The 56,072-nt window shown below is 74.4% G+C and carries 51 protein-coding genes and 3 tRNA genes (1 of these 54 cut by a window edge); 38 read left to right on the forward strand and 16 right to left on the reverse strand.

The genetic code is table 11. The features are described 5' to 3' along the window. Positions 1-41: 41 nt before the first annotated feature. The 11 genes from galU (at position 42) to ACIQVD_RS05200 (ending at position 8,364) form a co-directional block, all read left to right on the forward strand. A complete protein-coding gene (gene galU / locus ACIQVD_RS05150) occupies positions 42-962 on the forward strand; it encodes a UTP--glucose-1-phosphate uridylyltransferase GalU (RefSeq protein WP_100836655.1) in 921 nt (306 codons plus the stop codon). A gap of 64 nt (positions 963-1,026) precedes the next feature. Beyond that, a complete protein-coding gene (glp, locus tag ACIQVD_RS05155; protein WP_400682295.1) occupies positions 1,027-2,340 on the forward strand; it encodes a gephyrin-like molybdotransferase Glp in 1,314 nt (437 codons plus the stop codon). Between the two features lie 115 nt (positions 2,341-2,455). Further along, a complete protein-coding gene (moaC, locus tag ACIQVD_RS05160; protein WP_233533806.1) occupies positions 2,456-2,893 on the forward strand; it encodes a cyclic pyranopterin monophosphate synthase MoaC in 438 nt (145 codons plus the stop codon). Continuing rightward, positions 2,890-3,390: a molybdenum cofactor biosynthesis protein B gene (locus tag ACIQVD_RS05165; RefSeq protein WP_402286148.1), complete on the forward strand. Its 501-nt coding sequence runs from the start codon at positions 2,890-2,892 to the stop codon at positions 3,388-3,390. The genes moaC and ACIQVD_RS05165 overlap by 4 nt, the downstream gene beginning before the upstream one ends. Then, positions 3,387-4,013 carry a GNAT family N-acetyltransferase gene (locus ACIQVD_RS05170; RefSeq protein WP_400682695.1) on the forward strand — a complete coding sequence of 209 codons (627 nt, stop codon included), beginning with the start codon at positions 3,387-3,389 and terminating at the stop codon, positions 4,011-4,013. The genes ACIQVD_RS05165 and ACIQVD_RS05170 overlap by 4 nt, the downstream gene beginning before the upstream one ends. A 150-nt stretch (positions 4,014-4,163) precedes the next feature. Then, positions 4,164-5,243: a gephyrin-like molybdotransferase receptor GlpR gene (gene glpR, locus ACIQVD_RS05175; RefSeq protein WP_402286149.1), complete on the forward strand. Its 1,080-nt coding sequence runs from the start codon at positions 4,164-4,166 to the stop codon at positions 5,241-5,243. Positions 5,244-5,380: 137 nt separating this feature from the next. After that, positions 5,381-5,454: transfer RNA gene (locus ACIQVD_RS05180), tRNA-Ala, on the forward strand. Between the two features lie 270 nt (positions 5,455-5,724). Beyond that, on the forward strand, positions 5,725-6,084 hold the full coding sequence (locus ACIQVD_RS05185) for an ArsR/SmtB family transcription factor (RefSeq protein WP_400682290.1): 360 nt from the start codon (positions 5,725-5,727) through the stop codon (positions 6,082-6,084). A gap of 162 nt (positions 6,085-6,246) precedes the next feature. Next, positions 6,247-6,435: a hypothetical protein gene (locus tag ACIQVD_RS05190; protein WP_400682288.1), complete on the forward strand. Its 189-nt coding sequence runs from the start codon at positions 6,247-6,249 to the stop codon at positions 6,433-6,435. Between the two features lie 56 nt (positions 6,436-6,491). After that, a complete protein-coding gene (locus ACIQVD_RS05195; protein WP_402286691.1) occupies positions 6,492-8,129 on the forward strand; it encodes a SulP family inorganic anion transporter in 1,638 nt (545 codons plus the stop codon). Between the two features lie 103 nt (positions 8,130-8,232). Next, the gene (locus ACIQVD_RS05200; protein ID WP_402286152.1) at positions 8,233-8,364 is read left to right on the forward strand and encodes a DUF6126 family protein; all 132 of its coding nucleotides are present in this window, start codon (positions 8,233-8,235) and stop codon (positions 8,362-8,364) included. Between the two features lie 9 nt (positions 8,365-8,373). Here ACIQVD_RS05200 and ACIQVD_RS05205 read toward each other — a convergent pair whose 3' ends face one another. The 3 genes from ACIQVD_RS05205 to ACIQVD_RS05215 all read right to left on the reverse strand — a co-directional run bounded on the left by ACIQVD_RS05205 (position 8,374) and on the right by ACIQVD_RS05215 (position 10,840). Then, complete coding sequence (locus tag ACIQVD_RS05205) at positions 8,374-8,976, reverse strand: hypothetical protein (protein ID WP_402286155.1); 603 nt, start codon at positions 8,974-8,976, stop codon at positions 8,374-8,376. A gap of 94 nt (positions 8,977-9,070) precedes the next feature. After that, a complete protein-coding gene (locus ACIQVD_RS05210) occupies positions 9,071-9,607 on the reverse strand; it encodes a hypothetical protein (protein WP_402286158.1) in 537 nt (178 codons plus the stop codon). Between the two features lie 156 nt (positions 9,608-9,763). After that, on the reverse strand, positions 9,764-10,840 hold the full coding sequence (locus tag ACIQVD_RS05215) for an acyltransferase family protein (RefSeq protein WP_402286160.1): 1,077 nt from the start codon (positions 10,838-10,840) through the stop codon (positions 9,764-9,766). Between the two features lie 301 nt (positions 10,841-11,141). Between ACIQVD_RS05215 and ACIQVD_RS05220 the strand changes: the two genes are divergently transcribed. Next, a complete protein-coding gene (locus ACIQVD_RS05220) occupies positions 11,142-13,334 on the forward strand; it encodes a germacradienol/geosmin synthase (protein ID WP_402286163.1) in 2,193 nt (730 codons plus the stop codon). A gap of 81 nt (positions 13,335-13,415) precedes the next feature. On the opposite strand, the gene ACIQVD_RS05225 is transcribed toward ACIQVD_RS05220, so the two are convergent. Both ACIQVD_RS05225 and ACIQVD_RS05230 read right to left on the reverse strand, forming a co-directional pair. Then, positions 13,416-14,366: a peptidase gene (locus ACIQVD_RS05225; RefSeq protein WP_400682278.1), complete on the reverse strand. Its 951-nt coding sequence runs from the start codon at positions 14,364-14,366 to the stop codon at positions 13,416-13,418. A 2-nt stretch (positions 14,367-14,368) separates the two neighbouring features. Continuing rightward, positions 14,369-15,706 (reverse strand): VWA domain-containing protein, encoded by a 1,338-nt coding sequence (locus ACIQVD_RS05230; protein ID WP_400682277.1) that lies wholly within the window; start codon positions 15,704-15,706, stop codon positions 14,369-14,371. Between the two features lie 277 nt (positions 15,707-15,983). Between ACIQVD_RS05230 and ACIQVD_RS05235 the strand changes: the two genes are divergently transcribed. The 4 genes from ACIQVD_RS05235 (at position 15,984) to ACIQVD_RS05250 (ending at position 20,930) form a co-directional block, all read left to right on the forward strand. Beyond that, a complete protein-coding gene (locus ACIQVD_RS05235) occupies positions 15,984-16,487 on the forward strand; it encodes a DUF1269 domain-containing protein (protein WP_100836644.1) in 504 nt (167 codons plus the stop codon). A gap of 93 nt (positions 16,488-16,580) precedes the next feature. Beyond that, positions 16,581-17,930 carry an FtsW/RodA/SpoVE family cell cycle protein gene (locus ACIQVD_RS05240; RefSeq protein ID WP_400682275.1) on the forward strand — a complete coding sequence of 450 codons (1,350 nt, stop codon included), beginning with the start codon at positions 16,581-16,583 and terminating at the stop codon, positions 17,928-17,930. Between the two features lie 86 nt (positions 17,931-18,016). After that, entirely contained in the window at positions 18,017-19,441 is a 1,425-nt protein-coding gene (locus tag ACIQVD_RS05245) for a penicillin-binding transpeptidase domain-containing protein (protein ID WP_402286693.1), read from the forward strand. A gap of 85 nt (positions 19,442-19,526) precedes the next feature. Then, a complete protein-coding gene (locus ACIQVD_RS05250; RefSeq protein ID WP_400682274.1) occupies positions 19,527-20,930 on the forward strand; it encodes an APC family permease in 1,404 nt (467 codons plus the stop codon). Between the two features lie 73 nt (positions 20,931-21,003). On the opposite strand, the gene ACIQVD_RS05255 is transcribed toward ACIQVD_RS05250, so the two are convergent. Continuing rightward, positions 21,004-22,791, reverse strand: a complete 1,788-nt coding sequence (locus tag ACIQVD_RS05255; RefSeq protein WP_402286167.1) for a penicillin-binding transpeptidase domain-containing protein — start codon at positions 22,789-22,791, stop codon at positions 21,004-21,006. A gap of 148 nt (positions 22,792-22,939) precedes the next feature. Then, the gene (locus tag ACIQVD_RS05260) at positions 22,940-24,727 is read right to left on the reverse strand and encodes a dolichyl-phosphate-mannose--protein mannosyltransferase (RefSeq protein WP_400682686.1); all 1,788 of its coding nucleotides are present in this window, start codon (positions 24,725-24,727) and stop codon (positions 22,940-22,942) included. A gap of 137 nt (positions 24,728-24,864) precedes the next feature. Here ACIQVD_RS05260 and rsmI point away from each other — a divergent pair, with 137 nt between their 5' ends. The 7 genes from rsmI to ACIQVD_RS05295 all read left to right on the forward strand — a co-directional run bounded on the left by rsmI (position 24,865) and on the right by ACIQVD_RS05295 (position 31,035). Further along, positions 24,865-25,710, forward strand: coding sequence for a 16S rRNA (cytidine(1402)-2'-O)-methyltransferase (gene rsmI / locus ACIQVD_RS05265; RefSeq protein WP_400682272.1), 846 nt, complete (start codon positions 24,865-24,867; stop codon positions 25,708-25,710). A gap of 201 nt (positions 25,711-25,911) precedes the next feature. After that, positions 25,912-26,328: a hypothetical protein gene (locus tag ACIQVD_RS05270; RefSeq protein WP_400682270.1), complete on the forward strand. Its 417-nt coding sequence runs from the start codon at positions 25,912-25,914 to the stop codon at positions 26,326-26,328. Between the two features lie 86 nt (positions 26,329-26,414). After that, positions 26,415-28,016, forward strand: a complete 1,602-nt coding sequence (metG, locus tag ACIQVD_RS05275) for a methionine--tRNA ligase (RefSeq protein ID WP_400682268.1) — start codon at positions 26,415-26,417, stop codon at positions 28,014-28,016. Next, the gene (locus tag ACIQVD_RS05280) at positions 28,016-28,930 is read left to right on the forward strand and encodes a TatD family hydrolase (protein ID WP_402286171.1); all 915 of its coding nucleotides are present in this window, start codon (positions 28,016-28,018) and stop codon (positions 28,928-28,930) included. The genes metG and ACIQVD_RS05280 overlap by 1 nt, the downstream gene beginning before the upstream one ends. Before the next feature lie 23 nt (positions 28,931-28,953). Beyond that, complete coding sequence (locus ACIQVD_RS05285) at positions 28,954-29,202, forward strand: hypothetical protein (protein ID WP_402286173.1); 249 nt, start codon at positions 28,954-28,956, stop codon at positions 29,200-29,202. A gap of 16 nt (positions 29,203-29,218) precedes the next feature. Further along, the gene (gene rsmA, locus ACIQVD_RS05290; RefSeq protein ID WP_400682263.1) at positions 29,219-30,106 is read left to right on the forward strand and encodes a 16S rRNA (adenine(1518)-N(6)/adenine(1519)-N(6))-dimethyltransferase RsmA; all 888 of its coding nucleotides are present in this window, start codon (positions 29,219-29,221) and stop codon (positions 30,104-30,106) included. Continuing rightward, the gene (locus ACIQVD_RS05295) at positions 30,106-31,035 is read left to right on the forward strand and encodes a 4-(cytidine 5'-diphospho)-2-C-methyl-D-erythritol kinase (protein WP_402286176.1); all 930 of its coding nucleotides are present in this window, start codon (positions 30,106-30,108) and stop codon (positions 31,033-31,035) included. The genes rsmA and ACIQVD_RS05295 overlap by 1 nt, the downstream gene beginning before the upstream one ends. Here ACIQVD_RS05295 and ACIQVD_RS05300 read toward each other — a convergent pair. Then, positions 31,016-31,594 carry a Uma2 family endonuclease gene (locus ACIQVD_RS05300; protein ID WP_402286178.1) on the reverse strand — a complete coding sequence of 193 codons (579 nt, stop codon included), beginning with the start codon at positions 31,592-31,594 and terminating at the stop codon, positions 31,016-31,018. The genes ACIQVD_RS05295 and ACIQVD_RS05300 overlap by 20 nt on opposite strands. A gap of 220 nt (positions 31,595-31,814) precedes the next feature. Here ACIQVD_RS05300 and ACIQVD_RS05305 point away from each other — a divergent pair, with 220 nt between their 5' ends. Together ACIQVD_RS05305 and ACIQVD_RS05310 are read left to right on the forward strand one after the other, a co-directional pair. Continuing rightward, on the forward strand, positions 31,815-32,801 hold the full coding sequence (locus ACIQVD_RS05305) for an aldo/keto reductase (RefSeq protein WP_400682258.1): 987 nt from the start codon (positions 31,815-31,817) through the stop codon (positions 32,799-32,801). Positions 32,802-32,875: 74 nt separating this feature from the next. After that, positions 32,876-34,687, forward strand: coding sequence for an ABC-F family ATP-binding cassette domain-containing protein (locus ACIQVD_RS05310; protein ID WP_400682256.1), 1,812 nt, complete (start codon positions 32,876-32,878; stop codon positions 34,685-34,687). A 210-nt stretch (positions 34,688-34,897) separates the two neighbouring features. Here ACIQVD_RS05310 and ACIQVD_RS05315 read toward each other — a convergent pair whose 3' ends face one another. Beyond that, positions 34,898-36,811 carry an FUSC family protein gene (locus ACIQVD_RS05315; protein WP_400682254.1) on the reverse strand — a complete coding sequence of 638 codons (1,914 nt, stop codon included), beginning with the start codon at positions 36,809-36,811 and terminating at the stop codon, positions 34,898-34,900. Between the two features lie 178 nt (positions 36,812-36,989). Between ACIQVD_RS05315 and ACIQVD_RS05320 the strand changes: the two genes are divergently transcribed. From ACIQVD_RS05320 to ACIQVD_RS05340, 5 genes are all read left to right on the forward strand, one after another. Next, a tRNA-Thr gene (locus ACIQVD_RS05320) sits at positions 36,990-37,062 on the forward strand. Between the two features lie 174 nt (positions 37,063-37,236). Then, the gene (locus ACIQVD_RS05325) at positions 37,237-37,896 is read left to right on the forward strand and encodes a LuxR C-terminal-related transcriptional regulator (RefSeq protein ID WP_400682253.1); all 660 of its coding nucleotides are present in this window, start codon (positions 37,237-37,239) and stop codon (positions 37,894-37,896) included. 111 nt (positions 37,897-38,007) lie between these two features. Continuing rightward, positions 38,008-38,988 carry a UDP-glucose 4-epimerase GalE gene (galE, locus tag ACIQVD_RS05330; RefSeq protein ID WP_402286182.1) on the forward strand — a complete coding sequence of 327 codons (981 nt, stop codon included), beginning with the start codon at positions 38,008-38,010 and terminating at the stop codon, positions 38,986-38,988. 143 nt (positions 38,989-39,131) lie between these two features. Next, complete coding sequence (locus ACIQVD_RS05335; protein ID WP_402286184.1) at positions 39,132-40,076, forward strand: LuxR C-terminal-related transcriptional regulator; 945 nt, start codon at positions 39,132-39,134, stop codon at positions 40,074-40,076. A gap of 58 nt (positions 40,077-40,134) precedes the next feature. Then, a complete protein-coding gene (locus ACIQVD_RS05340) occupies positions 40,135-41,667 on the forward strand; it encodes a polysaccharide biosynthesis protein (RefSeq protein WP_400682248.1) in 1,533 nt (510 codons plus the stop codon). A 31-nt stretch (positions 41,668-41,698) separates the two neighbouring features. Here ACIQVD_RS05340 and ACIQVD_RS05345 read toward each other — a convergent pair whose 3' ends face one another. After that, complete coding sequence (locus ACIQVD_RS05345; protein WP_400682247.1) at positions 41,699-42,193, reverse strand: MarR family winged helix-turn-helix transcriptional regulator; 495 nt, start codon at positions 42,191-42,193, stop codon at positions 41,699-41,701. 118 nt (positions 42,194-42,311) lie between these two features. Here ACIQVD_RS05345 and ACIQVD_RS05350 point away from each other — a divergent pair, with 118 nt between their 5' ends. Beyond that, positions 42,312-43,109 carry a methyltransferase domain-containing protein gene (locus tag ACIQVD_RS05350; protein ID WP_402286187.1) on the forward strand — a complete coding sequence of 266 codons (798 nt, stop codon included), beginning with the start codon at positions 42,312-42,314 and terminating at the stop codon, positions 43,107-43,109. A gap of 23 nt (positions 43,110-43,132) precedes the next feature. Here the strand turns inward: ACIQVD_RS05350 and ACIQVD_RS05355 are convergent, their stop codons facing one another. Genes ACIQVD_RS05355 through ACIQVD_RS05365 form a run of 3 tightly spaced genes read right to left on the reverse strand, consistent with a single transcriptional unit; the run spans position 43,133 to position 45,723 of the window. Then, complete coding sequence (locus tag ACIQVD_RS05355; RefSeq protein ID WP_400682244.1) at positions 43,133-43,984, reverse strand: DMT family transporter; 852 nt, start codon at positions 43,982-43,984, stop codon at positions 43,133-43,135. A 57-nt stretch (positions 43,985-44,041) separates the two neighbouring features. Beyond that, entirely contained in the window at positions 44,042-44,725 is a 684-nt protein-coding gene (locus tag ACIQVD_RS05360; protein WP_100836621.1) for a TetR/AcrR family transcriptional regulator, read from the reverse strand. Between the two features lie 26 nt (positions 44,726-44,751). Further along, a complete protein-coding gene (locus ACIQVD_RS05365) occupies positions 44,752-45,723 on the reverse strand; it encodes an acyl-CoA desaturase (RefSeq protein ID WP_400682243.1) in 972 nt (323 codons plus the stop codon). 295 nt (positions 45,724-46,018) lie between these two features. Here ACIQVD_RS05365 and ACIQVD_RS05370 point away from each other — a divergent pair. From ACIQVD_RS05370 to ACIQVD_RS05395, 6 genes are all read left to right on the forward strand, one after another. After that, positions 46,019-46,089 (forward strand) — tRNA-Gln (locus ACIQVD_RS05370). A gap of 114 nt (positions 46,090-46,203) precedes the next feature. Next, on the forward strand, positions 46,204-47,649 hold the full coding sequence (gene glmU, locus ACIQVD_RS05375) for a bifunctional UDP-N-acetylglucosamine diphosphorylase/glucosamine-1-phosphate N-acetyltransferase GlmU (protein WP_100836619.1): 1,446 nt from the start codon (positions 46,204-46,206) through the stop codon (positions 47,647-47,649). Between the two features lie 154 nt (positions 47,650-47,803). After that, positions 47,804-48,784 carry a ribose-phosphate diphosphokinase gene (locus ACIQVD_RS05380; RefSeq protein ID WP_111555635.1) on the forward strand — a complete coding sequence of 327 codons (981 nt, stop codon included), beginning with the start codon at positions 47,804-47,806 and terminating at the stop codon, positions 48,782-48,784. Positions 48,785-49,043: 259 nt separating this feature from the next. Then, a complete protein-coding gene (locus tag ACIQVD_RS05385; RefSeq protein ID WP_400682241.1) occupies positions 49,044-49,652 on the forward strand; it encodes a 50S ribosomal protein L25/general stress protein Ctc in 609 nt (202 codons plus the stop codon). Positions 49,653-49,761: 109 nt separating this feature from the next. Then, on the forward strand, positions 49,762-50,337 hold the full coding sequence (gene pth, locus ACIQVD_RS05390) for an aminoacyl-tRNA hydrolase (protein ID WP_400682239.1): 576 nt from the start codon (positions 49,762-49,764) through the stop codon (positions 50,335-50,337). Positions 50,338-50,536: 199 nt separating this feature from the next. After that, positions 50,537-50,761: a hypothetical protein gene (locus ACIQVD_RS05395; protein WP_282202377.1), complete on the forward strand. Its 225-nt coding sequence runs from the start codon at positions 50,537-50,539 to the stop codon at positions 50,759-50,761. Positions 50,762-50,839: 78 nt separating this feature from the next. On the opposite strand, the gene ppc is transcribed toward ACIQVD_RS05395, so the two are convergent. Next, positions 50,840-53,635 (reverse strand): phosphoenolpyruvate carboxylase, encoded by a 2,796-nt coding sequence (ppc, locus tag ACIQVD_RS05400; protein WP_400682237.1) that lies wholly within the window; start codon positions 53,633-53,635, stop codon positions 50,840-50,842. Between the two features lie 204 nt (positions 53,636-53,839). On the opposite strand from ppc, the gene ACIQVD_RS05405 reads away from it, so the two are divergent. Further along, the gene (locus ACIQVD_RS05405; protein WP_402286195.1) at positions 53,840-55,108 is read left to right on the forward strand and encodes a sensor histidine kinase; all 1,269 of its coding nucleotides are present in this window, start codon (positions 53,840-53,842) and stop codon (positions 55,106-55,108) included. Between the two features lie 108 nt (positions 55,109-55,216). Here the strand turns inward: ACIQVD_RS05405 and ACIQVD_RS05410 are convergent, their stop codons facing one another. Both ACIQVD_RS05410 and ACIQVD_RS05415 read right to left on the reverse strand, forming a co-directional pair. Beyond that, positions 55,217-55,675: an SUKH-3 domain-containing protein gene (locus tag ACIQVD_RS05410; protein ID WP_402286197.1), complete on the reverse strand. Its 459-nt coding sequence runs from the start codon at positions 55,673-55,675 to the stop codon at positions 55,217-55,219. Between the two features lie 108 nt (positions 55,676-55,783). Next, on the reverse strand, positions 55,784-56,072 hold the 3' portion of the coding sequence (locus ACIQVD_RS05415) for a YwqJ-related putative deaminase (protein WP_400682233.1). 167 nt of this gene lie beyond the right edge of the window; only the last 289 of its 456 coding nucleotides appear in the window; the start codon falls outside the window, past its right edge — the gene reads right to left on this strand; it ends in the stop codon at positions 55,784-55,786.

The raw sequence follows: 56,072 nt of genomic DNA on the forward strand, positions 1-56,072 counted from the left end.
CTCCCAGCAGGGTGGGACGCCCGCCTCAGTAAGGTCGACGCATGACGAACAAGCACGCCCGCCAGCCGGTCACCAAGGCAGTCGTCCCGGCCGCCGGCCTCGGTACCAGGTTCCTCCCCGCCACCAAGGCCACGCCCAAGGAGATGCTCCCGGTCGTCGACAAGCCGGCCATCCAGTACGTCGTCGAGGAGGCGTCCGCCGCGGGCCTGTCCGACATACTGATGGTCACCGGTCGCAACAAGCGTGCTCTGGAAGACCACTTCGACCGCGCCTACGAGCTGGAGGAGCTGCTCAGCCGCAAGGGCGACCAGGAGCGGCTGCGCCGGGTGCAGGAGTCCGTGCAGCTCGCCAGCATGCACTACGTCCGCCAGGGCGACCCCAAGGGCCTCGGCCACGCCGTCTCGGTCGCCGAACAGCACGTCGCGGGCCAGCCGTTCGCCGTCCTGCTGGGCGACGACCTGATCGACCCGCGCGACCCGCTGCTGTCCCGGATGATCGAGGTGCAGCAGGAACTCGGCGGCTCCGTCGTCGCGTTGATGGAGGTCGACCCCGCGCAGATCCACCTGTACGGCTGCGCCGCCGTCAAGGCCAACGGCTTCGGCGAGGACGTCTTCCAGGTCACCGACCTGGTCGAGAAGCCCGACACCGCCGACGCCCCCTCCAACTACGCCGTGATCGGCCGCTACGTCCTCGACCCGGCGGTCTTCGACGTGCTGCGCGAGACCCCGCCCGGCCGCGGCGGCGAGATCCAGCTGACCGACGCGCTGCGCGAACTGGCCACCCGCGACGAGTCCGCCGGCGGGCCGGTGCACGGCGTGCTGTTCAAGGGCCGCCGCTACGACACCGGCGACCGCGCCGACTACCTGCGGGCGATCGTCCGGCTGGCCGCCGAGCGCGAGGACCTCGGCCCCGAGTTCCGCAGCTGGCTGCGGCAGTTCGTGGCCACCGAGATGCAGGGCTGACCCGCGCGGGGCCGACCCACCACGAAGACCGGCGTAGAAGGCGGTAGAAGGCGAGCGTGAGGCGATGACCGGGAAGCACGACCCCTGCTGCGCGGAGGCCGGCTCCCCGGCCGCGCCGCGGCTGTGGACCGTCGACGAGCACCTCGCCGACGTCCTGGCCGCGGTCGCCCCGCTGCCGCCCATCGAACTGCAACTGCTGGACGCCCAGGGCTGCCGACTCGCCGAGGACGTGCGGGCCGACGACGACCTGCCGCCCTTCGACAACAGCTCGATGGACGGCTACGCGCTGCGCACCGCCGACACCGTGCGCGCCACCGGGCAGTACCCGTCGGTGCTCGCCGTGGTCGGCGACATCGCGGCGGGCGCCGCCGAACTGCCCAGGGTCGGCCCCGGCCAGGCCGCCCGGATCATGACCGGCGCGCCCGTCCCGCCCGGCGCCGAGGCCGTCGCCCCGGTCGAGTGGACCGACGGCGGCACCGGCACCGGGCAGGCCGCCGACGCGATGGGCGCGCCCGTCGCGGACGAGGAGGTCCGGGTGCTGCGCCCGGTCGCCGAGGGCGCGCACATCCGCCGCCGGGGCAGCGACGTCACCGCGGGCGACACCGTGCTGGAGGCCGGCACCGTGCTCGGCCCCACCCAGCTCGGCCTGCTCGCCGCGGTCGGCCGCGGCACCGTCCGGGTCGCGCCCCGCCCCCGGGTGGTCGTGCTCTCCACCGGCACCGAACTCGTCCAGCCCGGCGAGAGCGCCGGCCCGGGCCGGATCCACGACTCCAACTCCTTCACCCTGACCGCCGCCGCGATCGCCGCCGGCGCCGTCGCCTACCGGGTCGGCGGCGTCCCCGACGAGCCGGCCGTGCTGCGCGCCGTGCTGGAGGACCAGCTCGGCCGGGCCGACCTGATCGTCACCAGCGGCGGCGTCTCGGTCGGCGCGTACGACGTGGTCAAGGAGGTGTTCGCGGACTACGGCGGCGTCGACTTCCGCAGGTTGCGGATGCAGCCCGGCAAGCCGCAGGGCTTCGGCCGGATCGGCGGGGGCGCCGGGGTGCCGCTGCTCGCGCTGCCCGGCAACCCGGTCAGCGCCTACATCTCCTTCGAGCTGTTCGTCCGCCCGGTCATCCGCACCATGCTCGGCGCCCCCGACGTGCACCGCCCCGTGGTGCGCGCCGCGACCACCGCCGCGCTGCGCTCCCCGGCCGGGCGGCGGCAGTTCCTGCGCGGCCGGTACGACCCGGCGGCGGGCACCGTCGGCCCGGTCGGCGGCGAGGGATCGCACCTGGTCGGGGCGCTGGCGAAGGCCGACTGCCTGATCACCGTCCCCGAGGACGTCACCGCGCTGCCCGCCGGAAGCGCCGTCGACGTGGTCCTTCTCACGGACTGACCGGGACGGGGCTGTACGGTAGCGCGAGATTCGCACCGTGCCACTGGAGCCACTCGTGACCGACACACCCCCCGGCGACCGCCTCACGCACGTCGACCACACCGGCGCCGCCCGGATGGTCGACGTCTCCGCGAAGGCCGCCACCACCCGGGTCGCGGTGGCGGCCGGCCGCGTCCGGGTCTCCCCCCGGGTGGTGGAACTGCTGCGCGGCGAGGGCGTCCCCAAGGGCGACGCCCTCGCGGTGGCCCGGATCGCCGGGATCATGGGCGCCAAGAGGACGCCCGAGCTGATCCCGCTCTGCCACCCGATCGCGCTCACCGGCACCACCGTCGACCTCGCCGTCACCGACACCGCCGTCGAGATCACCGCCACCGTCCGCACCGCCGACCGCACCGGCGTCGAGATGGAGGCGCTCACCGCCGTCGCCACCGCCGCGCTCACCGTCATCGACATGGTCAAGGCCGTCGACAAGGCCGCCGCCATCGAGGACGTCCGGGTGCTCAGCAAGACCGGCGGCAAGAGCGGCGACTGGCACCGGGAGGACGCCAAGTGAGGGCGCTCGCCGTCACCGTCTCCAACCGGGCCTCGGCCGGCGTGTACGAGGACAGGGGCGGCCCGCTGCTGGTCGCCGGACTGCGCGCGATGGGCTTCACCGCCGACGGGCCGGTCGTCGTCCCGGACGGGGAGCCGGTCGAGGCCGCCCTGCGCGAGGCCGTCGCCGCCGGGTACGACGTGGTGCTCACCACCGGCGGCACCGGCATCTCCCCGCAGGACCTCACGCCCGAGATGACCGCCCGGGTGCTCGACCGGCCGATCCCCGGCATCCCCGAGGCGATCCGCGCGCACGGCCGGGACAAGGTGCCCACCGCGGCGCTCTCCCGCGGCCTGGCGGGCCTGGCCGGACGCACCCTGATCGTCAACCTGCCCGGCTCCACCGGCGGCGTCCGCGACGGCCTGGCCGTGCTCGCCCCGCTGTTGCCGCACGCCGTCGACCAGCTGGCCGGCGGCGACCACCCGCGACCCACCGATCCCTCCGGGAGCGCCCACTGAACGCCGGCTGGCCCGTCGAACTGGCCGAAGGGGACATCCTGCTGCGGCCCATCCGCCGCCGCGACCAGGCCGAGTGGCAGGAGGTCAGCCGGCGCAACCGGGACTGGCTGCGCCGCTGGGAGGCCACCGTCCCGCCCGCCCCGCCCGGCCGGGCCCCGCTGCCCCGGCCCACCTACCGGCAGATGGTCCGCTACCTGCGGTCCGAGGCCGCGGCGGGCCGGATGCTGCCCTTCGTCCTGCTCCACCAGGGCCGCCTGGTCGGCCAGTTGACGGTCGGCGGGATCACCTGGGGCTCGATGTGCTCCGCCAACGTCGGCTACTGGGTGGACGAGGCGGTCGCCGGACGCGGCATCGTGCCCACCGCCGTCGCGCTCGCCGTCGACCACTGCTTCCGCGACCTGGGCCTGCACCGGGTCGAGGTCTGCATCCGCCCGGAGAACCGGCCCAGCCGCCGGGTGGTGGAGAAGCTCGGCTTCCGCGAGGAGGGGGTGCGCCCGCGCTACCTGCACATCGACGGCGACTGGCGCGACCACCTGGTGTACGCGCTCACCGCCGAGGAGGCCGCCGACGGGCTGCTGCGGCGCTGGTACGCCCTCAGGAACCGGCCGCCGCAGGATAATTGAATACTTGTTCGAAATTGATATCGATATGGCATCGGGGCCGGGGCGAGCCGTCACAAATACCGGCAAAATAGTCTGAGAATCAGCTTGATCACACGACACGCCGCGCCAAATTGCTGCAGTGCCTTCGCCCGCGCCCGTACCGTGTGAAACGTGAGCAGTAGCGGCCTTATCTACGCGGTCATCGTAGGGGCCTGGGCTGCCTATCTGGTGCCGATGTGGCTCCGCAGGCAGGACGAGCTCAACGAGTCGCGTCCGACGGAACGCTTCAGTACCGCGATCCGCCTGCTGGCCGGTCGATCGGCCATGGAGCGGCGCGCGGCCCGAGTCCTCGGCGACCAGACCGCCGACCAGCAACACCCCGCCGGGCAGGACCCGGACGGGGCCCTCGCCGATCCCGCCCCCGCCTCCGCCTCCGGGCGCGAGCCCGGCCCCGCGCCCGATCCCGCCGACGTGCCCACCCGGGCCGCCGGGCCGGGCACCGGGCCCGCGGTCGAACCGGCCGCCGAACCGGCGGCCGAGCCGCTCGCGGCGGCGAAGCCCGCCGAGGGCCGCGCCGAGCGGGAACGCGAGCGGGAGCGCGAGCACGGCGACCGGCGCTCCGCCGAGCGGCGGGCCCTGCTGCTCGCCCGGCGGCGGCGGATGGTCACCATGCTGTTCCTGGCCTTCGCGCTGGGCGCCGTGGTCGCCGGGGTGGCCGGCTTCGCCTTCCTCTGGGTGCCCGCCGTCCCCGGCGTGCTGCTCACCCTCTACATCGGCCACCTGCGCCGACTGGAGCGGCAGCGCTACGAGGTCAAGTTCGACCGCGGCCGGGCCGCGCAGGCCGCCGAGCGGCTGCGCGAGCGCGAACGCGAGCGGACCGCCCGCCCGGCCGCCGCCCCCGCCGCGGACCGCCCCGCGCCCGCCGCCGAAGCGGCCGCCACCGCGGACCCGAGCACCACCCGGGCCACCGTCCTGGCCGAGGCCACCGAGCACGAGGAGTGGGCCGACGGCGTCCGCTCCCGGGCCGCCGCCGGACCGGACTCCTGGGAACCCGTTCCCGTCCCCCTCCCCACCTACGTCACCGCCCCCGTGGCCCCCCGCACCACCCGCGGCCTCGACCTCTCCGCCCCCAACACCTGGGACTCCGGCCGCCCGGCCACCCCGCTCTACGACCAGTACGGCGGCGACCCCGCCCAGCCCCCCGCCGCCACCGCGGACTGGGCCACCCGCCCCCGCGCCGCCAACGAGTAGCCACCCCGCCCGCCCCCGCCCCGGCCGCAACGCTCCCCCCGCGCCGGGGCGTTCGCGTCCCCCCGCCACCCCGCCGCCGGACCGCGTCGACCATGGTCACGGGGACCTCCACGGAGGTGATAGAGTTCTTTCTTGTTGGGGCTGTGGCGCAGTCCGGTAGCGCACCTCGTTCGCATCGAGGGGGTCAGGGGTTCGAATCCCCTCAGCTCCACCCCATGGCAAAGGCCCTCCCGGGTAATCCGGGAGGGCCTTTGTGCATTTCGGAGCGGTGCGGCGATGCGGCGGTATGGCGGTGCGTCAGGGCCGCCGGGATGCGCGGCGGTGGAATTCCCGGCCCGCCCCCGGGGTCGTGGTCCGGGCCGGTCGGGGTGGTGCCGTGGTCGCTCTCGGTGGTGGTGGGCGGTTGCTATGGTCGTGCCTGACGGCGGCGTCCAGGATTCGACGGAGATGGGGTGAGGATGTGGGCGACGACACCCCCCGCGTGACTCCGGTGGTCAGCACGCCGCTGTACCAGGTGAAGGCCGAGTTCTTCAAGACGCTCGGGCACCCGGTCCGGATCCGGGTCCTGGAGCTGCTCAGCGTGCGCGAGCACGCGGTGGCCGAGCTGCTGCCCGAGACCGGGGTGGAGGCGGCGCACCTGTCGCAGCAGCTCGCCGTGCTGCGCCGGGCCAACCTGGTGGTCGCCCGGCGGGAGGGCAGCACCGTGCACTACAGCCTCACCAGTCCGCGGGTGGCCGAACTGCTCGCGGTGGCCCGGGAGATCCTGGGCGGCGTGATCACCGGGCAGGCCGAGCTGCTGGACGGCCTGCGCGCGCCCACCGGGACGAGCGGCCGGGGCTGAGGCGCGCCCCTTCGCGGTGCACTCCGGGGCCGTCCTGCGCCCTCCGGTATGCCAAAACTGTGATTTGCGAAATTCGTAAAGTCCATACATGATGCCTGCTGTGGGACCGGCAGCCGGTACGCCCCGATCGGGCCGGGCCGGGGCGGCCGAAGGAGGGCGACGGTGACCGGGAGCTTCGACGGGGAACTGCGCGAACAACTCGTCCGGGCCAGGCACTCCGAGGCCGAGGCGCGCGCCGACGGGGACGAGGACGGTGCGCTGGCCTACGCCGGGCGGGCCGCCGAACTGCTGCGGCTCGCCGGGCAGCACGGGATCGAACTCCCGCCGGACGCCCCGGCGGACCGGCCGTGACCACCGTCCGGCACCGCCTCGCGGCGGTGCTGCCCAGCCGGCGGACCCTCGCCGCCATGGGCCGCTCCCCGCGCCGGGACCTGCTGGCCGGGCTGACCGTCGCCGTCGTCGCGCTGCCGCTCGCGCTCGGCTTCGGCATCTCCTCCGGCGCGGGCGCCGAGGCCGGGCTGGCCACCGCCGTGGTGGCGGGCGCGCTGGCGGCGGTGTTCGGCGGGTCGAACCTCCAGGTGTCCGGGCCGACCGGCGCGATGACGGTGGTGCTGGTGCCGATCGTCCACCGCTACGGCGTGGACGGGGTGCTGACGGTCGGTCTGCTGGCCGGGGCGGTGCTGGTGGCGCTGGCGCTGGCCCGGGCCGGGCGCTGGATGGCGTACGTGCCGGTGCCGGTGGTGGAGGGCTTCACGGTCGGCATCGCCGGGGTGATCGCGCTCCAGCAGGTGCCCGGCGCGCTCGGCGTCCCCGAGCCGGACGGCGACAACCCGGCGGTGGTCGCGGCCCGGGCGGCCGGCGCCTTCCTCGGCACCCCGCACTGGGCGGCGCTCGGCCTGGCGCTGGGGGTGGCCGCCGTGATGCTGGTCGGCTCCCGGCTGCGGCCCGCCGTCCCGTTCTCGCTGCTCGCGGTGGTCGTGGCCACCCTGCTGGCCCGGTTCGCGGACCTGCCGGTGGAGAGCATCGGCCACCTGCCCGCCGGGCTCCCGACCCCCTCGCTCGGCTTCTTCGAGGCCGCGGACGTGCCCGCGCTGCTGCCCCCGGCACTCGCGGTGGCGGCGCTCGCCGCGCTGGAGTCGCTGATGTCGGCGACCGCCGCGGACGCCATGGGCGCGGGCGAACGGCACGACAGCGACCGGGAGTTGTTCGGCCAGGGCCTGGCCAACCTGGCGGCCCCGCTGTTCGGCGGGGTGGCCGCGACCGGGGCGATCGCCCGGACCGCCGTCAACGTCCGCTCCGGCGCGGCCTCCCGGCTGGCGTCGCTGGTGCACGCCGCGGTGCTCGCGGTGATCGTGTTCGCCGCCGCGCCGCTGGTGTCCGGCATCCCCCTGGCGGCCCTGGCCGGCGTGCTGATCGCCACCGCGGTGCGGATGGTCGAGACCGGCTCGCTGCGGGCGCTGGCCCGCAGCGGGCGCGGCGCGACGGCGGTGCTAGTGCTGACCGCCGTCGCGACCCTGGCGTTCGACCTGGTGACGGCCGTGGTGGTGGGCCTGCTGCTGTCCGGGGCGCTGGCGCTGGCCGAGGTGGCCCGGGCGGCCCGGGTCGAACAGGTCCCGCTGCACGAGGAACCGCCGACCGCCGGCCACCGCGAGGAGGAACGGGCGCTGCCCGCCGAGCACGTCGCCGCCTACCGGATCGACGGCCCGCTGCTGTTCGCCGCCGCGCACCGCTTCCTGCCGCAACTCACCGGCGCGGACCGGGTACGGGTCGCGATCCTGCGGATGTCGCGGGTCAGCGCGATCGACGCCAGCGGTGCGGTCGTCCTGGGCGACGCGATCGCCGCCCTCGAACGGCGCGGCACCCTGGTGCTGCTCTCCGGCCTGCGCGCGGAACACCACCGCCCGCTGGCCGCGCTCGGCGTGCTGGACCGGCTGCGCGACCAGGGCCGGGTGTTCGGCACCACCCCCGAGGCGATCGCCTGCGCCCGGCGGCACCTGGCCGGGGCGGAGCTGCCGACGGGCGCGGGTACGGGGGCGGCGGGTTGACGGCCGACGAACGCCGCCGCCCCGGCCCCCACTCGATCCGCCCGCCAGCCCGTACCCGTCCGTACCCGCCCGTACCCGCCCGTTCGAGCCCACCGGAGCAGCCATGAGCGACGCCGTCCGCGACGAGCGGAGCAGGCGTCGGGCGATGATCGTCCGCGCCCTGATCCACGTCGCCGGCACCCACCTGTTCGCCGGGTTCGTGATCCTGCTGTTCGCCGTCGGCGGCCGCCACTGAGGGCGGGGGCTACCGGCGCCGCGGCGGAGCCTCGCCCAGCAGTTCCCCGTCCGGGCCGCGGACCTCGATCCGCAGGCCGAACTCCGCGTGCAGCGCGGCCGCCTGCTCCGGGGTGGCCAGCAGGTAGTGGTCGTCGTCGTGGCGGCGCACGCCCGGGAGGAGGTGGAAGACCCGGGGGTCGCCGCCGCCCGGGGCGAGGTCGTCGATGCCCTCCGCGACGGCGGCCAGGTCGAGGTAGTCGTCCGACTCCTGGTCGATCGGCCAGCACTTCGGCACGCCGTTGACCTTGAAGCGCAGGTCCCGGAGGGAGTCCTCGTCGCCGACCAGCTCCACGTCGGTGACGGTCACCGCGCCGCCGGACAGCCGCCCGGCCGTCCGGAAGATCGCGCGGTAGGCGTCCTCCGCGAAGTCCACGTCGTCGCTGTGGGCCTGGACCACCGCCTCGCAGAGGGCCGCCACCGCGATCAGGTCCCGTTCCCGCCGCTCCGGCGGGAACTCCGGCCAGTCGGCGGCGTACTCGATCGTCTCGTCCGCCAGCGCGCGGGTGGTCAGACCGAACTCGTACAACCGCTCGGCCATCCGCTGGTAGCTGTTCATCCCCGTGTCCTCCATGTCGGGAGTCTGACAGGACGTCACGACAGCCCGGGGCGGGGAGGTGTCCGCCCGCGGGTGCGGGCGCTGCGGCACCCCGGGCGGGAGGACGGGGTCAGGGCTTCAGGACGGTCAGGCGGACGGTGGTGGCGTCGCCGTCGGGAGTCGTGACGGCGGTACCGGCGGGGGACGGGCCGAAGGTGAGGACCTGGTGGGCGAGGCCGGGCGGGAAGTCCCAGTCGACGTGGTCGCGGCGGCGCAGGACGTCGGTGTCGTGCAGGGCGGTGTCCGGGTCGGTGGTGACGGCGGTGGCGCGCAGGGCGGCGAGGTAGGCGGTGGCGGTGGCGGGCGGGGCGGCGAAGCGCAGGAAGAGGACGTCCGGGCCGGCGGCCGAGTTGTCGTCGCTGTAGTAGCGGACCTCGGTGGCGCCCCCGGGGAGGGTGACGTCGTAGTAGCGCAGCAGGGTGGGCAGGTTGCGCGGGCCGCCGAGGTTGGCGCAGTCGTACTGCCGGTAGGCGCGGGCGTCGTGCGGGTGCAGCGGCCAGCAGCCGCCCCAGGCCCGGCGGGCGCCGACCAGGCCGCCGCCCAGGACGAGCAGCGCGATCAGCACCCAGGTCAGCGGCCTGCGGTGCCAGGCGCGGACAGCGGACATCCCTACCCCCCGGTGTTCCGCCCGCTCCCCGTGCGCCGTCGTTCGTCGTCGGGCCCGGCCGGGCGGCAGTTCCCGGGGATCATAGTCGGCTCGAACACCCGGCCGACGCACGGCCGGCGGACGGTCGACGCACGGCCGGCGGTCGGCCGCCGCCGCTCAGTCCCGCAGCAGCAGCCGCAGCCGGGGCGTCAGCAGCGGGCGCAGCAGCCGGGTGACCGGCGGGGTGCACAGCAGCAGGGCCAGCGCGGCGGCGGCGAGGGTCAGGGCCGCCTGCCCGGCCGCCGAGGTGAGGAGGCTCCCGCGGTAGCCGCCCGCGCGGACCAGGGCCAGCTGGACGAAGGGGTGCACCAGGAACGCCGCCGTGCTGGCCGCGCCGAGCCCGCTGTACCAGCCGGCCCGGACCGGCACCAGGGCCAGGAACAGCACGCCCAGGACCGCCCCCGCGAGGTTGACCGCCAGCGACAGCGCCAGCCAGCGGGGCAGGCCCGCGTGCAGGCCCGCCGCGCCGGCGCTCCGGTAGAACCAGGCCGCGTCCAGCCGCGGCACCAGCCAGTACGCGAGCAGCGCCGCCGCCGCGAACACCGGGGGCGCGGCGGCCCGCAGCCGCCGGTTGCCGCGCAGCGCGAGCACCCGGTCGCGGTCCAGGGTCAGCCCGGCGACGAAGAACGGCAGCAGTTGCAGGGTCCGTCCGATCGACAGCTGCGGGGTCAGCGGCAGCGCCCCCGCCAGCAGCGAGACGGCGACGGCGGTGGTCAGCGGGGCCCGCAGCCGGTGCCAGAGCGGGGCGCTCAGCCGCCACAGGAACAGCGACAGCAGGAACCAGGTCACCCAGACCGGGGTGAGCAGGTCCAGCGCGAACCGCCCCCCGTCCAGCCACGCCGTGTACGCCCCCAGCAGGGTGGTCCACAGCAGGTACGGGACCAGCACGCCGCTCAGCAGCCGGCCGAGCTGGTCCGGGCGGGCGGTGAAGGAGCGGGAGAACCAGCCGGACACGAACACGAACACCGGCATGTGGAACGCGTACACCAGCAGGTACGCGGCGTGCAGCACCCGGTGCCCCGGCACCCGCGCCAGCGGCTCCCAGAAGTGCCCGCAGACCACCAGCACCGTCGCCAGCAGCTTCACGTGGTCGAAGAACGGTTCGCGCCCGCGGGGAGCCGCGGGCCCGTCGGGGCCGGGTCGGGCGAGCGGGGGATCGGCGAGCACGGGTTCCCACAGGTCGGAAGGGGGCACGGACCGGCAGGACTCTACGGGGTGCCACGGAACGGGGACCGCGCGGGCACCGCGCGGGCACCGCGCGGGGCGCCCGGGGCCGGGGAGGCGGCCGGGACCGGGGAGGCGGCCGACCCCGCCGCGGGGGTCGGACGGCGCCGTCCGTCACGGCGGCGCGCCCGGGTGTCACTCGTACGGGTGGATTGCGGAATCCGGGTGGCCCAGCGGGGTACCGGTGACCGCGGGCCCGCGGGCTCGTTAGGCAGCGTGCCGGTCTCCGTCGACGGCACACCATCAGACGCACACCTAGGGGCGGGACCCAGTGGCTCAGCCGTTCGAACTGCCGGACTTCTACGTGCCGTATCCGGCCAGGATCAACCCGCACTACGAGCAGGCGCGGGTCCACACCAAGGAGTGGGCGCGCCGCTTCGGCATGCTGGAGGGCTCGGGCATCTGGGAGGAGCACGACCTCGACTCGCACGACTACGCGCTGCTCTGCTCCTACACCCACCCCGACTGCGACAGCGGGGCGCTGGACCTCGTCACCGACTGGTACACCTGGGTGTTCTTCTTCGACGACCACTTCCTGGAGACCTTCAAGCGCACCCTGGACCGCGAGGGCGGCAAGGCGTACCTGGACCGGCTGCCCGCCTTCATGCCGATGGACCTCGCGGACGGCTACCCGGAGGCGACCAACCCGGTCGAGGCCGGCCTGGCCGACCTGTGGCAGCGGACCGTCCCGCACATGTCGGCGGACTGGCGGGCCCGGTTCGCCGAGTCGACCAGGAACCTGCTGAACGAGTCGCTCTGGGAGCTGTCGAACATCAACGAGGGCCGGGTCTCCAACCCGGTCGAGTACATCGAGATGCGCCGCAAGGTCGGCGGCGCGCCCTGGTCGGCCGGGCTGGTCGAGTACGCGGCGGGGGCCGAGGTGCCCGAGGCGGTGGCGTACTCCCGCCCGCTGCGCGTCCTGCGGGACGCCTTCTCGGACGGCGTGCACCTGCGCAACGACCTGTTCTCGTACGAGCGCGAGATCGGCGAGGAGGGCGAGCTGTCCAACGGCGTCCTGGTGCTGGAGACCTTCCTCGGCTGCTCCACCCAGGAGGCCGCGGACGCGGTCAACGACCTGCTGACCTCCCGGCTCCAGCAGTTCGAGAACACCGCGCTCACCGAACTCGCCCCGCTCTTCGCCGAGCACGCGCTGAGCCCGGAGGAGGTCGCCCGCGTCCTGGCCTACGTCAAGGGCATGCAGGACTGGCAGTCCGGCGGCCACGAGTGGCACATGCGCTCCAGCCGCTACATGAACGGCGGCGGCGCGGCCGCCCCGGTGCTCGGCCCCCGGGGCCTGGGCACCTCGGCGGCCAACATCCGCCTCGCGGCGGGCATCCGCGGCCTGCGCAGCTTCGCCCACGCCCCGCACCGCACGTCCGGGCCGTCCCTGCTGCCCGACTTCCCGATGCCGTACCCGCTCAGCCTCAACCCGCACCTGGACGCCTCCCGCGAGTACGTGGTCGGCTGGGCCCGCGAGTTCGGCCTGCTCGACCCGGAGCCCGGCGTCCCGGCCTCCGACATCTGGGACGAACGCAAGCTCCGCGACTACGACTTCGCGCTGTGCGCCGCCGGCATCGACCCCGACGGCACCCCCGCCGAGCTCGACCTCTCCTCCGCCTGGCTGACCTGGGGCACCTACGCCGACGACTACTACCCCGTCGTCTTCGGCCGCCCGCGCGACCTGGCCGGCGCGAAGGCCGCCAACGAGCGGCTGTACGCGCTGATGACGCTCGACGGCAGCCTCCCGTTCCCCCCGCGCAACGCGCTGGAGGCCGGCCTGGCCGACCTCTGGCAGCGCACCAGCGCCCCGTTCTCGCAGAGCTCCCGGGCCAAGTTCCGCAAGGCCGTCGGGGACATGATCGACAGCTGGCTCTGGGAGCTGGCCAACGGCGCGCAGAACCGCGTCCCCGACCCGGTCGACTACATCGAGATGCGCCGCGCCACCTTCGGCTCCGACCTGACGATGAGCCTGTCCCGGCTCGGCCGCGGCGAGGTGATCCCCGAGGAGGTGTACGCCAGCGGCACCATGCGCGCGATCGAGAACTCCGCGGCGGACTACGCCTGCCTGGTCAACGACCTGCACTCGTACCAGAAGGAGGTCGAGTACGAGGGCGAGTTCCACAACCTGGTCCGGGTGGTGGAGAACTTCTTCTCCTGCGACTACCCCGTCGCGGTCGACATCGTGGCCGACCTGATGGCCTCCCGGCTGAGCCAGTTCGCGCACGTGGTCAAGGGCGAACTCCCGATCCTCAAGCAGGACTTCGCGATCGAGGGCGAGGCCGCGCAGGCCCTCGACGGGTACGTCCGCGAGCTGGAGGACTGGATGGCCGCCGTCCTGCACTGGCACCGCGCGTGCGACCGCTACGCCGAGGACGTGCTGCGGCGGCACTTCGCCCCGAAGACGGCCGTCCCGGCCGACCTGGGGACGTCGGCGATGCGCATCCTGGAGACCATCGGCCGGTAGGGCGCGGGCGGCGCCAGGGGCGCGGGGAACCGCGCGAGCGGGCGGTTCCCCGCGCCCCTGACCGGCCCGACTCGGGCCCTCCTACTGCCAGTTGTTCTGCTGCGGCTGCCCCGGCGGCGCCTGGTGCGGCACCGGGGCCGGAGCCGGAGCCGGGTGGTGCGGGTGGTGCCGGTGCCCGCGCGGGTGCCGGGTGAGGGTGTAGCCGAGGACACCGGCCAGGGCGGCCAGCACGCCGCCCGCGACGGTCCACCACCAGCGGGTGTTCCAGCCGGAGAAGAGGTCCGAGTACCAGTGGGACTCCTCCGCCGCGGGCGCGGCCGCGTACGTCGCGCTCGCGCTCGGCACCGGGGTGGCCGCCGCCGCGGCGGCCGTCGCGCCGGCGTTCACCGGCGGCACCAGCGGGGCCTTGAGCGAGCCGCCCTCGGGCTGGGCGTCGTCCGCGCCGCCCTTGGTGGCGACGTGCACGTGGACGGTGGCGGCCAGGCCGAGGTCGGTCTGCGGGATGTCCGTGGTGGACAGCCGGACGTAGTACGTCCCGGGCAGCGGGTCCCCGGACCAGGGCTCGGCCCAGGACCGGATCTGCCGCAGCGCGCAGCTCAGCGCCAGGGTGGTCGCGCCCTGCTCGCCGGTGCCCTCCTGCGGCCCCGCGGTGCAGGACTGCCGGCGGCGCAGGCCGTCGAAGAGTTCGAGCGTCCAGGTCTGCGGGCCGTGCCGGTCCGCGGCGTCCGGCAGGGTGACGGTGACCTGGACGGTCGCGGTCTGGCCCTCGGCGGCCGGGAACGCCCAGTACAGGTAGTCGCCGGTGGAGACCGGGACGTCCGCGTCCTGGCCGGAGGCCAGCGTGGTCGCGGTCAGGAAGCTGGTGCCGACCGAGTTCAGCACCGGCTTCGCCCCACCGGAGGCGGAGGCGGAAGCGGAGGCCGACGGCGAGGCCGCGGCGGACGGGGACGCGGCCGAGGCCGTCGCCGGGGCCAGCAGGAGCAGGCCGGTGAACGCGGCGGCCGAGGCCGCGGCGGTGCGGAGCTTGCGCATCGTCAGTTCTCCCGCCAGACGGCGATCCGCCAGCGTGCCAGCCAGCCGAAGATCAGACCGGCGAGCAGGCCGGCCAGGGTCAGGACACCGAGCAGGATCCAGCCGCGGCCCAGGCCCATCGCGGGGCCGTCCGGAGCCGGGGAGGCGGCGGCGACGTCCACCGTCAGCTCCAGCGGCAGGCCCGGGTCGGCCTGCACGCCCGCCTGCGCGGCGAACGAGTTGCTGACCACCAGGCAGACCGTCCGGACGTCCGACCCGGCGCCCGCGCCCTTCGACGGGGAGGCCGAGGCCGAGGCCGAGCCGTCCCCGGTGGCGGACCAGCGCACGCCGGTCGAGGCCACGTCGGTGCGGCCCGAACCGGCGTCGCTGCCGCGCACCAGCTCCTGGCCGCCGCTGTCGGTGGCCCGGAGCAGCACCCCGTAGTCCCGGGCGACCGCCCGGTCCGGGGTCACGCTGACCGAGGCGCGCAGCTCCTCGCCCGCCTTCACCGGCACCCGGTACACCCGGTGCTCGGAGAACTTCTCCCGGTCGGTGTACACACCGGGGGTCAGGACCGGGGCGTCCGCGCACTTCTCGGTGCCCGTCACCTGCGCCGGGGCGATGGTGTGGGTGTCCTGGGCGCGGTTGACCAGCTGCTTGACGCGCTCGGTCAGCTGCTCCTGGGTGCGGACGTCGGTGAAGGTGCCGCCGGTCGCGTTGGCGATGCAGATCAGCTGCTGCCGGGTCTTGTCGTCGTGCGCCAGGCCCAGGGTGTCCACCACCAGGTGGATGCCCTGGCTGGCCAGCTCGCGGGCCACGTCGCACGGGTCCGGCGGGGCGCAGGTGTCCTCGCCGTCGGTGATCAGCACGATCCGGCGGGTGGTCGGCCCGGTCCCCAGGTCCTGCGCGGCGGCGCGCAGCGCGATCCCGATCGGGGTCCAGCCGGTCGCGCGGACGGTGGCGACGGCCGTCTTGGCCTCCACCTTGTTCGTCTTCCCGACCGGGTAGAGCTGCTGGGTGTCCTTGCACCCCTCCTTCTGGTCGTTGCCCGGGTAGGTCGCGCCCAGGGTGCGGATGCCGAACTCGGTCTCGTCCGGCAGCGCGTCGATGACCTCGTCGATCGACTGCTGGGCGACCGCCATCCGGCTCTTGCCCTGGATGTCGATGGTGCGCATCGACCCCGAGCCGTCCAGGACCAGGTCGACCTTGGGGGGTTCGGTCGCGGCGGGCGGGGCCCCGGGCTCGTCGGCGTGCGCGGGGAAGCCGCCCAGCACGGTGCCGACGACTATCGTCAGGGCCCCGAACAGGGCGGCCGCGCGGGCCGTCCGTCGTGGTGTGGGAGTGGTGATCACCCGCCGCATCCTAGGGACCGTCAGTTCGAATCGCCCAACGCGGGTGGTGGGCGGCCCCCGTCCCGAACGGGCGGGCGGGGCAGGCGGGGAGAGCACCTGACGGCGCGTCCGGCCGGGACCGGGGGACGCCGCCGGCGCGACGGCGCCGACGGGCGCGGGGCCGGGCGCGCCGGGACCGGCGGCGGCCCGCCGGAAACGGACACACCGCACCGGATCGGCCCAAATGCCGCCGCCCCTGGCTAAGGTGCGGGAGACGTGCCCAACGCCAGTCGGAAGGAAGCCCGCCGTGAGCAACCTGTTCGCGATCGCCTACCCGGATGTCCCCACCGCGCAGAAGGTCCGTGACGAGCTGGTCGGGCTGCAGAAGCAGAAGCTGATCGACCTGGAGGACGTCGTGGTGGTCGAGCGCCGCGAGGACGGGAGGATCAAGCTGCACCAGGGGGTCTCCAACACCGGGATGGGCGCGGCCTCCGGCGCGCTGTGGGGCGGCGTGATCGGGCTGCTGTTCTTCATGCCGTTCCTCGGCGCGGCGATCGGCGGCGCGACCGGCGCGGCGGTCGGCGCCTCCACCGACACCGGCGTGGACGACGACTTCATGCGGCGGGTCGGCGAGAAGCTGGACCCGGGCAAGGCCGCGGTGTTCGCGCTGGTCCGCTCGGCGACCCAGGACAAGGTGGTCCCCGCGGTCGCGCAGTTCGGCGGCGAGCTGATCCAGACCTCGCTCAGCCACGAGGAGGAGGAGCACCTGCGGGAGATCGCCAAGGCGGCGTACCCCGCGTCGACGCTCTGACCCCCGGACGGCCCCCCTCCGGCGGGGTGCCGGGCGCCCGCCGCCCGGTGCCCCGCCGTCCGTGCCCCTACGAGCTGGCGAGGACGGCTGGCGGTGGCGACTGACTCCGCGACCCGGACGGCCCGGGCGCCCCGGGTGCCGCGGGCCGGGTCCGGGCGGTGGACCGAACTGGTGCTGGTGCTGGCCGCGGTGGGACTCGCGGTGTTCGGCTACGTCGAGGTCGGCGTCGACCTCGACGGCCAGGCCCCGCCGGACGCCGCCCAGTACGGCGGCGCGCTCGGCGTGCTCGCCCTGCTCGCGCACGCCGCGGTGCGCTGGCGCGCCCGCTGGGCGGACCCGCTGCTGCTGCCGATCGCGGTGCTGCTGAACGGCCTCGGACTGGTCGTCATCTACCGGCTGGACCGCAACCCCGGCAGCGCCGCCGCCCCCACCCAACTGCTCTGGTCCACCCTCGGGGTCGGCCTGTTCATCGCGGTGCTGCTCCTGCTGCGCGACCACCGCCGGCTCCAGCGCTACGCGTACGTCGGCGCGTTCGTCGCCCTCGTCCTGCTGGTGCTGCCGGTGTTCTTCCCGCCGGTGTACGGCTCGCGGATCTGGATCACGCTGGGCCCGTTCTCCTTCCAGCCCGGCGAGTTCGCCAAGGTCCTGCTGGCGGTCTTCTTCGCCGCCTACCTGGCCGCCCACCGGGACGCGCTGGCGCTGACCGGCCGCAAGGTGCTCTGGTTCCAACTGCCGCTGGGCCGGGTGCTCGGACCGGTGCTGCTGATCTGGGCCGCGTTCGTCGGCGTGCTGGTCCTGGAGACCGACCTCGGCACCTCGCTGCTGTTCTTCGGCCTGTTCGTGGTGATGCTGTACGTGGCCACCGCCCGCACCGGCTGGATCGTGATCGGCCTGCTGCTGTCCGCGCTGGCCGCGGTCGGCGTCGGCTGGCTCTCCCCGCACGTGCACGGCCGGGTCACCGAGTGGCTGCACCCGCTGGCCTCGATCGCGGCCGGGCGGGGCGCCAACCAGATCGCCCAGTCGCTGTTCGCGTTCGCCTGGGGCGGCCAGCTCGGCACCGGCCTGGGCCTGGGCCACTCCGCGCTGATCGGCTTCGCCACCAAGTCCGACTTCATCCTCGCCACCGTCGGCGAGGAGCTCGGCCTGACCGGCCTGTTCGCGGTGTTCCTGCTGTACGCCCTGCTGGTGGCCCGGGGCTTCCGGACCGGCATCGCGCTGCGCGACCCGTTCGGGCGGCTGCTCGCGATCGGCCTGGCCGCGCTGGTGGCGATCCAGGTGTTCGTGGTGGCCGGCGGCGTCCTCGACCTGATCCCGCTGACCGGCATGACACTGCCGTTCATCGCCCAGGGCGGCTCGTCCGTGGTCACCAACTGGATCATCGTGGCGCTGCTGGTGCGGATGAGCGACCTCGCCCGGCGGCCCGTCCCCGAGGAGGACGCGTGAGGCCGCCCCGGCCCGCGGGCACCAACGGCGGACCGCAGGGCCTGCCCGGCATCTCCACCACCGGCCGCCGGGCCGGCACCTTCTGCATGCTGCTGATCGTCGCCCTCGCCGTCCAGGCCACCCGGGTCCAGGTGTTCCAGAAGCAGGGCCTGGACCACAACAGCGCCAACCAGCGCGCCACCATCCAGCGCTACGCCCAGCCCCGCGGCAACCTGCTGGTGGCCGGGCAGCCCGTCACCGGCTCCACCCCCACCGGCGGCCGCTACGCGTACCAGCGGACCTACTCGGACGGCCCGCTGTACGCCGCCGTCACCGGCTACTCCTCGCAGACCTACGGCAACACCCAACTGGAGGGCGTCTACGACGACCTGCTCTCCGGCACCGACCCCCGGCTGGCCGGCTGGGCGGTCTGGGACGCGATCACCCGGCACCAGCAGCCCGGCGGCGACGTGGTCACCACCATCGACCCGGCCGCCCAGCGCGCCGCGACGCAGGGCCTGGGCAGCCAGAAGGGCGCCGTCGCCGCGATCGAACCCGCCACCGGCCGGATCCTCGCCCTCGCCTCCGCCCCCAGCTACGACCCCGGCAGCTTCGCCGGCACCTCCGCCGCCGACCAGGCCGCCTGGAAGAAGCTCCAGGACGACCCCGACCAGCCGATGCTCAACCGGGCGCTGCGCCAGATCTACCCGCCCGGCTCCACCTTCAAGGTGGTCACCGCCGCCGCCGCGCTGGCCAACGGCACGGTCACCGACATCGACGCGCCCACCGACGCCCCCTACCCGTACGTCCTGCCCGGCACCACCACCCCGCTCAACAACGACACCGGCGCCTGCGACCGGGCCGGGCTCTCCCTGGACGAGGCGGTGACGCTGTCCTGCAACAGCGTCATGGGCTACCTCGGCGTGCGGACCGGCCTCGACCGGATGACCGCCATGGCGAGGAACTTCGGCTTCAACGACGCCCGGCTCGACACCCCCGTGCGCGCCGCCCGCTCCAACTTCGACGCCGACATGAACGCCTCCCAGCTGGCGCTCTCCTCGATCGGCCAGTACGACACCGCCGCCACCCCGCTGGTGATGGCGATGGTCGCCGCCGGGGCCGCCAACGACGGCCAGGTGATGTACCCCCAGCTCGTGGACCGGCTGACCAAGGCCGACGGCAGCCAGGTCCAGCTGATGCGCCCCGCCCTCTACCACCAGGCGTTCGGCTCCTCGGTCGCCCAGCAACTGCGGCAGCTGATGGTCGACGTGGTCGAGAACGGCACCGGCCGCAACGCCCGCATCCCCGGCGCCGAGGTCGGCGGCAAGACCGGCACCGCCCAGCACGGCGTCGACAACTCCGGCACCCCGTACGCCTGGTTCATCGCCTGGGCCCGCCCGGCCGGCTCCACCGCCGCCCCGCCGGTCGCCGTCGCCGTGGTCATCGCCGACAGCCAGGCCGACGACGTCACCGGCGGCGGACTCGCCGCCCCCATCGCCCGCTCCGTCATGCAGGCCGTGCTGAACCGCTGACCGTGCTCGACCGCCGGCCGGCCCAAACGTCAGAAAAACACCATTTGGTACTGTCCCGGTCTGATTCCCCACCAGAAGGACACCGATGAGCACCACCCGCCTGTTGCGGCGCAAGCCCGTGGACACCCTGATCGCCGAAGCCGGCGGCACCGGAACCGGACACCTGCGCCGCTCCATCGGCCTGTGGCAGCTCTCGGCGATCGGCATCGGCGCCACCGTCGGCACCGGCATCTTCTTCGTCCTGACCACCTCGGTCCCCGAGGCCGGCCCCGCCGTCGTCCTCTCCTTCGTGATCGCCGCCGTCACCGCCGGCCTCACCGCGCTCTGCTACGCCGAACTCGCCTCCGCCATCCCGGTCGCCGGCTCCTCCTACTCGTACGCCTACGCCACCATGGGCGAGCTGGTCGCCTTCGGGGTCGGCGTCTGCCTGCTGATGGAGTACGGCGTCTCCGCCTCCGCGATCGCCGTCACCTGGGGCCAGTACCTCAACCAGTTCTCCGACCTGGCCTTCGACCTCCACCTCCCCACCGCGCTCACCGCCCCGCCCGGCGACGGCGGCGTCTTCAACCTCCCCGCGGTCGTCCTGGTGCTGCTGGTCACCGTCCTGCTGGTCCGCGGCGTCGGCGAGTCCGCCAAGGTCAACGCCGTCATGGTGACCGTCAAGCTGGCCATCCTGGTGCTCTTCGTGGCCGTCGCCCTGACCGGCTTCACCGCCGGCAACTTCACCCCGTTCGCCCCCAACGGCTGGGACGGCGTCCAGACCGCCGCCTCCACCATCTTCTTCTCCTTCATCGGCCTCGACGCCGTCTCCACCGCCGGCGAGGAGGTCCGCGACCCGCGGCGCACCCTCCCGCTCGCCATCCTGATCTCGCTGGTCGTCGTCACCACCCTCTACCTCGCCGTCGCCGTCACCGCGATCGGCGCCCAGCCCTGGCAGCTGTTCGACGGCCAGGAGGCCGGCCTGGCCCAGATCCTGCAGGACGTCACCGGCCACACCTGGCCCGCCCTGGTGTTCGCGGCCGGCGCGATCGTCTCGATCTTCTCCATCACCCTGGTGGTGATCTACGGCCAGACCCGCATCCTGTACGCGATGGGCCGCGACGGGCTCCTCCCGTCCCCCTTCACCCGGGTCTCCGCCCGCACCGGCACCCCCGTCTGGAACACCCTGGTGGTCGGCGCCGCGGTCGCGGTCCTCGCCGCGGTCTTCCCGCTCAAGCTGCTGGCCGACATGACCTCGATGGGCACCCTGGTCGCCTTCACCGCGGTCTCGCTCGGCATCATCGTGCTGCGCCGCACCCGCCCCGACCTGCCGCGCGGCTTCAAGGTCCCGCTCTACCCCGTCACCCCGCTGCTCAGCGCCGCGTTCTGCGTCTACCTCATCACCAAGCTGCACGCCGACACCTTCCTGGCCTTCGCGGTCGTCCTCGCCCTCGCCGCGGTGCTCTACTTCGGCTACAGCGCCAAGCACTCCCGGCTGGCACGGGACTGACCCCCGGCGGGACCCGGCCCCGACACGCGAGAAGGGCCCCCGCGGGGGCCCTTCCGCCGTTCCGTCCGACCCGCTACTTGTTGTTGCCGACCCGCAGGACCTTGGAGACCGCCGGACCGGCCGCGGTCGCGCCGTGGCCGCCGCCCTGGACCTCCGCGGCCACCGCCAGGTCGCCCGAGTAGGCGGTGAACCAGGAGTTCGCGTCGGGGCTGTTGTCCACCTCGGCGGTGCCGGTCTTCGCGCCGGAGCCGGCCGGCAGGGCGGGCTTGACCTCGGCGGCGGTGCCGGAGCGGACGGTCTGCACCATCAGCGACCGCAGGCTGTCGAGGACCCCGGGGGCGAGGTTGCGGGCGGCCTTCACCTGCTCCATGCCGGGGACCAGGATCGGCTGGCGGAACACCCCGGACTGCACGGTCGCGGCCACCGACGCCATGCCGAGCGGGTTGGTGCGCACCCGGCCCTGGCCGATGAACTCGCTCGCCGCGCCCGCCATGTTGCCCTCGGTCGGGATGTCGGTGTCGAAGTTCGACAGGCCGGTCTTCCAGACCAGGCCGAGCCCGAAGACGTCCTTGGCGATCGCGGGCAGGCTGCCCGGCTTGAGGGCGTCCTTGCCCTTCTCGATGAAGGAGGTGTTGCAGGAGTGGATGAACGCGTCGGTGAGCGTGTACTCGGGGTGCGCGCCGGGCTCGTCGTTGGTGATGGACTTGCCGGTGACCATGGTGGTCTCCGGGCAGGGCATCGGGGAGGTGGGGGTGACGCCCGCCTCGAGCAGGGCCGCGGAGGTGATCACCTTCATGGTCGAGCCGGGCGCGGTCGCGCCGGAGAAGGCGCGGTTCTGGCCGGTCGAGGGGGAGAAGGCGTAGGCCAGGATGTTGCCGCTGCTGGGCTCGACGGCGACCAGCGAGGAGGGCTTGCCGGTGGCGGCGACCTCCTGCTCGGCGGCGGCCTGGAGACCGGCGTCGATGGTGAGCTTGAGGTTGGGGACGGGCTTGGGCTCCTTGATGGTGAACAGCTTCTCCGTGCTGCCCGAGCCGCTGCCGCCGGCCGTGCCGCCCGGGGTGCCGGTCGCCGCGCCGGTCGCCGCGCCGGTCGCCGCGCCGCTCGGAGCGCCGCTCGCCGTGCCGCCGGGGGCGCTCGGGGAGATGACCACCCCGCTGCCCGCGTCCGCCGGGTCGCCGCCCTGCGGGGCCGCGGCCCGCAGCTGGTTGAGCAGGCCGGTGAGCGAGGCGTAGCCGGTGAGCGGCTTGCCCTTGCGGTCGGTGACGGCGGACGGGGCGGCGTAGAGCGGCTTGACGGAGATGGTCTCGCCGGCGTCCAGCTTGGGGTGGATGACGCTGGGCGCCCAGTGCACGGCGGCGGTGCCGTCGCTCATCTTGACCACGCCGAGCACGCCGTCGTAGTTCCAGGGGGTGCCGCTCTCGGCGAACTCCAGCGACGCCTTGAAGCTCTCCAGCACGCCGGTGGGCGCGGGGCTCCCGGTGGCGGCGGCCGGGGCGGAGGCGGCGGCGCTCGCGGACTTGGACGCGGCGGGGCTGGGCGCGGTGGTGGGGCCGCCGACGGTGAGGTGGACGGCGCTGGGCTTCACGCCGTCCTGGAAGGACTGCAGCGCGGCCTGCGCCCGGTCCGGGTCGTCGGTGAGCTTGGCGGCGCCGAACAGGTCGCCCTTGGCCCAGGCGTCCAGGAACGCCTTGGCGCCGGACGCGGCGAGCTCCTGGCTGGGGGGCTCGGCGACCACGGTGCGCGGCTTCTTCGCCTCGGCCCCGCCGGAACCGCCGGAGACCAGGGCGTAGGCCCCGTACCCGCCGCCGACGAGTACCGCCGCTGCGACCACCGAGACGCCGATCTTCGCGCCCTTGTTCACGTCGTGTCCCCCATGGAGTGTCGTGGCCGTCGGAGTTCAGCGGCCACGACACCATAGGCAGACCTGCTCCGTGCACTCACGACACGGAGCTGGTTTGTGACAGTTCCGGTACACGTGTGCAGGTGTCGTGGCCGTTCGGGCGGACCGGTCAGATCCAGGTGTCGAGCCACATCCGGGCCCGCCAGTCGTCCATCGGGATCGTCTGCCCGGTGTAGATCGGGTAGAAGTACAGGAAGTTCCACAGGACGGCGACGACCAGCAGCCCGGCGCCGGTGGCCCCGGCGAGCCGGCGGTCGGGCGAGGCGTCGGCCCGGCCGAGCATCGCGCCGATCATCATGGTCACCGCGAGCACCAGGAACGGGACGAAGCAGACCGCGTAGAAGAGGAAGACCGTCCGGGCCTGGTAGTTGAACCAGGGCAGGTAGCCGGCGGCCAGCGCGCACAGGATCGCCCCGGCCCGCCAGTCGCGGCGCAGCGCCCAGCGGTAGAGGCAGTAGGCCAGCGCGACGATGCCGGCCCACCAGAGCAGCGGGGTGCCGAGGGCGAGCACCTCGCGGGCGCACTCGGTGGTGGTACAGCCGGACTGGCCGTTCTTCGGGGACTCGTAGAAGAAGGAGACCGGGCGGCCCAGCAGCAGCCAGCTCCACGGGTTGGACTGGTAGGTGTGCGGGCTGGTCAGGTTGACGTTGAAGTGCCAGATCTCGTGGTGGTAGTGCCACAGGCTGCGGGCCCAGTCCGGCATCCAGCTCCAGGAGCCGCCGGGGTGCTGGGCGGCCCAGTCGCGCAGGTAGCCGCCCCTGCCCGGCTCGGCGGAGGAGGCGATCCAGCCGCTCCAGCTGGCCAGGTAGGTGACGGCGGCGGTCAGGCCGAGGCTCAGGCCGGACCAGCAGAAGTCCCACGCCTGGCGGGCGAGGAGCGGCAGTCCGCCGGGGGAGCGGCGCACGTCCGCCAGGCGGCGGGCGGAGGAGTCCCAGAACGCGGCCAGCAGCACCAGGGCGAGGATCGCCGGGGCGCCGCTCCACTTGGTGCCCGTCATCAGGCCCAGGCAGACGCCCGCGGCCAGGCGGTAGGGGCGCCAGCCGAGGTGCCACCAGTCGGCGGCCAGGCCCCGGTCGATCCGCTCGGCGATCCGGGCCCTGGTCCGGTCCCGGTCGACCAGCAGCAGGCCGAACGCGGCCAGGAACCAGAACATCACCAGCAGGTCGAGGATGGCGGTGCGGCTGAGCACGAAGTGCAGGCCGTCGACGGCCAGCAGCAGGCCGGCCACGCAGCCCAGCAGGGTGGAGCGGAACATCCGGCGGGCGATCCGGGCCAGCATCAGCACCGACAGGGTGCCGAACACGGCCACCATGAACCGCCAGCCGTACGGGCTCATGCCGAAGAGGTGCTCGCCCAGGCCGATGATCCACTTGCCGACCGGCGGGTGCACCACGAACGCGGCCTGGGCCTGGTCGATCGCCGGGACGGCCGGGTTGGGCGCGGTGATCAGCGCGTTGGCGTCGTCGGGCCAGTTGCTCTCGTAGCCGAGGTGCCAGAGCGCGTACGCGTCCTTGGCGTAGTACGTCTCGTCGAAGATCAGCGCGTGCGGGGTGCCGAGGTTCGTGAAGCGCAGCACCCCGGCGAACAGCGCGACGGCCAGCGGCCCGAGCCAGCCCGCCCACCGGCACAGCCAGGACCAGAGCGGGTCGGGCAGCCGGACGCCGAGCCGGACCAGCACCGGGGAGGGCGCGACGAGCGCCGGGGTGACGCCCGGGCCGTCCGGCATCGGCGGCACCAGCTGCTCGGCCGCGCCGGGGCGCCGGGGTGCCCGGTAGCCGACGCCGGACAGCGCGCGGGCCCATCGGGAGGTCGGTTCGGGCTCCGCGCGCGGCGCCGGAACGGCGGCCGGGTCGGCCGGTTCCAGCACGGTCACGCCGCCCCGCTCGGGGTGGTCCATACCACTCTCCATGTCGCCGTTCACGGGCCACATCGTAGGGGCAACGGCTGAGGGCACAAGGGGTCCGCGGCCCGCGCTTCCCGGCGGTCGCGCGCTCACCAGCCACGAGCCGTCCCCCGGTAGGGGAGGATGGTGCCGTGACTGGTGTTCTCGTACTGGCAGGTACCCCCATCGGCGACGTCGAGGACGCGCCGCCCCGACTGCGCGCCGAACTCGCCGAGGCGGACGTCATCGCGGCCGAGGACACCCGGCGGCTGCGCCGGCTGACCCAGGCCCTGGGCGTCACCCCGGTGGGCCGGGTGCTCTCGTACTTCGAGGGCAACGAGGTGGCCCGCACGCCCGAGCTGGTGGCCGCGCTGCAGGGCGGCGCCCGGGTGCTGCTGGTCACCGACGCGGGCATGCCCTCGGTCTCCGACCCCGGCTACCGGCTGGTGGACGCCGCCGTCGCGGCCGGGATCAAGGTGACCGCGGTGCCCGGCCCGTCCGCGGTGCTGACCGCGCTGGCGCTCTCCGCGCTGCCGGTGGACCGGTTCACCTTCGAGGGCTTCCTGCCGCGCAAGGCCGGCGACCGCGCCCGGCAGCTCGCCCAGGTCGCCGCCGAGCCGCGCACCATGGTGTTCTTCGAGGCCCCGCACCGGATCGCCGAGACGCTGGCCGCGATGGCGCAGGCGTTCGGCGCCGACCGCCCGGCCGCGGTCTGCCGGGAGCTGACCAAGACGTACGAGGAGGTCCGGCGCGGCCCGCTGGCCGAGCTGGCCGCCTGGGCCGCCGACGGCGTCCGGGGCGAGATCACCGTGGTGGTGGCCGGTGCCCCGCCGGCCGCGCCGGAGGAGGTCGGCCCGGCCGAGCTGGCCCGCCGGGTGGCCGCCCGGGAGGAGGCCGGGGAGCGCCGCAAGGAGGCGATCGCGGCGGTCGCGGCCGAGCTGGGACTGCGCAAGTCGGTGGTGTTCGACGCGGTGGTGGCGGCCAAGCACGCGCCGTGACCGCCTGGCACCGGTCATTTTGTATGGCGATGGCCGGAATCGCGCGTACGTTGGAATGAGCACCCCAGCGGAGGGCCAATTCGGGACCAAGACTTGGCAAGCCGGGCATCGGACGGAGCCTCCCGGGCATTCCCTGGGATGGAACACCCCGCACCCGGCGGCAGCGCCGGGCGACGGGCTCCGAGCGAAGCGAGGTGGCGCATGAGCGACACGATCGACAGCCCCCGGAACGGCGGAGCACCCAGCGGCCTCGGCACGACCAGCCGTCCCGCCCCCGTGCAGACGGTCCACGAGGCGTACTCCTTCGCCTGCCTCAACTGCGGCTACGGCTGGGAGCAGGCGTACGACATCGAGCACCGCACGGCCCGCGACGGCCACACCGTCGTCGAGTACACGGCGAACGGGGTCCGGGTCCCCTCCCCGCTGCGCGAGCTGGCCTGCCCGGGCTGCGGCGGCGAACGGGTCCGGATCATGCGGGCCGGACGGGTGGCCGGCATGGCCGCCGTCACCAAGCGCGGCCCCGGCTACGCCCCCACCGCCGAACCGGAGGGCCCGCCCGAGCCCGCCCGGCTGCGGGCGCGCCGCCACTGGCTCGCCTGGCTGCGCCGCACCGGCTGACCCCGGCCCCGCCCGGCCGACCCGCCCCGACCGCCCCGCCCGGGGCGGTCCGGCCCGGGACGGCGCGGCCACTAGGATTCCGAGCCATGGCGGCCTTGGAAGAGCACCCCGGTACCGGCGCGTACTACGTCACCACCCCGATCTACTACGTGAACGACCGGCCCCACCTGGGCCACGCGTACACCACCGTCGCGGGCGACGTGCTGACCCGCTGGCACCGCCAGCGCGGCGAGGACGTCTGGTACCTCACCGGCACCGACGAGCACGGCCAGAAGATCCTGCGCACCGCCGAGGCCCACGGCACCACCCCGCAGGAGTGGTGCGACCGGCTGGTCGAGGAGGAGTGGAAGCCGCTCTGGGAGCACCTGCGGATCGCCAACGACGACTTCATCCGCACCACCCAGGCCCGGCACACCGACCGCGTCCAGGAGTTCGTCCAGGACCTCCACGACAGGGGCGAGATCTACCGGGGCAGCTACACCGGCCCCTACTGCGTCGGCTGCGAGGAGTACAAGCTCCCCGGCGAGCTGCTGCCCGGCGCCACCGAGGACGAGAAGCTCTGCCCCGTCCACAAGCGCCCGGTCGAGTGGCTGGAGGAGGAGAACTACTTCTTCCGGCTCTCCGCGTACGGCCCGAAGCTGCTGGAGTTCTACGCCGCCCACCCGGACTTCATCCAGCCCGCCGCCGCCCGCAACGAGGTGCTGCGCTTCGTCGAGCAGGACCTCAAGGACCTGTCGATCTCCCGCTCCACCTTCGACTGGGGCGTCCCGCTGCCCTGGGACGACAAGCACGTCCTGTACGTCTGGGTCGACGCCCTGCAGAACTACATCACCGCGGCCGGCTACGGCACCGACCCCGAGCGCTTCGCCCGGCTCTGGCCCGCCTCCGTGCACCTGGTCGGCAAGGACATCCTGCGCTTCCACGCCGTCATCTGGCCCGCCATGCTGATGGCCGCCGGACTGCCGCTGCCGCGCCGGGTGGTCGCCAACGGCTGGCTGATGGTGGGCGGCGAGAAGATGTCCAAGTCCAACCTGACCGGCATCGCGCCCACCGACCTGACCTCGCACTTCGGCGTCGACGCCTACCGCTACTACTTCCTGCGGGCGATCCCGTTCGGCACCGACGGGTCCTTCTCCTGGGAGGACTTCACCGCCCGCTACACCTCCGAACTCGCCAACGACTTCGGCAACCTGGCCTCCCGGGTCACCGCGATGACCGTCAGGTACTTCGACGGCGCGCTCCCGGCCGCCACCGCGCACGGCCCCGCCGAACAGGCCGTCGCCGACGCGCTGGCGAAGGCCGCCGCCGAGGCCGACCGGAGGATCGGCGAGGAACTCGACTTCGCCGGCGGCATCGCCGCCGTCTTCGAGTTCGTCAAGCTGGTCAACGGCTACCTCACCGAACAGGAACCCTGGAAGGTCGCCAAGTCCCCCGACGGGCGGGACCGGCTCGCCACGATCCTGTACACCGCCGCCGAGGCGCTGCGGGCCACCGCCGTCCTGCTCAACCCGCTGATGCCGGACTCCGCCGCCAAGCTCTGGGACTCGCTCGGCGCCGGGGCCGGGCTCGGCGCGCTCGCCGACCAGCCGATCGCCACCGTCGCCGACTGGGGGCGGCTGCCCGCCGGGTCCGCCGTCACCAAGGGCGAGATCCTGTTCCCGCGCCTCGAAGAGAAGGCTGCTGCCTGATGGCCGGCAAGAAGAACGACGCGGACCGCACCACCCCGCCGCCGCTGCCCGAACCGCTCGCCGTGCCGGTCGCCGACTCGCACACCCACCTCGACATGCAGTCCGGCACCCCGGCCGAGGGCCTGGCCCGGGCCGCCTCCGTCGGCGTCACCACCGTCGTCCAGGTCGGCTGCGACGTCCCCGGCTCGCAGTGGGCCGCCGACCTCGCCGCCCGGTACCCGCAGGTGCACGCCGCCGTCGCCCTGCACCCCAACGAGGCCCCGCGGATCTTCCTCGGCGACCCCGACGACTGGTCCGGCCGGCGGCGGAAGCCCGGCGGCCAGGACGCCCTGGACAGCGCGCTCGCCGAGATCGACCGCCTCGCCGCCCTCCCGCAGGTCCTCGCCGTCGGCGAGACCGGACTCGACTACTTCCGCACCGGCCCCGAGGGCGTCGACCTGCAGAAGGAGTCCTTCCGCCGGCACATCGAGATCGCCAAGCGCCACGGCAAGGCACTCGTCATCCACGACCGCGACGCCCACGAGGACGTCATCGCCCTGCTGCTCGAAGAGGGCGCCCCCGAGCGCACCGTCTTCCACTGCTACTCCGGCGACGCCGCCATGGCCAAGACCTGCGCCGAACACGGCTGGTACCTCTCCTTCGCCGGCCCCGTCACCTACAAGGCCAACCACGCCCTGCGCGAAGCACTCACCGCCACCCCCCTCGACCGCGTCCTGATCGAGACCGACGCCCCCTTCCTCACCCCCCACCCCTACCGGGGCCGCCCCAACGCCCCCTACCTGATCCCGGTCACGCTGCGCGCGATGGCGGCCCACCTGGCCCTGGCGGAGGACGAGTTGGCGACGGCGATCGCCGCCAACACGGCCCGCGCCTTCGGCTACCGGCCGCACCCTGGTGACGGGCCCGCTCGTTAGCATGAGGCAGTGAGGAGGCTGCGATGACCGCCGAACCGATCGACTGGGTGTACCCGCCGGCCAACGGCTGGACGTTTGACCAGGTCAATGAGCTCGATCTGCCGTTCAAGTGGGAGCTGGTGGACGGAGCGATCGGGGTCAAGGGACAGACGCTGTGGTGGCACGACCGGGAGCAGGGCGTCCACCTCCCGGTCGCCGTGCACGAAGGGGCGCTCCGCACCGAGCTGCCGTTCCCCGTCGAGATCGATCTCAAGCGGCTCGTCAAGCGCTGACCCGTATCCTTGGCGGGTGAGCACCACCGAACCCCCCTCCGACGGCCACCTGCTGGGCGCCGCCGACATCCGTGCGCTGGCCGAGGCGTTCGGCGTGAAGCCGACCAAGCAGCGCGGGCAGAACTTCGTCATCGACGGGAACACCGTGCGGCGGATCGTCCGGGCGGCGGGGGTGACGGACGAGGACGCGGTGGTCGAGGTCGGGCCGGGGCTCGGGTCGCTGACGCTGGCGCTGCTGGAGGCGGCGCGGCACGTCACGGCGGTGGAGATCGACCCGCTGCTGGCGCGGCACCTGCCGGACACCGTGCGGGGCCGGATGCCCGCGAAGGCGGACGCCTTCGACCTGGTGCTCAGCGACGCGATGGAGGTCACCGAGCTGCCCGGCCCGGCACCGACCGCGCTGGTGGCGAACCTGCCGTACAACGTCGCCGTGCCGGTGCTGCTGCACATGCTGGAGACCTTCCCCAGCATCGAGCGCACGCTGGTGATGGTGCAGAGCGAGGTCGCCGACCGGCTCGCCGCCAAGCCCGGCAACAAGGTCTACGGCGTCCCCTCGGTGAAGGCCAACTGGTACGCGGACGTCAAGCGCGCCGGGGCGATCGGCCGGAACGTGTTCTGGCCCGCGCCCAACGTCGACTCCGGCCTGGTCTCGCTGATCCGGCGCGACCCGCCGGCCACCACCGCCACCCGCCGCGAGGTGTTCGCCGTGGTCGACGCCGCCTTCGCCCAGCGCCGCAAGACCCTGCGGGCCGCGCTCGCGGGCTGGGCCGGCTCGCCCGCCGCCGCCGAGGAGGCGCTGCGCGGCGCCGGGATCGACCACACGCTGCGCGGCGAGATGCTCACGGTGGAGCAGTTCGCCGCGATCGCCGAGCACAAGCCGAAGACCCAGTCCCAGGAGCAGTGATGGTCACGGTCCGCGTCCCCGCGAAGGTCAACGTCCAGCTCGGCGTCGGCGGGGTCCGCCCCGACGGCTACCACGACCTGGCGAACGTCTTCTTCGCCGTCGCCCTCGGCGACCAGGTCACCGCCACCCCCGGCACGGGCGTCACGCTCAGCTGCGACGGCCCCGACGCGGACGCCGTCCCGCTCGACGGGGACAACCTGGCCGCCCGCGCCGCCCGGCTGCTCGCCGCCCACCACGGCCTCGCCGACCCCGGCGTCCACCTGCACATCGACAAGGCCATCCCGGTCGCCGGCGGCATGGCCGGCGGCAGCGCGGACGGCGCCGCCGCGCTGCTCGCCTGCGACGCCCTGTGGGGCCTGGACACCCCGTTCGACACCCTGCTGGAGCTGGCCGCCGAACTCGGCTCCGACGTCCCGTTCGCGCTGCTCGGCGGCGTCGCGCTGGGCCGCGGCCGGGGCGAACTGCTGGAGCCGCTGCCGGTCTCCGGCACCTTCCACTGGGTGTTCGCGGTCGCCGACGGCGGGCTGTCCACCCCCGCCGTCTTCCGCGAGTGCGACCGCCTGCGCGAGGAGTCCGGCCGCGGCTCCTCGCTCGCCGACGTCCCCACCCCCGACGCCGACCCCGCCCTGCTCGCCGCCCTCGCCGAGGGCGACCCCGTCGCGCTGGCCGCCGCCCTCGGCAACGACCTCCAGGCCGCCGCCGTCTCGCTGCGCCCCGCCCTCGCCGACACCCTGCACGCGGGCACCGAGGCCGGCGCCCTGGCCGCCCTGGTCTCCGGCTCCGGCCCGACCTGCGCCTTCCTCGCCAAGGACGCCGACGCCGCCGCCCACCTCGCCGCCGCCCTCCGCGCCTCCGGCACCTGCCGCACCGCCCACGCCACCCACGGCCCGGTGCCGGGCGCGCAGGTGGTCAGCGCACCCAGGCCTTGAACGCCTCGGTGTCCAGGGTGATCCCGACCGGGTCGGGCAGCACGGCGGGCTTGCCGAAGGGCCGCCGCACCAGGCTCACGTACCGGCCGTCCTCGGGCTCGCTGTGGACCAGCACCTCGCCGCCGTCCCGGTCGACCAGCAGGTAGACCGGGATGCCGGTCTCCGCGTAGGCACGCGGCTTCTCATCCCGGTCGCGGCGGTCGGTGTCGCGGTCGTACGAGGTCACCTCGACCACCATGACGACCCGGCCGGGGTCGGCCCACTCGCCCTGGCCGGCGAAGCCGCCCTTCGGGGCGAGCACGCCGTCCGGCTTGGCGTGGCCCTTGCGGTAGGTCTCCACCCGCAGCCCGCGTTCGGGGTACAGCCACAGGTCGGGGCGCTGCTGCATGCACTGCTCCATCACCCAGCGGATGATCTCGTCGTGGTCGCCGTCGGGCACCGCCTTGACTCCGATCCGCCCGTGGATGAACTCCATCCGGACCCCCTCGCGCTCGGCCGCCAAGGCGATGCGCTCGAACTCCTCGGCCAGCATCTGCGGCCGGTCCTCCACCGCCGTCATCACAACCTCCGGCTCACCGTCGTGGTCTTCGTACGGTACCGCGCGGCAGCGACGGGAAGGGAGACGACGGGCGTCCGCCACCCGTGCGCGGTGGTACGCCACCTCCGCGCACGCCGCCGCAGGTGGTCCACACCTCTGCTTGACCTGGAGCGCGCTCCGGGTTCCAGACTCTCTCCCGTGGCCCGCACCGGGCGGGCCGCGGACAACGAGGGGAACCCGGATGCGCAAGCGCACCATCGGAACCGACCCGCGCACCCGCCGCGAGGTCAGCGTGCTCAGCCTCGGGGCGATGCTGTTCGGCACGCTCACCGACGAGGCCACCTCCTTCGCCGTGCTGGACCGGTACGTCGAGGCGGGCGGCACCTTCATCGACACCTCCAACAACTACGCCTACTGGCAGGACGGCAGCCAGGGCGGCGCCAGCGAGGAACTGCTCGGCCGCTGGCGGGCCAGCCGGGGCGTCACCGACGAGGTGGTCATCGCCACCAAGCTCGGCGCCCGCCCCAAGGCCCCCGGCACCGGGTTCGTCGAGAACGCCGAAGGGCTGTCCGCCGAGGTGATCCGGGCCTCCGCCGAGGCCAGCCGCAAGCGCCTGGGCGTCGACAAGCTCGACCTGCTGTACGCGCACATCGAGGACGCGAAGGTGCCGCTGGCCGAGACGGTGCACGCGTTCGGCGAGCTCGTCCAGGAGGGGACGGTCGGCCTGCTCGGCGTCTCCAACCACTGGTCGTGGCGGGTCGAGCGGGCCCGCAACCTCGCCGAGCGGGCCGGGCTCCCCGGCTACGAGGTGCTCCAGTACGGCCACACCTACCTGCGCCGCCGCGCCGACGTGCCCGGCTTCCTCTCCGCCGACGGCGACCAGGCCGCCGTGCACGGCGACCTGATCTCCTACCTCAAGGAGAACCCGGAGCTGACCATGGTCGCCTACTCCCCGCTGCTCGGCGGCGGCTACGTCCGCCCGGACAAGCCGCTCGGCCCGTCCTTCGACCACGCGGGCACCGCGCCCCGCCTGGCCGCGCTCGACGCCGTCGCCCGGGAGACCGGCGCCACCCGCAACCAGGTGGTGCTGGCCTGGCTGCTCGGCGGCGAGCTGCCGGTCGTCCCGCTGGTCGGCGCGTCCTCGGTGGCCCAGCTGGACGAGAGCCTGGCGGCGCTCGACCTGGAGCTGACGGACGAGCAGCGCGCCCGGCTGGACTCCGCCCGCTGACGCCACCGGGACCACGTCCGGCGTCCCACTAGGCTGGGGAACGTTCCACCCCCCTTCCTCAGGAGTGCAGCTTCGTGGCCGTCAACCTCGCCACCATCGAGTCCGTCACCAAGGTGTACGGCACCAGGGCCCTGCTGGACGGGGTCAGCCTCGGCGTCAGCGAGGGCGACCGGATCGGTGTGGTGGGCCGCAACGGTGACGGCAAGACGACGCTGGTCCGGATGCTGGCGGGCCTGGAGGAGCCGGACAGCGGGCGGGTGACCTGGTCCGGCGGGCTGCAGATGGCGGTGCTGACGCAGCACGACTCGCTGGACCCGGCGGCCACCATCCGGCACGAGGTGATCGCCGGCCGGGCCGACCACGAGTGGCTCGGCGACGCCCGCATCCGCGACATCATCCAGGGCCTGTTCGGCGGCCTGGACCTGCCCGGCTTCGCCGACGGCCTGGACACCGTGATCGGCCCGCTCTCCGGCGGCGAGCGCCGCCGCATCGCGCTCGCCAAGCTGCTGCTCGGCGAACCCGACCTGGTCGTGCTGGACGAGCCCACCAACCACCTCGACGTGGAGGGCATCGCCTGGCTCGCCAAGCACCTCCAGAACCGCCGCTCGGCGCTGGTCTGCGTCACCCACGACCGGTGGTTCCTGGACCAGGTCTGCACCCGGATGTGGGACGTCCAGCGCGGCGAGGTCCGCGAGTACGAGGGCGGCTACTCGGACTACGTGTTCGCCCGCGCCGAGCGCTCCCGGATCGAGGCCACCGAGGAGCAGAAGCGGCAGAACCTGGCCCGCAAGGAGCTGGCCTGGCTGCGCCGCGGCGCCCCCGCCCGCACCTCCAAGCCGCGCTACCGGATCGAGGCCGCGAACGCGCTGATCGCGGACGTGCCGGAGCCGCGCGACAAGTCCGAGCTGATGAAGTTCGCCAACGCCCGCCTCGGCCGGACCGTCTTCGAGCTGGAGGACGTCACCGTCAAGGCCGGCGAGAAGCTGCTGCTGGAGCACCTCACCTGGCAGCTCGGCCCCGGCGACCGGATCGGCCTGCTCGGCGTCAACGGCGCGGGCAAGACCTCGCTGCTGCGGGCCATGCAGGCCGCGTACGCCACCCAGGGCGACGTGCAGCCGGCCGGCGGCGTGGTCAAGGTCGGCAAGACCGTCCGGCTGGCGTACCTCTCCCAGGAGGTCGCCGAGCTGGACCCGGCCACCCGCGTCCTGCAGGCCGTCGAGCAGGTCCGCGGCCGGGTCGACCTCGGCAAGGGCCGGGAGATGAGCGCCGGGCAGCTGTGCGAGCAGTTCGGCTTCGGCAAGGACAAGCAGTGGACGCCGGTCGGCGACCTGTCCGGCGGCGAGCGCCGCCGCCTCCAGCTGCTGCGGCTCCTGATGGACGAGCCGAACGTGCTCTTCCTCGACGAGCCCACCAACGACCTCGACATCGAGACGCTCAACCAGCTGGAGGACCTGCTCGACGGCTGGCCCGGCTCGATGGTCGTCATCAGCCACGACCGGTTCTTCATCGAGCGCACCACCGACACCGCGTACGCCCTGCTCGGCGACCGCCGGATGCGGATGCTGCCCGGCGGCGTCGACGAGTACCTGGAGCGCCGCACCGCGATGGCGGAGGCCGCCGCCCAGGCCGCCGCCGCCCGGGTGCCGGCCGCCGCGGAGACCACCGGGCTGTCGGCGGGCGACCTGCGGGCCGCCAAGAAGGAGATGCAGAAGCTGGAGCGGCAGATCGCCAAGCTGGACCAGCAGGAGTCCAAGCTGCACACCCAACTGGCCGAGCACGCCGCCGACTTCTCCAAGGTCGCCGAGCTGGACGCGCAGCTGCGCAAGGTCCGCGAGGAGAAGGAGGAGCTGGAGATGTCCTGGCTGGAACTGGCCGACCAGGTCTGACCCGCCCGGGCCCGGCCGCGGACACCTGGCGGGGCCTCGGACGCCCGGCGGGGCCGTGGCCCCCTGGCTCGGCTCGGCCGCTCGGCCTGGCCCCAGTCGCTCGGGCCCGGGCTTCGACCGCTCGGTCGAGCCTTAGCCGTCCTGCTCGGCTCCGGTCGCCCGGCTCGGGCCCCGGCCGTGCGACGCGGGCTTCGGCCGCCCGGCCGGGCCTCAGCCGTCCAGGAGCTGGTCGAGTTCGTCGGCGGCCCGGGCCAGCGCGCTGCGGGACGGGTCGTGCGGGCCGGTCGGGCCGGCGATCCGGCCGGTCGGGGGGTGGTGGGTGCGGGCTGCGGCGGTGATCCGGTCCAGCGAGGTCAGCACCCGTTCGATCACCTCCGGCTCCGGCTGCCGGCCGCCGTAGCGCAGCTGGGCGGCGTACGCGGCCACCGCGCCGGACATCCGTTCCAGCGCGGCGGTGGTGGGCAGCCAGCGTTCGGCGAGCCGGCCGGCGGGCGGGGGTTCGGCCAGGCCGAGGTCCACCTGCCGGCGGGCGTCGGCCAGTGATCGGTACGCGGTGCGGCGCAGCCACACCTCGGCGACCGGCTGGGTGCGTCCGGCGACCACCGCGGCCAGGTAGCGGCGCAGGGTGGCGGCGGCGGTGACGACGCTGGGCTCGATCCGGTGCGGCGGCCGGTCGGGCCACAGCAGGTAGCCGAAGACCAGCACGATGCCGCTGGCCAGCGCGGTGTCCAGGACCCGCGGCCAGAACTCGGCGGCCCCGCTCTCCCCGCCGAGCTGCACCAGCAGCAGCGCGACCGGCGTCATCACGATGGTGTTCAGCCCGTAGTGCGCGGCCGTCGAGTACGGCAGCAGCGCCACGCAGAGCGAGATGGCCAGGCTCAGCGCCCAGGGGTTCGTGGTCAGCGCCAGCAGCACCGCGGTGACCGCGATGCCCAGCACGGTGCCCAGCGCCCGGCTCACCGCCCGCTGGAACACCGAACCCAGGTCCGGCTTGAGGACGAACGCCACCGTCATCGGCACCCAGTAGCTGCGGCTCAGCGTCACCCCGTTGACCAGCGTCTCGGCGACCGCCACGCACAGCGCCACCCGCAGCCCGTAGCGCACCGAGCCCCGGGACAGCAGCCGGGCGCGCAGCCGCCACGGGTCGGGCGGCGGCGGGGCGGCGGTGTCCAGCGGCGCCCAGCGGCCCGCGACGGTGTCGGCGGCGGCCCGCAGCGCGGTGTCGAACGCCGTCCGGGACGGGGTGTCCGGCCGCCAGTCGGGGTAGTCGGGCTCGGGGCCGCCGGTGATCCGGGCGGCCAGCCGGGCGGGCAGCTCCGCCACCTCCGGCGGCACCGGGCGCCAGGCCCACAGCAGCCCGGCCGCCGCCTCGGTGGCGCCCAGCGCGGCCTCGTACGAGCGGCGCAGCCAGCGCAGCCGCTCCGACTCGCGCCGGTCCGGGCGGGGCGGCGGCAGCAGGTCCTGCATCTGGTTGAGCCGGCCGGTGAGCAGGCGGCGGGCCGCCGCGCCGTCCGGGGTGCCGAGGGCGGCGAGCAGGCCGCCGAGTGCCAGGTAGACCTCGGCGAGCGCCCGGGTGCGCGGATCGGAGCGGACGTCGGTGCGGTAGCGCACCCCCATCAGCAGCACCAGCGCGGCCCCGCACGGCATCATCGCGGGCGCCGCCCACCACGGGTGCGGCAGCGCCATCCCGCCGCCCAGCGAGGCCGACACCAGCAGCAGCATCCCGGCCGCCGACCCGCGCGGCCCGGTCGCGGACAGCGCCCCGCCCGCGAAGCCCACCGCGGTCAGCGCCGCCCCGATCTCCAGGCCGCCCGCGCCCCGGTACTGCAGTTCGGCGCCGATCAGCATCCCGGCCGTCGACGCCGCCAGCGCCAGCGCGATCCGCGGCGCCCGCAGCCGCAGCGGCTCCACCCGGTCGTTCATCGTCGCGTGCATCGCCCCCAGCGCGGCGAACACTCCCAGCGCCATCCGGTCGCACAGCAGCCCGGCCAGCAGCGGCACCGCCATCCCCACCGCGGCCCGCACCACCAGCGCCCGCGCCACCACCGGGCGGCTCGGCCGCAGGGCCAGCGCCCACCACGCGGAGGGGTCGCCGGAAGCACGGCTGCGGCCGGGGGCTGACACAGGATCACGCCTTCGCTGCACGGGAGTTCGCGGCTGCTGGGCGACATTGCACGGCAGATCGGGTCTTCTCGGGCAGTTTAGCCCTCCGACCTGGCCGAAGCGGATTTCCCAACCCGTCCGCGGAGCATGTAGTGTTTTCCTCGTCGCAAGGGGAACCGCGAGGGACCCGGAGCAACAAGCCCCTATAGCTCAGTCGGTAGAGCGTCTCCATGGTAAGGAGAAGGTCTGCGGTTCGATTCCGCATGGGGGCTCAGGACAGCGAGGCCCCGCCGTGAGGCGGGGCCTTTCGCGTTGTCCCGTTCGGGCCGCCCCGCGCGGGTCGCCCCCTCCGCGTTGCCCGGGGCCGGTTCCGGAGGTGCTCTGGCGGGGCGGGCGATTGTGCGCTGTGATGGTGCGTCTGTCGGGCCCGGAGGGGGAGGCGCGGGATGAGCGCACGGCTCGTGGTGGCGGACGACCACCGGCTGATGGCCGAGGCGCTGGGGTCGGCCCTGCAGCAGCGCGGGCACCGGGTGCTGGGGATCGGGGCGCCGTGCGGGGCGGTGCTGGAACTGGTGGCGGGGCGGCGGCCGGAGGTGTGCCTGCTGGGGACGGCGGGCGGGCCGGACGACCCGTTCGGGCCGCTGCGGCGGCTGCGCCGGGAGCGGCCGGAGATCGCGGTGGTGGTACTCGGCCCGCTCGGCGCGCCGGGGCGGGTCGCGGCGGCGTTCGCGGCGGGGGCGGCCGGGTACGTCCGCAGCGACGAGCGGATCGAGGTGGTGGACCGGGCGATCGTCCGGGTGCGGGCCGGGGAGGCGGCGGTCGGGGTCGACGTGCTGCGGGCGGCGTTCGAGCACCTGCTGTGGCCGGCGGCCGAGCCGGACGACGAGGCGCTGCGGCTGCTGCGGCTGCTGACCCGGCGGGAGGTGCAGGTGCTGGCCCGGATCGCGGACGGCGAGGACACGGCGGCGATCGCCGCGGCGATGCGGATCGCCCCGTCCACCGCCCGCACGCACGTCCAGCGGGTGCTGACCAAACTGGGCGCGCGGTCCCGGCTGGAGGCGGCCGCGCTGGCGGCCCGGACCGGGCTGCTGGACCAACTGGCCTGATCTTCCCGTGAGTTCACCGTCCGGCCCGGCGCGGGGGCGGGAGGCCCGCCCGGCCGGCCCGGACGGGCGGTTCAGACGGGTGCCCTATGCTCCGGTCGAGGAACACCCGAAATGTCGCGGAGGTCGGAGAACATGGGCAAGTACCTGGTCACGGGCGGAGCCGGTTACGTGGGGAGCGTGGTGGCGGCGCACCTGCTGGAGGCGGGCCACCGGGTGACGGTGCTGGACGACCTGTCGACCGGGTTCGCGGAAGGGGTGCCGGACGGGGCGGAGTTCGTGCGGGGCCGGATCCAGGAGGCGGCCGGGGTGCTGGACTCCTCCTTCGACGGCGTGCTGCACTTCGCGGCCTCCTCCCAGGTCGGCGAGTCGGTGGCGGACCCGGAGAAGTACTGGCGCAACAACGTGGCCGGTTCGCTGGAGCTGGTGGCGGCGATGCGCAAGGCCGGGGTGGGCACGCTGGTGTTCTCCTCCACCGCGGCGGTGTACGGGGAGCCCGAGGAGGTGCCGATCAAGGAGAGCGCGCGGACGGCGCCCACCAACACCTACGGGGCCACCAAGCTGGCGGTGGACCACCTGATCACCTCCGAGGCGACCGCGCACGGCCTGGCCGCGGTGAGCCTGCGCTACTTCAACGTGGCCGGGGCGTACGGGCGTTACGGGGAGCGGCACGAGCCGGAGTCGCACCTGATCCCGCTGGTGTTCCAGGCGGCGCTGGGGCAGCGCCCGGACATCGCGGTGTTCGGCGAGGACTACCCGACCCCGGACGGCACCTGCATCCGGGACTACATCCACATCGCCGACCTGGCCGAGGCGCACCTGCTGGCGCTGGACGCCGCCAGGCCCGGCGAGCACCTGGTGTGCAACCTGGGCAACGGCACCGGCTTCTCGGTGCGCGAGGTGATCGAGTCCGTCCGGCGCGTCACCGGCCGGGAGATCCCGGTCCGGATCGCCGACCGCCGCCCGGGCGACCCGGCCGTCCTGGTCGCCGCCGCCGACCGCGCCCGCGAGGCGCTCGGCTGGACCCCGAAGCGCCCCGACCTCGACCGGATCGTCGCCGACGCCTGGGAGTTCACCCTCGCCCACCGCGCCTGACCAGCCCGCTCCCCGGCCCGGCTCCCGCCCCCGGAGACCCTGTGTACAGGAACTTCACCAAACCCCCACGCCGCGGCGGCGCACGCCCGTAGGCTGAGTGAGGCACCGGTGGGGGTCGGGCCACGAGCAGGGGGGCAAGGACGATGGGGCGTATGCGCGTCCTGGTGGTCGACGGCCACCGGATCTTCGCCGAGGCGCTCGCCACGGCACTGGCCGCCGAACCCGACGTGGACGTCGGGGCGGCGGGCAGCGCGGCGGCGGCCGAACGGGCGCTGGAGCGGGCGGTGGCCGAACACCGCCCGTACGACGTGGTGCTGGTCGACGTCGACCTGGGCGCCGTCCCGCTGCCGCCCCGCGCCCCGGCCGGACCGCCGTCGCCGCACCCGCAGGCCGCCCCGCCGCCCCGCGTGCAGGCCGCCGCGCCCGGGCCGCCCGCGCCCCGGCGCGCCCCGGCCGGGCCGCGACAGCCGCACCATCCGCAACAGCGGCCCGCCGCCGTCCAGTTGACGCCGCCGCAGCTCCCCGCCGTCCGGTCCGGCGAGGTCCGGCCGCTGACCGACGGGATCGCCCTGGTCGCCCGCGTCCGGCGGGCCCACCCGGAGGTGCGGGCCGTCCTGCTGGCCGCCGCGGACGACCCGCAGCGGGCCGCCCGGGCCCTCCAGGCCGGGGCCAACGGCTGGGTGGCGCGCGAGAGTTCGCTCAGCGCGCTGATGACCGTGGTGCGCGGCGTGCGCCGCGACGAGACGCACCTGCCGCCCGCGCTGCTCACCGGCGTGGTCCGCGAACTGACCTCGGCCCGCCGCGACCGCTCGGAGAGCGAGCGGCTGGTCGCCGCGCTCACCCCCCGCGAGGAGGAGGTGCTGCGCTGCATGGTCGCCGGGCTCGGCCGGCAGGCCGTCGCCGAGCGGCTGTTCCTCTCCCCGCACACCGTCCGCACCCACATGCAGAACGTCCTGGGCAAGCTGGGGGTGCACTCCACGCTCGCGGCGGTCGCGGTCGCCCGCCGGGCCGGGATCGCGCCCTCCGAACCGCCCGTCCCCGTCCCCCCGCCGACCGTCGCGGCCGCCACAGGCCCCGGCGCGGGCTGAACGAGCCCCCGCCTCCCCCGCACGTTCCACTCCGTGATTCAGGGAAACCGGAGGTCAGATGTTGCCGCACCGCACTGCCGCACGCCCGCACGGGGCCCGTACCCGCCCACCGGACGGCTCCACCGGCCTGCGCACCCTGGTGGTCGGGGCCGGTTCCGCCGGCACCGCCCTGGTCCGCGACCTGGGCCGGACCCCGGAGTTCGGCCTCGACCCGGTCGGCGTCCTGGACGACGACCCGGCCAAGGCCGGCCGGGACGTCTCCGGCAGCCCCGTCCTGGGCCCGCTCGCCGACCTCACCGACCTGGCGCTGCGCCACCGCGCCCAGGTCGTCGTCCTCGCCATCCCGGGCCTGCCGCACCAGCGGGTGCGGACCCTGGCCACCGCCGCGGCCGCCGCCGGCGCGGCCGTCCGCTACCTGCCGTCCTTCCTGGCCGCGCTGCGCCGCGAGGTGGTCGGCTCGGACATGCGCACCCTGGACGTCAACCGGCTGATCGGGCGGCACGAGGTGCACGTGGTCTCGCCGGACGTCCGCACCGTGATCGAGGGCCGCCGGGTCCTGGTGACCGGTGCCGGCGGCTCGATCGGCAGCGAACTGTGCCGCCAGGTCCAGGCGTTCGGGCCGGCCGCGCTCTACATGCTCGACCACGACGAGTCCAACCTGCACCGCCTCCAGCTCGACATCTGGGGCGAGGCGCTGCTCACCGACGACTCGCTGGTCATCGCCGACATCCGGGACCGCCCCCGGATCCAGCAGATCTTCCGCGACCTGCGCCCCGACGTGGTCTTCCACGCCGCCGCGCACAAGCACCTGCCGCTGCTGGAGCGCCACCCCAGCGAGGCCGTCAAGTCCAACGTCCTGGGCACCGACCACCTGGTCGAGGCCGCGCTGGCCACCGGCGTCGAGCGGTTCGTGCTGATCTCCACCGACAAGGCCGCCGACCCGACCTCGGTGCTGGGCGCGAGCAAGCGGCTGGCCGAACTCATCGTCCAGGCCAACGCCCGCGACGCCCGCAACCTCGGCACCGGCGTCTTCGCCGCCGTCCGCTTCGGCAACGTGCTCGGCTCGCGCGGCTCGCTGCTGTCCGTCCTGGAGGAACAGCTGCGCAGCGGCGGCCCGGTGACGGTCACCCACCCCGACGTCACCCGCTTCTTCATGACCATCGAGGAGGCCGTCGGCCTGGTCCTGGAGGCCGGGCGGATGGCCGAGGGCGGCGAGGTCTTCGTGCTCGACATGGGCGAGCCGGTCCGGATCGTCGACCTGGTCCACAACTTCGCCGAACAGGTCCAACTCGGCGCGGACGAGGTCGAGATCCGCTACACCGGCCTGCGGGCCGGCGAGAAGCTCAACGAGGCCCTGTTCTCCGCCGCCGAGGAACGCCTGCCCACCGCCCACCCCCGGATCTTCGCCACCGCCGCCGACCACGCCGCCGCCCCCGAGGACCTGGCCGGCGGCCTCACCGGCCTCTACGCGGCGGCCACCACCAACGACGACCCCGAAGTCCGCGACCGCCTGGCGGCCCTGCTCCCCGGCTACCAGACCGCCCCCGCCCGCACCCCGGCGCTCGCCACCCCGTACCCGGACGGCTTCTGAGCCCGTGACACCGGCCCCGCCGGGGCCGGGCTCAGCTGCTGCGGTCGAAGGGGGCGACCAGGTCGCGCAGCAGGGCGGCGAGTTCTGCCTGCTGGGCGGGGGCGAGCTGGGAGAGGATCTCGCGCTCGTGGGCGAGGAGGCCGGCCAGGGCCTGGTCGGCCTGGTCGCGGCCGGCCCCGGTGAGGCGGACCAGGACGCCGCGGCGGTCGTCCGGGTCGGGGAGGCGGACGACCAGGCCCTTGGCGGTGAGGCGGTCGATCCGGTTGGTCATGGTGCCGGAGGTGACCAGGGTCTGGGTGAGCAGCTGGCCGGGGGAGAGCTGGTAGGGGGAGCCGGCCCGGCGCAGGGCGGTGAGGACGTCGAACTCCCAGGGTTCGAGACCGTGCTCGGCGAAGGCGGTGCGGCGGGCGCGGTCCAGGTGGCGGGCGAGGCGGCTCACCCGACTGAGGACCTCAAGCGGTTCCACGTCGAGGTCGGGGCGCTCTCGGCGCCATGCTGCGACCAGGCGGTCGACCTCGTCCTCCATGACGATCAGTGTATCGGGGGGTGTGTCGATGTGAAGTCTCTTGACATCAAGAGATAACAAAGGAAGTCTCGGCGTGACAGGGATATCTTGACATCGAGATACTTTCCGGAGCCGCGCCATGCCCGCCCACTGGGACGCCGACCAGTACCTGCACTACGCCGACCTGCGCAACCGCCCGTTCGACGACCTGCTCGCCCGGGTCCCCGGCCTGCCGCCCCGCCCCACCGTGCTGGACCTCGGCTGCGGCCCCGGCAACTCCACCGCCGCCCTGCGCCGCCGCTGGCCCGACGCCCGGCTGCTCGGCCTCGACACCTCGCCCGAACTGCTGGCCCGGGCCCGCGGCGCCGACGGCGAGCCCACCGCCGAGTACCGCGAGCAGGACGTCACCGCCTACGACCCGGCCCCCGAACGGCCCCACCTGATCGCCTCCAACGCCGCCCTGCACTGGATGGACACCGACACCGCCGACCACCTCGCCCTGCTGCCCCGCTGGGCGGCCGCGCTGCGCCCCGGCGGGGTGATCGCCTTCCAGCTGCCCGGCAACTTCGCCGCCCCCAGCCACACCCTGCTCGCCGAGCTGCGCCGCAGCCCGCGCTGGCGCGACCGCCTGGGCACCGCCCGCCCCGACGCCTCCTGCCACGCCCCGGACCGCTACGCCCGGACGCTGCTGGCCGCGGGCTGCGCCGTGGACGTCTGGGAGAGCACCTACACGATGGTGCTCCAGGGCCCCGACCCGGTGCTGGAGTGGGTCAAGGGCTCCGCGCTGCGCCCGGTGCTGGACCGGCTGCCGGAGCCGGCCGAGCGGGCCGAGTTCCTGGCCGGGTACGGCGCGCTGCTGCGCGCGGCGTACCCGGCGACCGAGCACGGCACCCTGTTCCCGTTCCGCCGGGTCTTCGCGGTGGCCGTCAAGCACTGAGGAGCCTCCGGACGGCCGCCGGGTCACTTCGCGCCGGGCAGCGCCGGGTGCCGGCCCAGCACCACCACGCCGACCACGACCGCGGCCAGCCCGGCGCTCTGCCAGGCCAGCGCCCCGGGGGTGAGCCGGAGCCGGTCGCCGAGGAAGCCGACCGCGCAGGCGATCCCGGCCAGCGGCTGGGCGGCGGTCAGCGCGGGCAGCGACATCCGCAGCGGGGCGGCCTCGAACGCGGACTGCACCAGCAGCAGCCCGACCACGCCCAGGCCGAGCACGGTGTACGGCGGCCAGGACACCAGCGCGGCCGCCGCCCCGTCCTGGTCGATCCGGTCGAAGGTGGCGCGGGTGAGCGCGTCCTGGAGGCCGTAGAGCAGCCCGGCGGCCAGCGCCAGCAGGGTGGCCTCCTCGAACAGCGGAAGCCGGCGGGCCACCGCGACCAGCAGCAGGGCCAGGCCGGAGACGATGCCGATCACCAGCCAGTGGCGCAGCGGCCCGGCCGCCGGGCCGCCGCCCCGGGGCTGCCCGGCGGCGATGAACGCGGTGACGCCGAGGGCGATCAGGGCGACGCCGGCCCAGCCGGAGCGGCCCAGCCGGGTGCCGGTGATCCGGCGGGCCAGCAGCATCGCCCAGACCAGGTTGGTGGCCAGCAGCGGTTCCACCAGGGTGACTTCGCCCTGGCTGAGGGCGAGCGCGGAGAGCACCTGGCCGCCGATCATGAAGGCGATGCCGAGCAGCCAGTCGGGCATCCGCACCAGGTCGAGCAGCAGCCGCCAGCGCAGCAGGTCCCCGCTGGGCGCGCGCTGGGCGGCGTGCTGCTGCAGGACGAATCCGGCGCCCAGCAGGCAGGCCGCGCCGAGGGCCAGCAGGAAGACCGCCACGGGACCGCCCCTGTCGTGCGTGTCGGCCCGGCGGCCCCGGTGGCGGGGCCGGGCCGGTCAGTTCTTGCGGTCGCCGACCAGCTTGGGGTGCCGCTCCAGGCCCTCCAGGCCGTGCCAGGCGAGGTTGACCAGGTGGGCGGCGACCTCCGCCTTGGCGGGCTTGCGCACTTCCAGCCACCACTGGCCGGTCAGCGCCACCATGCCGACCAGCATCTGCGAGTACATCGGCGCCAGCCTGGCGTCGAAGCCCCGGGACTTGAACTCCAGGCCGAGGATGTCCTCGACCTGGGTGGCGATGTCGCCGATCAGCGAGGCGAAGGAGCCGGTGGACTGGGCCACCGGCGAGTCCCGGACCAGGATCTTGAAACCGTCGGTGGAGGTGTCGATGTAGTCCATCAGCGCGAACGCGGCCTGCTCCAGCAGCTCGCGGGAGTGCCCGCCGGTCAGCGCGCCGGTGACCATGTCGAGCAGCAGCTGCATCTCGCGGTCGACCACCACCGCGTACAGGCCCTCCTTGCCGCCGAAGTGCTCGTACACGACGGGCTTGGAGACCCCGGCGCGCTCGGCGATCTCCTCGACCGAGGTGCCGTCGTAGCCGCGTTCGGCGAAGACCGTCCGGCCGATCTCCAGCAGCTGCTCGCGGCGCTGCTTGCCGGTCATCCGCACCCGGCCGGCGCTCTTGCCCCCGCCGCGGCGCGAGGGCTGCCGATGGCCGGCGCTGTCTCCGTTGGTCCCGTTCACCCCTCCATCATGCTGTAGGCGCTGACTCATGCGGCGCGGCGGGCGGCGATCCGCTCCGCGCCGGGCCAGCGGACGTCGTGCGCCCAGCCCGCCTGTTCGAACCAGCGGATGACCCGGGCCGAGGAGTCGACCTGGCCGCGGAGCACGCCGTGCCGGGCCGAGGTGGGGTCGGCGTGGTGCAGGTTGTGCCAGGACTCGCCGCAGGAGAGCACGGCCAGCCACCACACGTTGCCGGACCGGTCGCGGGACTTGAACGGGCGGGCGCCCACCGCGTGGCAGATCGAGTTGATCGACCAGGTGACGTGGTGCAGCAGCGCGACCCGGACCAGCGAGCCCCAGAAGAAGGCGGTCAGCGCGCCCTGCCAGCTCCAGGTGGCCAGGCCGCCGACCAGCGCGGGCAGGCCGAGCGAGAGCAGCGTCCACAGCCAGAACAGCCGGGAGATGCGCCTTATGGCCGGGTCGCGGACCAGGTCGGGCGCGTAGGTGAGCTGCGAGGTCTGCTCCTCGTCGAACATCCAGCCCATGTGCGCCCACCACAGGCCCTTGAGCAGCGCGGGCACGCTCTCGCCGTAGCGCCACGGCGAGTGCGGGTCGCCGTCCTTGTCGGAGTAGCGGTGGTGCTTGCGGTGGTCGGCGACCCAGCGCACCAGCGGGCCCTCGACGGCCAGCGAGCCGAGCACGGCCAGGCCGAGCCGCAGCGGGCGGTTGGCCTTGAAGGCGCCGTGGGTGAAGTAGCGGTGGTAGCCGACGGTGATGCCGTGGCAGGTCAGGAAGTACATGGCGACGGCGATCCCGGCGTCCAGCCAGGACAGCCCCCAGCCCCAGGCCGCCGGGACGGCGGCCAGCAGGGCCAGGAAGGGCACCGCGATGAACAGGATCAGGGTGGCGCGCTCCAGCGCGCCCTGCTTCTCGCCGCCTCTGGTGGCGGACAACGCGGTGGCGGTTCGCTGTGCGTCCTCGGCGGCGCTCGGCGGCGCCTGCCCGGCCTGGATGGTCATGGCGCTTCCCTGGGGGAGAGGGGACCGGCGGAGTACCTACGTGACCGTAACTTACGGCATCGTAGGTACCGGGCCCGGGAAAACGGAAGGGCCCCGCGCGCACGTGTCGCACCGTTCGCCCGCCGGATCCCGGCCCGTCGGTAGCGCGTCGGTAGCGCGTCGGCGGTCCGCCGACGGCCCGTCCACGGGGCGCGACCTGCGCGGTCGGGGGGCGCGGGCCGGGGCGCCTTCGGGGAAGGTGGTGGAGCTACGGGCCGTCAACCCGTAGGCTGTGCTGGGCGCGCGTCGCGCCCGTTCCGCCGTGGTGTAATGGCAGCACAGGGCCCTTTGGAGGCCTTTGTCTGGGTTCGAATCCTAGCGGCGGAGCCTCTTCCCGGCCGGGCGCCGTCCCGGTCCGACCGTTTCGGACGGTTTGTCTTCCTTTTCTCTCGGTATTGTTCGGTGCGCCCTCAATCCGCATCGACCGAGGAGTCTCCCCGCGTGAGTGCCAACCAGCCCGCCGCCGTCATCGTGCTCGCCGCCGGGGGCGGTACCCGAATGAAGTCCAGGGCGCTGCCGAAGGTGCTGCACGAGATCTGCGGGCGCTCCCTGGTGGGCCACGCGGTCAGCGCCGCACAGGAGTTGACGCCCGGTCAGCTGGTCGTGGTGATCGGCCACCTGCGCGAGCTGGTCCAGGCCCACCTGGCCGAGCACCACCCGGCCGCCCGCCCGGTCGTCCAGACCGAGCAGAACGGCACCGGCCACGCGGTGCGCACCGCGCTGGAGGCGCTCGCCGCCGACGGCGTGCAGCTGGACGGCACCGTGCTGGTCACCACCGGCGACGCCCCGCTGCTGACCGGCACCACCCTGGCGGCGCTGGCCGCCGCCCACGCCGAGCAGGGCAACGGCGTCACCGTGCTGACCGCCCGCGTCCCCGACGCCACCGGCTACGGCCGGATCCTGCGCGGCCCGGACGGCGCGGTCGCCGCGATCGTCGAGCACAAGGACGCCACCGCCGAGCAGCTGGCCGTCGACGAGATCAACTCCGGGGTGTTCGCCTTCGACGCCAAGCTGCTGGCGCTCGCCCTGTCGCTGGTCGGCACCGACAACGCGCAGGGCGAGGAGTACCTGACCGACACCCTGGAGATCCTCCGCCGGGAGGGCCACCGGGTGGGCGCGGTGGTCGCCGCCGACCACCGGGAGATCGTCGGCATCAACGACCGGGTGCAGCTCGCCGCGGCCCGCCGGCTGCTCAACGACCGCCTGCTGGAGAACGCCATGCGGGCCGGCGTCACCGTGGTCGACCCGGCCTCCACCTGGTTCGACGTCCAGGTCACCTACGAGCCGGACGCGCTGGTGCACCCGAACACCCAGCTGCACGGCGCCAGCCACCTGGGCGAGGGCTGCGAGGTCGGCCCGAACACCACGCTGACCGACACCGCGGTCGGCGCGGGCGCCCGTGTGAGCAACACCACGGCCGACCGGGCCGAGATCGGCCCGGAGGCCGCGGTGGGCCCGTACGCGTACCTGCGGCCGGGCACCAGGCTGGCCCGGGGGGCGAAGGCCGGCACCTACGTCGAGATCAAGAACTCGGAGCTCGGCGAGGGGGCGAAGGTCCCGCACCTGTCGTACATCGGGGACGCGACGATCGGCGAGGGCACCAACGTCGGTGCGGCGTCCGTCACAGTCAACTACGACGGCGTGAACAAGCACCGGACGGTGATCGGGGCCCACTGCCGCACGGGTTCCGACAACATGTTCATCGCTCCGGTGACGGTCGGTGACGGCGCCTACACGGCCGCCGGGTCGGTGATCACCAACGACGTCCCGGCCGGTTCGCTGGGCGTCGCGCGGGCCCAGCAGCGCAACATCGCGGGCTGGGTTGAGCGGAAGCGGCCCGGTTCGGCCTCGGCCCGCGCGGCGGCGGAGGCCGGTGGGGCGGAGTAGTCGGGCGTGACGGCCGGGGATCTTGAGGAGTGGTCCCCGGCCGCCGGAGCTTCCGCGGGGCGCGTAACCTGATGTACATACGTGCGCCATCGGGCCAGTCCGGCCGTGCCTCGGCGTACTCACCCAGAGTGGCAATACACGAGGAGACGGTGCAGTGAGCGGGATCACGACCTCCGGTGAGAAGAAGCTGAAACTCTTTTCCGGCCGTGCCCACCACGAACTTGCCGAGGAGGTCGCCCGCGAACTGGGCACCGAACTCGTCCCGACCAAGGCCCTGGACTTCGCCAACGGCGAGATCTACGTCCGCTTCCTGGAGTCCGCCCGCGGTGCGGACTGCTTCGTGATCCAGAGCCACACGGCTCCGATCAACCAGTGGATCATGGAGCAGCTGATCATGATCGACGCGCTCAAGCGCGCGTCGGCCCGCAGCATCACCGCCATCCTCCCCTTCTACGGCTACGCCCGGCAGGACAAGAAGCACCTCGGCCGCGAGCCCATCTCGGCCCGCCTGGTCGCCGACCTGCTGCGCCAGGCCGGCGCCGACCGGCTGATGGCCGTGGACCTGCACACCGCGCAGATCCAGGGCTTCTTCGACGGCCCGGTGGACCACCTGTTCGCGCTGCCGATGCTCGCCGACTACGTGGGCGACCGCGTCCCGGACCGCTCCAAGCTGACCGTCGTCTCCCCGGACGCCGGCCGGGTGAAGGTCGCCGACCAGTGGTGCGACCGCCTCGGCGCCCCGCTGGCGATCATCCACAAGCGCCGCGACATGTCGCAGGCCAACACCATCCTGTCCGCCGAGGTGGTCGGCGACGTCAGGGACCGGGTCTGCGTCCTGGTCGACGACATGATCGACACCGCCGGCACCATCTGCGCCGCCGCCGACGCGCTGTTCGACGCCGGCGCCGCCGACGTCCTGGTGGCCGCCACCCACGGCGTGCTCTCCGGCCCGGCCGCGGACCGGCTGAAGAACTCCCGGGTCAGCGAGTTCGTGTTCACCAACACCCTGCCGACCCCCGCCCAGCTCCAGCTGGACAAGATCACCACGCTGTCGATCGCCCCGTCGATCGCCGCCGCGGTGCGCGAGGTGTTCGAGGACGGCTCGGTCACCAGCCTCTTCGAGGGCGTGCACTGACCCTCCGTCAGCCACCCGCCAGCCCCCTGGTCGGCCCCCGGTCCCGCACGGGAACCGGGGGCCGATTTCACGTCCGTGCCACCCCCCGGTTAGTCTTGGGAGACTGCTCGGCGAGGGATGCCCATTCGGTGCTCCGTGATCGACGCGCGAGAACGATGCGCCTTGATCGAACCGCCGAGCGTCCCCCCAAACGTACTTGAGGGTGTGGCCCGGCGGTTCTGTCGTTCCTGCACCCCTTCGCTTCACGAGGAGTGCAGCCGTGTCCGAGATCCGCCTTGCCGCCGAAGCCCGCACCGAGTTCGGCAAGGGTGCCGCCCGCCGCGCCCGCCGCGCCGGCTTCGTCCCCGGTGTCGTGTACGGCCACGGCCACACCCCGGTGCACCTGAACCTGCCCGGCCACGACCTGATGATGGCCCTCAAGACCCCGAACGCCCTGCTGGTCGTCCCGATCGAGGGCAAGGACGAGTTCGTGCTGCCGAAGGCCGTCCAGCGCGAGGCCATCAAGCGCACCATCGAGCACGTCGACCTGCTGCTGGTCAAGCGCGGCGAGAAGGTCACCGTGGAGATCCCGGTCCACACCGAGGGCGAGCTGGCCCCCGGCGGCAACCTGATCGAGAACGTGCTGAACGCCCTCCCGATCGAGGCCGAGGCCACCCACCTGCCCGAGTCGGTCACCGTCTCGATCGAGGGCCTGGAGGCCGGCGCCGCCATCACCGCCGGCGACATCACCCTGCCCTCCGGCGTGACCCTGGCCGTCGAGGCCGACACCGTCGTGCTGCAGGTCATCGGCGCCCAGGCCCCCGAGGCCACCGAGGAGGAGGAGGCCGAGACCGAGGCCGCCGCCGCCGACGAGGCCGTCGAGGCCTGATCACCGCTCCCTCGCTGCCCCGGCCGTCCCGCCCCGCGCGCGGACGGCCGGGGCAGCGGCGTGTCCGGGATGATGTGACGGTACGGAGAACACCCGCGTGAGGAGCGGCATGAGCGAGTACGACGGCCCCTGGCTGGTGGTGGGCCTCGGCAACCCGGGCAAGGAGTACGCCCGCAACCGGCACAACATCGGCTTCATGGTGGTCGAGCTGCTGGCCCGGCGGATGGGCGCGAAGTTCAAGGCCCACAAGAGCCGGGCCCAGGTCGCCGAGGGGCGGCTGTCCGGCAAGCGGGTCGTGCTGGCCGAGCCGATGAGCTTCATGAACCTCTCGGGCGGGCCGGTCACCGCGCTGCGCGACTTCTACAAGGTTCCGACCCCGGCGATCGTCGCCGTCCACGACGAGCTCGACCTCGACTACGCGGCGCTGCGGCTGAAGACCGGCGGCGGCGACAACGGCCACAACGGCCTCAAGTCGCTCACCAAGTCGCTCGGCCCCGACTACCACCGGGTCCGCTGCGGGATCGGCCGCCCGCCCGGCCGGATGGAGGTGGCCGACTTCGTGCTCAAGGACTTCTCGGCCACCGAGCGCAAGGACCTCGACTGGTTCGTCGACCGGGCCGCCGACGCCGTCGAGGCGCTGCTCGCCGACGGCCTGGAGCGGGCCCAGCAGAACTACAACTCCTGACCCCCGCCGCCGGGTTGGCACTCAGTGCAGGCGCGGACCGGGATTCGACCACCCTCCGTACACAACGTTCATGCAACGCTTCCCCGTTGGAAGCTGACCTGGGGTCAGAAACGGCCGGGGATCGGATACCGTCGAAACCGGTGCCGCAAGGATTGAAGTGCCGTCTATGGGGGTATGGACCGTGATCCGGTCAGAGCGCGTGGGCAAGGTCGTCGGAGGCACCGTCCTGTGCCTGGCCGCCGGGGGATGGGTCGCCGGGCCCGCCGCGGCCGCCGAACCCACCTCCGTCCCGGAGCCCGCCGCGGCCCGGATCGCCCCGCCCACCGGCTCGGTCGGCTCGGCCGGCGGGTACGCGGTCGGCGGCGGCCTGGTGGTGGTGGCCGGCGGCGCGGCGGCCTGGCTGCGCAAGCGCAGGCGGGCCTGAACGAAGGACGCGCGAACGGCGGCGGCCCGCCCCCTCGGTGGACGAGGGGGCGGGCCGCCGCGGTGCGCGGTGCGCGGATCAGCCGGTGTTGCGCAGGCCCGCCGCGATGCCGTTCACGGTGAGCAGCAGCGCGCGGGCGCGCAGCGGGTCCTCCGGGCGGCCGGCCGCGACCTCCTCGCGCTGCCGGCGCAGCAGCGCGACCTGGAGGTAGGAGATCGGGTCGAGGTAGGCGTCGCGCACGGTGAAGGTCTGCTTGAGGACCTCGTTGTGCTCCAGCAGCTCCGACTCGCCGGTCAGCCGCAGCACCTCGCGCAGGGTGAGGTCGTGCTCGGCGACGATCTGGTCGAAGACGTGGTGCAGCTCGGCCGGGACCAGCTGCTCGACGTAGTGGCGGGCGATCCGCAGGTCCGTCTTGGCCAGCGTCATGGCGACGTTGGACAGGAAGTTCCGGAAGAAGTGCCAGTTGCCGTGCATCTCGTCCAGCACGTCCGTCAGCCCGGCCTCGCGGGCCGCCGCCAGGCCGGAGCCCACGCCGTACCAGCCGGGGACGATCTGCCGGGACTGCGTCCAGCCGAACACCCACGGGATGGCCCGCAGGCCGTCCAGGCCCGCGCCGCTGTCGGGGCGGCGGGACGGGCGGGAGCCCAGGTGCAGCGAGGCCAGCTGGTCGACCGGCGTCGCCGCGAAGAAGTACTTCGGCAGGTCCTCCTGCTCGACCAGCGCCCGGTACGCGGTGTGCGCGGCGGCCGAGACCTGGTCCATCGCCGCGTCCCAGCGGGCCAGCTCCTCCGGGGCCTGCCGGGGCGCGGTGTGCAGCGCGGACGCGGCCAGCGTGGCGGAGAGGGTCAGCTCCAGGTTCTCCCGGGCCAGCGAGGGCAGCAGGTACTTGTCGGAGATCACCTCGCCCTGCTCGGTGACCTTGATCTCGCCCTCCAGGGTGCCCCACGGCTGGGCCAGGATCGCCTCGTGCGAGGGGCCGCCGCCGCGGCCGACGGTGCCGCCGCGGCCGTGGAACAGCCGCAGCCGGATGCCGTAGCGGTGCGCGACGTCGCGCAGCCGGCGCTGGGCCCGGTGGATCTCCCACTGCGAGGTGGTGATGCCGCCGAACTTCGAGGAGTCCGAGTAGCCGAGCATGACCTCCTGGATGTCGCCGCGCAGCGACACCAGCAGCCGGTACGACGGGTCGGAGAGCATCTCGTCCAGGATGCGGTCGGCCTCCTGGAGCTCGTCGGTGGTCTCCAGCAGCGGCACGATGCCGATCTTGGCGATGCCCGCGTGCAGGTCGATCAGGCCGGCCTCGCGGGCCAGCACCGCCGCCGCGAACACGTCGTCCGCGCCCTGGCACATCGAGATGATGTACGACTCGACGATCTCGTCGCCGAACCGCTCGAAGCCCTCCCGGATGGTGGTGAACACGCCCAGCGTCTTGGCGCCCGCGGCGTCCAGCGGGGCCGGGGTCGGGGCCAGCGGGCGGCGCGAGCGCATCTCCTTGGAGAGCAGGCGCTGGCGGTACTCGCGCGGCATGTCGGTGTAGCGCCACGCCTCCTCGCCGAGCCGGTCGAACAGCTGGCCCAGCGCGTGGTGGTGCGCCTCGGCGTGCTCGCGCACGTCCATGGTGGCCAGCTGGAGGCCGAACGCCTCGATGGTGCGGATCGCCCGGGCCAGGCGGCCGTCGGCGATCAGGCCGCCGCGGTGGGCGCGCAGCGAGTCCTGGATCAGGCGCAGGTCGGCCAGCAGGTCGCGGGTGCCGACGTAGTCCCGGCCCGGGGTGGGCGCGGTGCCCGCGGCGAGGCGGTCGCGGGTGTTCTCCAGCTTGATCCGGATGCAGGTGGCCTTGAGCCGGTACGGCTCCTCGGCGTTCATCCGCTTGTAGCGCGGGCTCAGCTCCGGCAGGTGCGCCAGGTCGGCGTCCAGCGAGGCCAGCAGCTCCTCGGAGGCCCCGGCCAGCCGGACCGAGGTGGAGAGCGAGGCGCGCAGGTCGTCGATGGCCGCCAGGGCGTCCTTGATGCCGTACTCGTGCTGGAGGTTGAGCACGTCCCAGGTGACCCGCGGGGTGACGTTCGGGTTGCCGTCGCGGTCGCCGCCGATCCAGGTGCCGAAGGTCAGCGGGCGCACGCCCTCGGGCAGCGTCAGGCCGACCCGGGCGAGCTCCTCGTGCAGCTCCTCCAGCACCTCCGGGACGGCGTCGCGGTACAGCTCGTCCAGGTAGTAGACGGCGTTGCGGGCCTCGTCGGTGGGCTCCGGGCGGGCGATCCGCAGCTCGTCGGTCTGCCAGAGCAGGTCGATCACCTCGGCCAGGCGGCGGTCGGCCTGGCGGCGGGCCGAGGTCTGCCGGGCGCTGTCGATCCGGCCGGTGGCGTCCTGCTCGCGGTGGATGCGCTCCAGCAGCTCGCCGACCCGGCGCAGCTTGTTCAGCACCGAGCGGCGGGCCGCCTCGGTCGGGTGCGCGGTGAACACCGGGCGCACCGCGAGGTTGGCCAGGGTGTCCGCCAGGTGCTTCGGGTCCGCCTCCTTCAGCTGGTCGGCGGTCTGCGACAGCAGCGAGCCCTCGCGGGCCCGGCGCGAGGCGAACTCCCGGCCGCGGTGCACCTGTTCCGTGACGTTCGCCAGGTGGAAGTAGGTCGAGAAGGCGCGCACCAGCTTCGCGGCGGTGTCCAGGTCGATCTCCGCCAGCAGCTGCGCGGTCGCCTCGCCGTCGGTGCGGCTCAGCAGGCGCACCTGCTCGACCAGGCCCAGGAGTTCGGGGCCCTCCTGGCGCACCAGTGTCTCGCCGAGCAGGTCGCCGAGGCGGCGGATGTCCGCCCGCAGCGCGGCGTTGTCCGCGTCGGCGATCGCGGACGGGCTGTCCGCCTGAGTGGGGACCGGAGCGGTCACGGCTGTCTCCCTGTGGTGGTGGGGTTCGGCAACGGCTCTGACATCACCGCGGTGCGGGTGACGGGTGCGGACCGCGCTGTCCGACGGGCAACAGCATAGGTGGCACGGGGTGCCAGAACGGAGAGGTGGCCGGATGGCGGACAGGTCGGGCGGGGCCGGGTGCGCGCCCCCGGCCGGCGACCCCCACTGCGTATCGTGTCGGTCATGAGTGAGAAGCCGGCGGGGGACGGCCTGTGGTGGTGGACGCGCAGACGCGGCGCGGCGCTGGACCTGGCACTGGCCGCGGTGTCGGCGGTGGAGTGCGCCGCGGGGGCGTACGGGCTGGTCCGGGACCGGCTGGGCTGGGGCCCGCCCGCGACGGTGGTCTGCGTGGTGCTGGGGGCGCTCGCCGGGGCGTCGCTGGTGGTGCGGCGCCGGTGGCCGGTGGTGCCGGTGGTGGTGGCGCTGGTGTTCGTGCCGGGGTTCTTCGGCGTGGTGCTGCTGGCGGTGTCGCTGTACACGCTGGCGGCGACCTGGGAGTGGCCCTCGCGGCGGGCCCGGGTGGTGGTGCTGTCGGCGGTCGCGATGGTGGAGACCTTCGGCATGGTGCTGTTCGCCACCACGGCGCCCAGCAAGGCCCCGCCCGCCGAACCGCTGCCGCCGACCTGGGTGTTCGTGGTGATCTCGGCGTTCGTCGCGGTCGGCATGGCGGTCGCCCCGATGGTGACCGGCCTGTACGTGGGGGCGCGGCGCCGGCTGGTGGAGTCGCTCAAGGACCGGGCCCAGGGCCTGGAGACCGAGCTGACCCTGCTGGCCGAGCAGGCCCGGGAGCGGGCCTGGCGGGCCCGGGCCGAGGAGCGCACCCGGATCGCCCGGGAGATGCACGACGTGGTCGCGCACCGGGTCAGCCTGATGGTGGTGCACGCCGCCGCGGTGGAGCGGATCGTCCCCAAGGACCCGGCGAAGGCCCAGCAGTCGGCGAAGCTGATCGGCGAGACCGGCCGGCAGGCGCTGGACGAACTCCGGGAGATCCTGGGCGTGCTGCGGATGACCGAGCCGCAGGAGCAGGTCGAGGCCCCGGTCGGCGGGCTGGGCGAACTGCCGGAGCTGGTCGAGCAGTCCCGGGTGGCGGGCATGGCGGTGTCGCTGGCGGTCAGCGGCGAGCCCCGGGCGTACGTCGCCGAGGCCGAGCAGACCGCGTACCGGGTGGTGCAGGAGGGCCTGACCAACGCGCACAAGTACGCGGGCGGGGCGCGGGTCGCGGTGCTGCTGGCGTACGTGCCGAACGGGGTGCGGGTGTCGGTGGTGAACGACTGCCCGGGCACGGCGGCGCCGGTGGCGCTGCCCAGCGGCGGCAACGGGCTGGTCGGGATGCGCGAGCGGGTGGTGGCGCTCGGCGGCGGCTTCCACGCCGGGCCGGAGGACGGCGGCGGGTTCCGGGTGGAGGCGGTGCTGCCCTCGCGGCTGCGGCGCTCGGCCGGGTCGGCGGGCTGACGGGGCGCTGCTCGGCGGGGCGCTGCTCGCCGGGCCGCGGTCGGACGGGCCGCTGTCGGGCGGCCCGGCGCGGGCAGGCCCGCGCGGTCACGGGCAGGTCCCGCGCGGTCAGTCCTGGGCGGTGCGCAGCCGGTGCGGGGCGCGGCCGAGGACCAGGGTGCCGATCGCCCGGTCGACGCTGTCGCCGAGGAACCACTCGCCGGTGTGGTCGAGGCTGTAGACCCGGCCCAGCTCGTCGACGGCCAGCAGGGCCTGCCCGTACAGCTCCTCGCCAAGCGGGGCCAGCCGGGTGTCCAGGGCCCGGCCGAGGTCGGCGAGGGTGCGCGGGGCGTGCAGGCCGCAGCGCGGGTCGAGCAGGAACGGGGTGCGGGCCAGGGTGGCGCCCGCCCCCGGGACGTCGAAGGCCAGGCCGCCGAACTCGGCCCACGCCTCGATCGCGGCCGGGAACACCGCGTGCTGCGGCTCCAGCGGACCGCCGTACGCGACCAGGGCGTCGGCCCACAGCTCGGCCTGCCGGATCTCCCAGCGGCCGGGGTGCCAGCCGGCCTGCTTGAGCGCGGCGGCCACGTCGGCCGGGAAGCGGGGCTGGGTGCGGACGGGGCCGGCGTTCAGGGCGTGCTCCGGGAGTTCGGGGACGGGGGGTCGGGAACGGGGGTCGGGAACGGGGACGGGCGCTCAGCGGCCGGGCGGGCCGACCTCGACGCTGGCCACGTTCAGGTGCTCCAGCAGCGGGGCGCAGGAGCGGCACGGCGGCGCGTGCGTGCCGTGCGCCGGATCGCCCTCCTCGCGGATGCGCAGCGTGGTCATCCGGGCCCCCTTGAGCGCCTTGCGGGCCTCCTGCACCGTCATCGGCTTGCGCGCGGCCCGCTTCGAACGGGACGCGTCGACCTGCCCCAGGTACTGGGACAGCAGCGCCGCCTCCGGGCAGCGGCCGACGAAGCGCTCGCGCTTCTCCACCGGCAGC

This window comes from Kitasatospora sp. NPDC090308 (assembly GCF_044769485.1).
GTDB classification, from domain to species: domain Bacteria; phylum Actinomycetota; class Actinomycetes; order Streptomycetales; family Streptomycetaceae; genus Kitasatospora; species Kitasatospora fiedleri.

Coding starts and splice junctions, on each gene's coding strand:
- galU (WP_100836655.1), top strand. CDS start 42: ATGACGAACAAGCACGCCCGCCAGCCGGTCACCAAGGCAGTCGTCCCG.
- glp (WP_400682295.1), top strand. CDS start 1,027: ATGACCGGGAAGCACGACCCCTGCTGCGCGGAGGCCGGCTCCCCGGCC.
- moaC (WP_233533806.1), top strand. CDS start 2,456: ATGGTCGACGTCTCCGCGAAGGCCGCCACCACCCGGGTCGCGGTGGCG.
- ACIQVD_RS05195 (WP_402286691.1), top strand. CDS start 6,492: ATGGGCCGCTCCCCGCGCCGGGACCTGCTGGCCGGGCTGACCGTCGCC.
- ACIQVD_RS05200 (WP_402286152.1), top strand. CDS start 8,233: ATGAGCGACGCCGTCCGCGACGAGCGGAGCAGGCGTCGGGCGATGATC.
- ACIQVD_RS05205 (WP_402286155.1), bottom strand. CDS start 8,976: ATGGAGGACACGGGGATGAACAGCTACCAGCGGATGGCCGAGCGGTTG.
- ACIQVD_RS05210 (WP_402286158.1), bottom strand. CDS start 9,607: ATGTCCGCTGTCCGCGCCTGGCACCGCAGGCCGCTGACCTGGGTGCTG.
- ACIQVD_RS05225 (WP_400682278.1), bottom strand. CDS start 14,366: ATGCGCAAGCTCCGCACCGCCGCGGCCTCGGCCGCCGCGTTCACCGGC.
- ACIQVD_RS05230 (WP_400682277.1), bottom strand. CDS start 15,706: ATGCGGCGGGTGATCACCACTCCCACACCACGACGGACGGCCCGCGCG.
- ACIQVD_RS05245 (WP_402286693.1), top strand. CDS start 18,017: ATGCTGCTGATCGTCGCCCTCGCCGTCCAGGCCACCCGGGTCCAGGTG.
- ACIQVD_RS05250 (WP_400682274.1), top strand. CDS start 19,527: ATGAGCACCACCCGCCTGTTGCGGCGCAAGCCCGTGGACACCCTGATC.
- ACIQVD_RS05260 (WP_400682686.1), bottom strand. CDS start 24,727: ATGGACCACCCCGAGCGGGGCGGCGTGACCGTGCTGGAACCGGCCGAC.
- ACIQVD_RS05270 (WP_400682270.1), top strand. CDS start 25,912: ATGAGCGACACGATCGACAGCCCCCGGAACGGCGGAGCACCCAGCGGC.
- metG (WP_400682268.1), top strand. CDS start 26,415: ATGGCGGCCTTGGAAGAGCACCCCGGTACCGGCGCGTACTACGTCACC.
- ACIQVD_RS05280 (WP_402286171.1), top strand. CDS start 28,016: ATGGCCGGCAAGAAGAACGACGCGGACCGCACCACCCCGCCGCCGCTG.
- ACIQVD_RS05285 (WP_402286173.1), top strand. CDS start 28,954: ATGACCGCCGAACCGATCGACTGGGTGTACCCGCCGGCCAACGGCTGG.
- ACIQVD_RS05295 (WP_402286176.1), top strand. CDS start 30,106: ATGGTCACGGTCCGCGTCCCCGCGAAGGTCAACGTCCAGCTCGGCGTC.
- ACIQVD_RS05300 (WP_402286178.1), bottom strand. CDS start 31,594: ATGACGGCGGTGGAGGACCGGCCGCAGATGCTGGCCGAGGAGTTCGAG.
- ACIQVD_RS05305 (WP_400682258.1), top strand. CDS start 31,815: ATGCGCAAGCGCACCATCGGAACCGACCCGCGCACCCGCCGCGAGGTC.
- ACIQVD_RS05325 (WP_400682253.1), top strand. CDS start 37,237: ATGAGCGCACGGCTCGTGGTGGCGGACGACCACCGGCTGATGGCCGAG.
- galE (WP_402286182.1), top strand. CDS start 38,008: ATGTCGCGGAGGTCGGAGAACATGGGCAAGTACCTGGTCACGGGCGGA.
- ACIQVD_RS05335 (WP_402286184.1), top strand. CDS start 39,132: ATGGGGCGTATGCGCGTCCTGGTGGTCGACGGCCACCGGATCTTCGCC.
- ACIQVD_RS05340 (WP_400682248.1), top strand. CDS start 40,135: ATGTTGCCGCACCGCACTGCCGCACGCCCGCACGGGGCCCGTACCCGC.
- ACIQVD_RS05345 (WP_400682247.1), bottom strand. CDS start 42,193: ATGGAGGACGAGGTCGACCGCCTGGTCGCAGCATGGCGCCGAGAGCGC.
- ACIQVD_RS05350 (WP_402286187.1), top strand. CDS start 42,312: ATGCCCGCCCACTGGGACGCCGACCAGTACCTGCACTACGCCGACCTG.
- ACIQVD_RS05365 (WP_400682243.1), bottom strand. CDS start 45,723: ATGACCATCCAGGCCGGGCAGGCGCCGCCGAGCGCCGCCGAGGACGCA.
- pth (WP_400682239.1), top strand. CDS start 49,762: ATGAGCGAGTACGACGGCCCCTGGCTGGTGGTGGGCCTCGGCAACCCG.
- ACIQVD_RS05405 (WP_402286195.1), top strand. CDS start 53,840: ATGAGTGAGAAGCCGGCGGGGGACGGCCTGTGGTGGTGGACGCGCAGA.